At 69.2% G+C, this 56,147-nt stretch carries 54 protein-coding genes, 3 pseudogenes and 1 riboswitch; of the genes and pseudogenes, 29 read left to right on the top strand and 28 right to left on the bottom strand.

Annotated elements, in window-relative coordinates; all coding sequences use genetic code 11:
- Nucleotides 1–67 precede the first annotated feature (67 nt).
- From ACFWNN_RS14505 to ACFWNN_RS14495, 3 genes are read left to right on the top strand one after another with little or no spacing between them, the layout of a single operon-like run.
- On the top strand, nt 68–1,501 hold the full coding sequence (locus ACFWNN_RS14505) for a GuaB1 family IMP dehydrogenase-related protein (RefSeq protein ID WP_382440362.1): 1,434 nt from the start codon (nt 68–70) through the stop codon (nt 1,499–1,501).
- 4 nt (nt 1,502–1,505) lie between these two features.
- The gene (locus ACFWNN_RS14500) at nt 1,506–2,459 is read left to right on the top strand and encodes an ATP-binding cassette domain-containing protein (RefSeq protein ID WP_382440361.1); all 954 of its coding nucleotides are present in this window, start codon (nt 1,506–1,508) and stop codon (nt 2,457–2,459) included.
- Nucleotides 2,456–3,226 carry an ABC transporter permease gene (locus ACFWNN_RS14495; RefSeq protein ID WP_382440360.1) on the top strand — a complete coding sequence of 257 codons (771 nt, stop codon included), beginning with the start codon at nt 2,456–2,458 and terminating at the stop codon, nt 3,224–3,226. Before ACFWNN_RS14500 ends, ACFWNN_RS14495 begins: the two co-directional genes overlap by 4 nt.
- 65 nt (nt 3,227–3,291) lie before the next feature.
- On the opposite strand, the gene ACFWNN_RS14490 is transcribed toward ACFWNN_RS14495, so the two are convergent.
- Together ACFWNN_RS14490 and ACFWNN_RS14485 are read right to left on the bottom strand one after the other, a co-directional pair.
- Nucleotides 3,292–4,599: a PhoH family protein gene (locus ACFWNN_RS14490; protein WP_382440407.1), complete on the bottom strand. Its 1,308-nt coding sequence runs from the start codon at nt 4,597–4,599 to the stop codon at nt 3,292–3,294.
- 389 nt (nt 4,600–4,988) lie between these two features.
- Nucleotides 4,989–6,239, bottom strand: coding sequence for a DUF885 domain-containing protein (locus ACFWNN_RS14485; protein ID WP_382440359.1), 1,251 nt, complete (start codon nt 6,237–6,239; stop codon nt 4,989–4,991).
- Between the two features lie 230 nt (nt 6,240–6,469).
- On the opposite strand from ACFWNN_RS14485, the gene ACFWNN_RS14480 reads away from it, so the two are divergent.
- Nucleotides 6,470–6,727, top strand: a complete 258-nt coding sequence (locus ACFWNN_RS14480) for a hypothetical protein (RefSeq protein ID WP_285643532.1) — start codon at nt 6,470–6,472, stop codon at nt 6,725–6,727.
- Between the two features lie 87 nt (nt 6,728–6,814).
- On the top strand, nt 6,815–7,084 hold the full coding sequence (locus ACFWNN_RS14475; RefSeq protein ID WP_382440358.1) for a hypothetical protein: 270 nt from the start codon (nt 6,815–6,817) through the stop codon (nt 7,082–7,084).
- A gap of 62 nt (nt 7,085–7,146) precedes the next feature.
- Here the strand turns inward: ACFWNN_RS14475 and ACFWNN_RS14470 are convergent, their stop codons facing one another.
- Entirely contained in the window at nt 7,147–7,929 is a 783-nt protein-coding gene (locus ACFWNN_RS14470) for an isoprenyl transferase (protein WP_382440357.1), read from the bottom strand.
- 77 nt (nt 7,930–8,006) lie between these two features.
- Between ACFWNN_RS14470 and ACFWNN_RS14465 the strand changes: the two genes are divergently transcribed.
- Complete coding sequence (locus tag ACFWNN_RS14465; RefSeq protein WP_285643529.1) at nt 8,007–8,678, top strand: hemolysin III family protein; 672 nt, start codon at nt 8,007–8,009, stop codon at nt 8,676–8,678.
- 36 nt (nt 8,679–8,714) lie between these two features.
- Here ACFWNN_RS14465 and ACFWNN_RS14460 read toward each other — a convergent pair whose 3' ends face one another.
- On the bottom strand, nt 8,715–8,924 hold the full coding sequence (locus ACFWNN_RS14460) for a hypothetical protein (protein ID WP_382440408.1): 210 nt from the start codon (nt 8,922–8,924) through the stop codon (nt 8,715–8,717).
- Nucleotides 8,925–9,009: 85 nt separating this feature from the next.
- Nucleotides 9,010–9,156, bottom strand: a pseudogene (locus tag ACFWNN_RS14455) (GntR family transcriptional regulator); the annotation flags it as partial.
- A 217-nt stretch (nt 9,157–9,373) separates the two neighbouring features.
- Here ACFWNN_RS14455 and ACFWNN_RS14450 point away from each other — a divergent pair.
- Nucleotides 9,374–9,655: an NUDIX hydrolase gene (locus ACFWNN_RS14450; protein ID WP_382440356.1), complete on the top strand. Its 282-nt coding sequence runs from the start codon at nt 9,374–9,376 to the stop codon at nt 9,653–9,655.
- A gap of 36 nt (nt 9,656–9,691) precedes the next feature.
- Here the strand turns inward: ACFWNN_RS14450 and ACFWNN_RS14445 are convergent, their stop codons facing one another.
- A complete protein-coding gene (locus ACFWNN_RS14445; protein ID WP_382440355.1) occupies nt 9,692–11,029 on the bottom strand; it encodes a PIN domain-containing protein in 1,338 nt (445 codons plus the stop codon).
- Between the two features lie 160 nt (nt 11,030–11,189).
- Between ACFWNN_RS14445 and ACFWNN_RS14440 the strand changes: the two genes are divergently transcribed.
- Together ACFWNN_RS14440 and ACFWNN_RS14435 are read left to right on the top strand one after the other, a co-directional pair.
- Nucleotides 11,190–11,354 carry a hypothetical protein gene (locus tag ACFWNN_RS14440; RefSeq protein ID WP_382440354.1) on the top strand — a complete coding sequence of 55 codons (165 nt, stop codon included), beginning with the start codon at nt 11,190–11,192 and terminating at the stop codon, nt 11,352–11,354.
- Between the two features lie 397 nt (nt 11,355–11,751).
- Entirely contained in the window at nt 11,752–12,414 is a 663-nt protein-coding gene (locus tag ACFWNN_RS14435; RefSeq protein WP_382440353.1) for a hypothetical protein, read from the top strand.
- 21 nt (nt 12,415–12,435) lie between these two features.
- Here the strand turns inward: ACFWNN_RS14435 and ACFWNN_RS14430 are convergent, their stop codons facing one another.
- Nucleotides 12,436–13,830 (bottom strand): class II fumarate hydratase, encoded by a 1,395-nt coding sequence (locus ACFWNN_RS14430; protein ID WP_382440352.1) that lies wholly within the window; start codon nt 13,828–13,830, stop codon nt 12,436–12,438.
- Nucleotides 13,831–13,893: 63 nt separating this feature from the next.
- Here ACFWNN_RS14430 and ACFWNN_RS14425 point away from each other — a divergent pair, with 63 nt between their 5' ends.
- From ACFWNN_RS14425 to ACFWNN_RS14415, 3 genes are all read left to right on the top strand, one after another.
- Nucleotides 13,894–14,862: an NAD(P)/FAD-dependent oxidoreductase gene (locus ACFWNN_RS14425; RefSeq protein WP_382440351.1), complete on the top strand. Its 969-nt coding sequence runs from the start codon at nt 13,894–13,896 to the stop codon at nt 14,860–14,862.
- A gap of 69 nt (nt 14,863–14,931) precedes the next feature.
- Nucleotides 14,932–15,660: a hypothetical protein gene (locus ACFWNN_RS14420; RefSeq protein ID WP_382440350.1), complete on the top strand. Its 729-nt coding sequence runs from the start codon at nt 14,932–14,934 to the stop codon at nt 15,658–15,660.
- Nucleotides 15,661–15,670: 10 nt separating this feature from the next.
- Complete coding sequence (locus ACFWNN_RS14415; protein WP_382440349.1) at nt 15,671–16,099, top strand: hypothetical protein; 429 nt, start codon at nt 15,671–15,673, stop codon at nt 16,097–16,099.
- A gap of 42 nt (nt 16,100–16,141) precedes the next feature.
- On the opposite strand, the gene ACFWNN_RS14410 is transcribed toward ACFWNN_RS14415, so the two are convergent.
- The 9 genes from ACFWNN_RS14410 to ACFWNN_RS14370 form a co-directional block, all read right to left on the bottom strand.
- Nucleotides 16,142–16,552 (bottom strand): L,D-transpeptidase, encoded by a 411-nt coding sequence (locus tag ACFWNN_RS14410; protein WP_382440348.1) that lies wholly within the window; start codon nt 16,550–16,552, stop codon nt 16,142–16,144.
- Between the two features lie 56 nt (nt 16,553–16,608).
- Nucleotides 16,609–16,926 (bottom strand): L,D-transpeptidase, encoded by a 318-nt coding sequence (locus ACFWNN_RS14405; RefSeq protein ID WP_382440347.1) that lies wholly within the window; start codon nt 16,924–16,926, stop codon nt 16,609–16,611.
- Nucleotides 16,927–17,025: 99 nt separating this feature from the next.
- Complete coding sequence (locus tag ACFWNN_RS14400; RefSeq protein ID WP_382440346.1) at nt 17,026–17,382, bottom strand: L,D-transpeptidase; 357 nt, start codon at nt 17,380–17,382, stop codon at nt 17,026–17,028.
- Nucleotides 17,383–17,689: 307 nt separating this feature from the next.
- Complete coding sequence (locus tag ACFWNN_RS14395) at nt 17,690–18,460, bottom strand: S1 family peptidase (RefSeq protein WP_382440345.1); 771 nt, start codon at nt 18,458–18,460, stop codon at nt 17,690–17,692.
- Between the two features lie 132 nt (nt 18,461–18,592).
- Entirely contained in the window at nt 18,593–19,633 is a 1,041-nt protein-coding gene (gene glpX, locus ACFWNN_RS14390) for a class II fructose-bisphosphatase (protein ID WP_382440344.1), read from the bottom strand.
- A gap of 67 nt (nt 19,634–19,700) precedes the next feature.
- Nucleotides 19,701–19,916, bottom strand: a complete 216-nt coding sequence (locus ACFWNN_RS14385) for an exodeoxyribonuclease VII small subunit (protein ID WP_090099824.1) — start codon at nt 19,914–19,916, stop codon at nt 19,701–19,703.
- A complete protein-coding gene (locus ACFWNN_RS14380) occupies nt 19,913–20,257 on the bottom strand; it encodes a sugar ABC transporter substrate-binding protein (RefSeq protein ID WP_382440343.1) in 345 nt (114 codons plus the stop codon). Before ACFWNN_RS14380 ends, ACFWNN_RS14385 begins: the two co-directional genes overlap by 4 nt.
- Entirely contained in the window at nt 20,247–21,485 is a 1,239-nt protein-coding gene (xseA, locus tag ACFWNN_RS14375) for an exodeoxyribonuclease VII large subunit (protein ID WP_382440342.1), read from the bottom strand. Before xseA ends, ACFWNN_RS14380 begins: the two co-directional genes overlap by 11 nt.
- On the bottom strand, nt 21,482–21,994 hold the full coding sequence (locus ACFWNN_RS14370) for a lipid droplet-associated protein (RefSeq protein ID WP_382440341.1): 513 nt from the start codon (nt 21,992–21,994) through the stop codon (nt 21,482–21,484). The genes xseA and ACFWNN_RS14370 overlap by 4 nt, the downstream gene beginning before the upstream one ends.
- A 63-nt stretch (nt 21,995–22,057) precedes the next feature.
- On the opposite strand from ACFWNN_RS14370, the gene ACFWNN_RS14365 reads away from it, so the two are divergent.
- Entirely contained in the window at nt 22,058–23,002 is a 945-nt protein-coding gene (locus ACFWNN_RS14365; RefSeq protein WP_382440340.1) for a 4-hydroxy-3-methylbut-2-enyl diphosphate reductase, read from the top strand.
- A gap of 30 nt (nt 23,003–23,032) precedes the next feature.
- Here the strand turns inward: ACFWNN_RS14365 and ACFWNN_RS14360 are convergent, their stop codons facing one another.
- The 4 genes and pseudogenes from ACFWNN_RS14360 to ACFWNN_RS14345 all read right to left on the bottom strand — a co-directional run bounded on the left by ACFWNN_RS14360 (nt 23,033) and on the right by ACFWNN_RS14345 (nt 28,281).
- Nucleotides 23,033–24,724, bottom strand: coding sequence for a WD40 repeat domain-containing protein (locus ACFWNN_RS14360; RefSeq protein WP_382440339.1), 1,692 nt, complete (start codon nt 24,722–24,724; stop codon nt 23,033–23,035).
- Between the two features lie 418 nt (nt 24,725–25,142).
- Nucleotides 25,143–26,357: pseudogene (locus ACFWNN_RS14355) on the bottom strand (helix-turn-helix domain-containing protein); the annotation flags it as partial.
- A 173-nt stretch (nt 26,358–26,530) separates the two neighbouring features.
- Entirely contained in the window at nt 26,531–27,280 is a 750-nt protein-coding gene (locus ACFWNN_RS14350) for a DUF6542 domain-containing protein (RefSeq protein WP_382440338.1), read from the bottom strand.
- 89 nt (nt 27,281–27,369) lie between these two features.
- Nucleotides 27,370–28,281, bottom strand: a complete 912-nt coding sequence (locus tag ACFWNN_RS14345; protein ID WP_382440337.1) for a DNA recombination protein RmuC — start codon at nt 28,279–28,281, stop codon at nt 27,370–27,372.
- Nucleotides 28,282–28,380: 99 nt separating this feature from the next.
- Here ACFWNN_RS14345 and ACFWNN_RS14340 point away from each other — a divergent pair, with 99 nt between their 5' ends.
- From ACFWNN_RS14340 to ACFWNN_RS14330, 3 genes are read left to right on the top strand one after another with little or no spacing between them, the layout of a single operon-like run.
- Nucleotides 28,381–29,520, top strand: a complete 1,140-nt coding sequence (locus tag ACFWNN_RS14340; protein ID WP_382440336.1) for an exonuclease SbcCD subunit D — start codon at nt 28,381–28,383, stop codon at nt 29,518–29,520.
- Nucleotides 29,517–32,399 (top strand): AAA family ATPase, encoded by a 2,883-nt coding sequence (locus ACFWNN_RS14335; protein ID WP_382440335.1) that lies wholly within the window; start codon nt 29,517–29,519, stop codon nt 32,397–32,399. Before ACFWNN_RS14340 ends, ACFWNN_RS14335 begins: the two co-directional genes overlap by 4 nt.
- Nucleotides 32,400–32,408: 9 nt before the next feature.
- Entirely contained in the window at nt 32,409–32,954 is a 546-nt protein-coding gene (locus ACFWNN_RS14330; RefSeq protein WP_382440334.1) for a hypothetical protein, read from the top strand.
- On the opposite strand, the gene ACFWNN_RS14325 is transcribed toward ACFWNN_RS14330, so the two are convergent.
- Complete coding sequence (locus ACFWNN_RS14325) at nt 32,938–33,450, bottom strand: methylated-DNA--[protein]-cysteine S-methyltransferase (protein WP_382440333.1); 513 nt, start codon at nt 33,448–33,450, stop codon at nt 32,938–32,940. The genes ACFWNN_RS14330 and ACFWNN_RS14325 overlap by 17 nt on opposite strands.
- A complete protein-coding gene (locus ACFWNN_RS14320) occupies nt 33,447–34,727 on the bottom strand; it encodes a bifunctional transcriptional activator/DNA repair enzyme AdaA (RefSeq protein WP_382440332.1) in 1,281 nt (426 codons plus the stop codon). Before ACFWNN_RS14320 ends, ACFWNN_RS14325 begins: the two co-directional genes overlap by 4 nt.
- A gap of 80 nt (nt 34,728–34,807) precedes the next feature.
- On the opposite strand from ACFWNN_RS14320, the gene ychF reads away from it, so the two are divergent.
- The 5 genes from ychF (at nt 34,808) to ACFWNN_RS14295 (ending at nt 43,180) form a co-directional block, all read left to right on the top strand.
- Nucleotides 34,808–35,887 (top strand): redox-regulated ATPase YchF, encoded by a 1,080-nt coding sequence (ychF, locus tag ACFWNN_RS14315; RefSeq protein WP_382440331.1) that lies wholly within the window; start codon nt 34,808–34,810, stop codon nt 35,885–35,887.
- 122 nt (nt 35,888–36,009) lie between these two features.
- Nucleotides 36,010–38,736, top strand: a complete 2,727-nt coding sequence (locus ACFWNN_RS14310) for a BTAD domain-containing putative transcriptional regulator (RefSeq protein WP_382440330.1) — start codon at nt 36,010–36,012, stop codon at nt 38,734–38,736.
- Between the two features lie 10 nt (nt 38,737–38,746).
- Nucleotides 38,747–41,464 (top strand): BTAD domain-containing putative transcriptional regulator, encoded by a 2,718-nt coding sequence (locus ACFWNN_RS14305; protein WP_382440329.1) that lies wholly within the window; start codon nt 38,747–38,749, stop codon nt 41,462–41,464.
- A 64-nt stretch (nt 41,465–41,528) separates the two neighbouring features.
- On the top strand, nt 41,529–41,684 hold the full coding sequence (locus ACFWNN_RS14300) for a hypothetical protein (RefSeq protein WP_382440328.1): 156 nt from the start codon (nt 41,529–41,531) through the stop codon (nt 41,682–41,684).
- 281 nt (nt 41,685–41,965) lie between these two features.
- The gene (locus ACFWNN_RS14295) at nt 41,966–43,180 is read left to right on the top strand and encodes a mannosyltransferase (protein ID WP_382440327.1); all 1,215 of its coding nucleotides are present in this window, start codon (nt 41,966–41,968) and stop codon (nt 43,178–43,180) included.
- Here ACFWNN_RS14295 and ACFWNN_RS14290 read toward each other — a convergent pair.
- Together ACFWNN_RS14290 and ACFWNN_RS14285 are read right to left on the bottom strand one after the other, a co-directional pair.
- Complete coding sequence (locus ACFWNN_RS14290; protein ID WP_382440326.1) at nt 43,097–43,996, bottom strand: glycoside hydrolase family 88 protein; 900 nt, start codon at nt 43,994–43,996, stop codon at nt 43,097–43,099. The two genes, ACFWNN_RS14295 and ACFWNN_RS14290, sit on opposite strands and share 84 nt — an antisense overlap.
- Before the next feature lie 140 nt (nt 43,997–44,136).
- Nucleotides 44,137–44,430 (bottom strand): 4a-hydroxytetrahydrobiopterin dehydratase, encoded by a 294-nt coding sequence (locus ACFWNN_RS14285; RefSeq protein ID WP_382440325.1) that lies wholly within the window; start codon nt 44,428–44,430, stop codon nt 44,137–44,139.
- A 34-nt stretch (nt 44,431–44,464) separates the two neighbouring features.
- Nucleotides 44,465–44,575, top strand: a riboswitch (TPP riboswitch).
- Between ACFWNN_RS14285 and ACFWNN_RS14280 the strand changes: the two genes are divergently transcribed.
- The 5 genes and pseudogenes from ACFWNN_RS14280 to ACFWNN_RS14260 all read left to right on the top strand — a co-directional run.
- Entirely contained in the window at nt 44,569–45,567 is a 999-nt protein-coding gene (locus ACFWNN_RS14280) for a thiamine ABC transporter substrate binding subunit (protein WP_382440324.1), read from the top strand. (Overlaps the previous riboswitch by 7 nt.)
- Nucleotides 45,543–47,150, top strand: a complete 1,608-nt coding sequence (locus ACFWNN_RS14275) for an ABC transporter permease (RefSeq protein ID WP_382440323.1) — start codon at nt 45,543–45,545, stop codon at nt 47,148–47,150. Before ACFWNN_RS14280 ends, ACFWNN_RS14275 begins: the two co-directional genes overlap by 25 nt.
- Nucleotides 47,150–48,100 carry an ABC transporter ATP-binding protein gene (locus ACFWNN_RS14270; protein WP_382440322.1) on the top strand — a complete coding sequence of 317 codons (951 nt, stop codon included), beginning with the start codon at nt 47,150–47,152 and terminating at the stop codon, nt 48,098–48,100. The genes ACFWNN_RS14275 and ACFWNN_RS14270 overlap by 1 nt, the downstream gene beginning before the upstream one ends.
- Nucleotides 48,101–48,112: 12 nt before the next feature.
- On the top strand, nt 48,113–48,868 hold the full coding sequence (locus ACFWNN_RS14265) for an SDR family oxidoreductase (protein ID WP_382440321.1): 756 nt from the start codon (nt 48,113–48,115) through the stop codon (nt 48,866–48,868).
- A pseudogene (locus ACFWNN_RS14260) lies at nt 48,865–49,167 on the top strand (HIT family protein); the annotation flags it as partial. The gene ACFWNN_RS14265 and the pseudogene ACFWNN_RS14260, both read left to right, overlap by 4 nt.
- Before the next feature lie 138 nt (nt 49,168–49,305).
- Here ACFWNN_RS14260 and ACFWNN_RS14255 read toward each other — a convergent pair.
- Genes ACFWNN_RS14255 through ACFWNN_RS14245 form a run of 3 tightly spaced genes read right to left on the bottom strand, consistent with a single transcriptional unit; the run spans nt 49,306 to nt 52,177 of the window.
- Nucleotides 49,306–50,109 carry an ABC transporter permease gene (locus ACFWNN_RS14255; RefSeq protein ID WP_382440320.1) on the bottom strand — a complete coding sequence of 268 codons (804 nt, stop codon included), beginning with the start codon at nt 50,107–50,109 and terminating at the stop codon, nt 49,306–49,308.
- Nucleotides 50,106–51,110 carry an ABC transporter ATP-binding protein gene (locus tag ACFWNN_RS14250; protein ID WP_382440319.1) on the bottom strand — a complete coding sequence of 335 codons (1,005 nt, stop codon included), beginning with the start codon at nt 51,108–51,110 and terminating at the stop codon, nt 50,106–50,108. Before ACFWNN_RS14250 ends, ACFWNN_RS14255 begins: the two co-directional genes overlap by 4 nt.
- Nucleotides 51,107–52,177, bottom strand: coding sequence for an outer membrane lipoprotein carrier protein LolA (locus ACFWNN_RS14245; RefSeq protein ID WP_382440318.1), 1,071 nt, complete (start codon nt 52,175–52,177; stop codon nt 51,107–51,109). The genes ACFWNN_RS14250 and ACFWNN_RS14245 overlap by 4 nt, the downstream gene beginning before the upstream one ends.
- A 167-nt stretch (nt 52,178–52,344) precedes the next feature.
- On the opposite strand from ACFWNN_RS14245, the gene ACFWNN_RS14240 reads away from it, so the two are divergent.
- Genes ACFWNN_RS14240 through ACFWNN_RS14230 form a run of 3 tightly spaced genes read left to right on the top strand, consistent with a single transcriptional unit; the run spans nt 52,345 to nt 55,082 of the window.
- Nucleotides 52,345–53,046, top strand: a complete 702-nt coding sequence (locus tag ACFWNN_RS14240; RefSeq protein ID WP_382440317.1) for a response regulator transcription factor — start codon at nt 52,345–52,347, stop codon at nt 53,044–53,046.
- Entirely contained in the window at nt 53,043–54,299 is a 1,257-nt protein-coding gene (locus ACFWNN_RS14235; protein ID WP_382440316.1) for a sensor histidine kinase, read from the top strand. The genes ACFWNN_RS14240 and ACFWNN_RS14235 overlap by 4 nt, the downstream gene beginning before the upstream one ends.
- 9 nt (nt 54,300–54,308) lie before the next feature.
- Nucleotides 54,309–55,082: a (deoxy)nucleoside triphosphate pyrophosphohydrolase gene (locus ACFWNN_RS14230; RefSeq protein ID WP_382440315.1), complete on the top strand. Its 774-nt coding sequence runs from the start codon at nt 54,309–54,311 to the stop codon at nt 55,080–55,082.
- A 12-nt stretch (nt 55,083–55,094) separates the two neighbouring features.
- On the opposite strand, the gene trpS is transcribed toward ACFWNN_RS14230, so the two are convergent.
- Nucleotides 55,095–56,018 carry a tryptophan--tRNA ligase gene (trpS, locus tag ACFWNN_RS14225; protein WP_382440314.1) on the bottom strand — a complete coding sequence of 308 codons (924 nt, stop codon included), beginning with the start codon at nt 56,016–56,018 and terminating at the stop codon, nt 55,095–55,097.
- Nucleotides 56,019–56,147: the final 129 nt, after the last annotated feature.

Here is a 56,147-nt window from a genome sequence, read left to right as displayed (position 1 = left end):
CCCGACCCTAGTCACGACGCGTCGAGTCAGGTGCCCTGGTGAGACGCTGCGGGTATCGTGGAAGCACGTGCGGTTCATCGAAGGGCATCGACCCTCTTACGACCTGACCTACGACGACGTGTTCCTCGTTCCCGGCCGCAGTGCTGTGGAGTCCCGGTTCGGCGTCGACCTCTCCACTTCGGACGGCACCGGGGCCACGATCCCCATCGTCGTCGCCAACATGACGGCCGTGGCCGGGCGGCGGATGGCGGAGACCATCGCGCGGCGGGGTGGGCTGGTGGTCATCCCGCAGGACGTGCCCACCGAGGCCGTTGCGGAGATCATCTCGTGGGTCAAGGAGCGGCATCCTGTCTGGGACACGCCGTTGACGCTCGGCACCGGGGACGCGGTGGCTGATGCGTGGAATCTGTTGCACAAGCGGGCTCATGGGGCCGTTGTCGTGGTGGACGACGGCGGGCGGCCGCTCGGAGTGGTGGACGAGGCTGCGTTGACCGGGGTGGATCGGTTCGCGCGGCTTGGTGATGTCATGAACACCGACGTGTTGAAGTTGTCGCTCGAGTCGCGGCCTCAGGACGTGTTCGACGAGTTGCACCACAGCGCGCACAAGGTCGCGTTGGGTGTGGACGAGTCGATGCGGCTTCGCGGGGTGTTGACCGAGTTGACCGCGCTCAGGGCCGAGGTCTACCAGCCGGCCAAGGACGACGACGGCAAGCTGAAGGTCGCGGCGGCCGTCGGGGTCAACGGGGACGTGCGGGCCAAGGCCGAGGCGTTGGTCAAGGCCGGTGTGGACGTTCTCGTCGTCGACACGGCTCACGGGCACCAGGAGAAGATGATCGCCGCGCTCGGAGCGCTCAAGGAGATCGGTGTGCCGGTGGCCGCGGGGAACGTGGTCACGGCCGCGGGTGTGCGGGATCTGGTCGAGGCCGGGGCCGACATCATCAAGGTCGGCGTCGGGCCCGGTGCGATGTGCACGACGCGGATGATGACCGGCGTCGGGCGGCCCCAGTTCAGCGCGGTGGCCGAGTGTGCGGCGGAGGCGCGCCGGCTCGGGAAGCACGTGTGGGCCGACGGTGGTGTGCGGCATCCGAGGGACGTGGCGCTCGCGCTGGCCGCCGGAGCGAGCAGTGTGATGGTCGGCAGTTGGTTCGCCGGCACTTACGAGTCGCCAGGGGATCTGCAACGGGATGAGCGCGGGAACCTTTACAAAGAATCCTTTGGAATGGCTTCGAAGCGGGCCGTGAGCGCGCGGACGCGGGGGGACAACGCGTTCGAGCGGGCCAAGAAGGGGCTGTTCGAAGAAGGGATCTCCACCTCCAAAATGCGGTTGGACCCGGTGCGTCCGAGCGTGGAGGATCTGCTCGATGCGATAACGTCCGGCGTTCGCTCGGCCTGCACGTATGCCGGCGCGACCTCGCTGGAGGAATTCCACGACAAGGCTGTGCTCGGCGTTCAGTCCGCCGCTGGTTTTGCGGAGGGAAGGCCGTTGCCAGGGGGATGGTGAGAAAGTGGACGAAGCGGTCTCGGTAAGAGATCTCCGCAAAGTCTATAAAACGGGACAAAAGCCTGCGGTGGACGGATTGAGCTTCGACGTCCACCGCGGTGAGGTCTTCGGGTTGCTCGGGCCCAACGGCGCCGGCAAGACGACGACGGTCGGCGTCCTCACCACGCGCGTCCGCCCCACGTCGGGGCAGGCGCTCGTGGAGGGGGTCGACGTGGTGGCGGACTCGAAGCGGGCGCGGCAGCTGCTGGCCGTCGTGCCGCAGCGCAACAACCTCGACCGGTCGCTCAACGCGCGGCAGAACCTGTTGTTCCACGCGGCCTACCACGGCATCGGGCCCAAGGAACGGCAGCGGCTCGCCGACGACATCATCGAGCGGATGGGCCTCAAGGACCACCAGAACGCGCTCGTCGACACGTTGTCGGGCGGGCAGGCGCAACGGCTGATGATCGCCCGCGCGTTGATGCACCGGCCGAAGGTGCTGTTCCTCGACGAACCGAGCACCGGGCTGGACCCGCAGGCCCGGCTCTTCGTCCACGAACGGATCGCGGCGCTGCACGCGGACGGCGTCACGGTCGTGCTCACCACGCACGACATGGACGAGGCCACCAAGCTGTGCGACCGGGTCGGCATCGTCGACCACGGCAAGCTGCTCACGCTCGACGCGCCGGACGAGCTCACCAAAAATCTGCCCGGCAGCAACACCGTCAGCGTCACGGTGAGCCCCAACGGCCACGACACCGTCAAGATCACCCAAGCTCTGTCCGAAGTGGACGGAGCGCAGCGGGTCGAGGAGATCGGGAACATGTTCCGCGTCTACACCGACGCCGACACCTCGATCACACTGCCCGCGGTGCTGAACGTGCTGCGGGACCTCGACGTGACGGTCAGCGACGTCGCGATCGGCAAGCCCAGCCTCGAGGACGTCTTCATCCACCTGACCGGCAGGGAGCTGCGGTGAGCCAACTCAGGACGTTCCAGGCGATCCTGTGGCGCGACGTCTTCGTCACGGGCCGCGAGCTGCCCAGCTTCCTCGCCCAGGTGATCATCCAGCCGTTCTTCATCCTCTTCATCTTCGCGAAGGTGCTGGGGGACATCGGGTACGTGCAGAACGACTTCGCGCAGGTGCTGCTCCCCGGCATCATCGCGATGAACGGCTTCCTCGGCGCGCTGCAGAACACGACATTGCCGCTGGTGCTCGACTTCAGCTGGACGCGCGAGATCGAGGACCGGCTGCTCGCGCCCATCTCCATCCCGCTCGTCGCCGTCGAGAAGATCGTGTTCGGTGCCATCCGCGGCTTCTTCGCGGCCGTGCTGATGGTGCCCGTCGGGTTCGTCATGCTCGACGTCTCCTGGGCGTGGGAAGGAATCCCGGGCGCGCTGCTGGTGATCATTCTCGGCTGCCTGGCAGGCGGATCCGTGGGCATGGTCATCGGCACGTCGGTGCCCGCGCGGCGCGTCAACGTCATGTTCGCGGTCATCCTCACGCCGTTGCTGTTCACCGGTTCGTCGCAGTTCCCGTGGCGGTCGCTGAGCGACGACCTGCTGTGGTTCAAGGTGATCTGCGCGCTCAACCCGCTCACGTACGTCAGCGAGGGCATGCGCGCGGAGCTCGTGCCGAACGTGCCGCACATCCCGCTGCCGATCGTGCTGCTCGTGCTCGTCGTCGCGATCGCGGGCTTCGGCGCCCTCGGCCTGCGCGGCTTCATGAAGCGCGCACTCGACTAGGAACAGCAGACGAAAAACGGCCCCGCGCACCGGAAGTGCGCGGGGCCGTTCTCACGCCGGGACGACTAGGAGGCGTAGTCCTCCTCCAGCATCTCGGTGACGAGAGCCGCGATCGGCGAACGCTCCGAGCGCGTCAGCGTGACGTGAGCGAAGAGCGGGTGGCCCTTCAGCTTCTCGATCACCGCCGCCACGCCGTCGTGCCGGCCCACCCGCAGGTTGTCGCGCTGCGCCACGTCGTGCGTCAGCACCACCCGCGAGTTGCTGCCCAGTCGCGACAGCACGGTCAGCAACACGTTGCGCTCCAACGACTGCGCCTCGTCGACGATCACGAAGGAGTCGTGCAGCGAACGGCCGCGGATGTGGGTGAGGGGCAGGACCTCGAGCATCCCGCGGTCCATCACCTCTTCCACGACCGCCTGGCTCACCAGCGCGCCGAGGGTGTCGAACACCGCCTGCGCCCACGGCCCCATCTTCTCGTTCTCGCTACCCGGCAGGTACCCGAGCTCCTGGCCGCCGACCGCGTACAACGGCCGGAACACCACGACCTTCCGGTGCTGCCTGCGCTCCATCACGGCCTCGAGGCCCGCGCAGAGCGCCAGTGCCGACTTGCCCGTGCCCGCACGTCCGCCCAGCGAGACGATGCCGACATCGGAGTCCAGCAAGAGATCCAGGGCGATCCGCTGTTCCGCGGACCTCCCGTGCAGTCCGAACGCCTCCCGATCCCCGCGCACCAGCCTGATCTGCTTGTCCGCGGTCACCCGGCCCAGAGCGCTCGACGTGCCCGACAGCAACCGGAGTCCGGTGTGACAGGGCAGCTCGGCGATGTGCTCCAGGTCCTCGTACTGGGTGGGGTCGACGACGTTCTCCTTGAACAGGCTGTCCACCAGGGACTGCGGAACGTCCATGTCGGACATTCCCGTCCAGCCTGACAGGGTCACGTCGTGCGCCCGGTACTCCTCCGCCGGCAGGCCGACCGATCCGGCCTTGACCCGCAGCGGCATGTCCTTCGTCACCAGGGTGACGGCGCGCCCCTCAGCAGCGAGGTTGAGGGAGCAGGCGAGGATTCGGGCGTCGTTGGAGTCCGTTCGGAAACCTGATGGCAACACCTCCGGGTCGGAGTGGTTGAGCTCGACGTGCAAGGTGCCTCCCAGATCCCCGATGGGGATCGGCGAATCGAGGCGACCATGCCGCAAGCGCAGGTCGTCGAGAAGACGCAGTGCTTCCCTCGCGAACCAGCCCAGTTCGGGGTGGTGGCGCTTGCCCTCCAGCTCGCTGATCACCACGAGCGGCAGCACGACCTCGTGCTCCGCGAACCGGGTGGGGGCGAGAGGATCGGACAGCAGTACCGACGTGTCCAGCACATATGTCGTGATGGCCGGTGCGGCGGACTTGCGCCTGGAGGAAGAACTGCGCGATGAGCCTGAGGTACGGCTCGCGGGACGTCGTGCGTTCACGGCAACTCCCTCACGAACGCGGCACCCGCGTCCGCTCCTCGCTGGGCCAGGCACCACCCTGATCGGTCGTCTCGCCTTCCGCCGGTGACGGCGTCAGGCAGGTCGACCACGAGGGCCGGGTGCCGGCCCCCTCGCGACTTTTTCTGCCACGATCAGAGCCTCCCTGCGCGGTCCGCAGTGGTCGCGTCCCGCCGCTTTCGAAGTTACCTGTGGAAGTGCCCCATCTGCACGAAGCCACACAGGTGAATCCGAATTTGTCATCTTCCGGACAACAAACCGAAACATGGCCGCAGCCGTGTTTCCGCTGGTCAGATGGCGTTCTCCTGGGTGTTGCGCGCAAGCCACGAGAGACCGTCGCGAACCTGGGATTCGAGTGAATCCGGTACGAGGGGCTCGTCGAGAAGTCTCAGATAGCGGGAGTCGAGCGACTCTCCAGGCGCGCGGACGTCGAGCCAGGCCCGCACCAGACGCACCCCTTCGACGTATGTGGTCGTGTACGCGCGCCACAACGGGTCCGCCAGAAAACGAACCATTTGCCGTGCGCGGGCCTCGGGGACTAGCAGCCACCTGCACAGATGCGCAACCACGTCATCCTGATCCGCACCCCGATCGTGTAGCAGCAGGGCCGCGTCCTGCCGCACCGTGAGCAGGCCGGACGCCGCCGCCTCGACCTTTTCGGACAGTTCGCCGTCCATTCGCAACCCCAGGTCGCCGAGCACCGCCTCGGTCCACCGGCCCCAGCCCGGCCCGACCGCGGCGTGCAGGCCCAGGTCCGCCATGCCCTCGGCCATCAGGCACTGCGGCGTGTTGATCAGGAAGATCGACTGCTCGGCGTGGCCGCGCTTCGCGACCAGCCCGGCCTCCTTGCGGCAGTGCTCGGTGTGGTGGCCCGGATAGGACTCGTGCGCGACCAGGTGCGGCAGGTTCGACATGCGATGACCCATGTCGGCGTTGACGGCCACACGGCTGCGGTAGCCGCCCAGGTAGTAGTTGAAGCCGCTCCACGGCTTGTTCGTGACGATCTGGTACTCGACGATCTCCTGCTCGGGCAGCGCGAACTTCTGCCTGACCCGGTCCCTCAGGGCGCTCGACAACGCCTGCACGGCGCCCTGGAGGCGGCGCCGGGGCACCTCGTCGTCCGCGCGGAAGTCGCCGAGGCGCTCGGCGAGCGTTCCCGGGCCGTCCAGCACGGCGTTGAGGCTGCGGTGGGCCTGCCGGTACACGTCCTCGTCGCCGGGGCGGATGCGCACCTGGAAGTACTGGTGGACCTCGTCGACGAACGAGACGGGCTGGCCGTCGAGCTTGCGCGCCGTGCACTCCAACGCCCGCAGGTGCGCGTCCAGGAACTGTTTGCGCTGGTCAGCGAGGTCGCTGCCGGGGAGTTCGCGGCGCAGCAGCCGCGCGTGATCTCCCAGCGCCCGCGGGTGCAGGCGTGGTTCGTTGTCGACCGCGCGGCTCAGGGCCTGGTCGCCGGTGTACGAGTCGACGAACCCGGGCACCAGGCGCCCGAGCCGAAGCCCCAGCACCAGGTATGCGCGCACGAGCTCGTTGGCGTCCATGAGCCGGAGAGCTTAGAGCGTCTACCACAGCGCCTTACTCGCGACCGAATCGTGAAACGACGACCACTCCATCGGGGAATGTTGTTGATCTTGACGTCACACAATGGGGTCACGCGGGCCGCCAATTCGGATCAACACCTATAGCGTTTCCGCCCGGAGACCCCACCGACTCCGGAGATCCCCGAAGACTCCGGAAATGACGGGGATAACCCGACATGAAGGAGAATCACATGAAGAAGGCTTGTGCCGTGGTGGCTGCTGCCGCCGCGCTGTCGCTCGCGTTCGCCCCGGCCGCCATGGCCGGCGAGGGCCACGGTGGACACCACTGGAAGAACGGCCCCCTGCTGGTTCTGCTCAACGGCAACAACCTGAACGGCACCATCGGCGCCTGCGGCAACAACGTCGGTGTCCTGGGCGGCGCCGTGCCGATCAACTCGCCGTCGATCACCGAGACGTGCGCCGCCGGCGGCATCGTCGACGAGGGCTGATCTCCCTTTAGATCTACGTCTGGGGGCGTCATTTCTGGCGCCCCCAGACGCGTTTTCCCGCTTTAAACCTTCATGAGGAGAAAAATCGTGCTGAAGAAGGCTGCCGCCGCTCTCGGCGTCGCTGCTGCGTTCGTCGTCATCGGTTCCCCGGCAATGGCCGCCCCCGGCCACCACTGGGTCAACGAGCCGCTGCTGATCGTCGGCAACGCCAACAACCTCAACGGCGTCGTCGGCGCCTGCGGCAACAACGTCGGTGTGCTCGGCGCGGCGGTTCCGGTGAACTCGCCCTCCATCACCGAGACCTGCGCCGCCGGTGGCATCGAAGACGGCGACGACTTCGGCCCGCACTGGGGCTGATCTCGGTTGCACGAAGGGGCGCTCACCTCGCGGTGGGCGCCCCTTCGGCGTTTCCGTGTCCGTCAGCCGCCGTAGCGGCGGTGGCGCTTGGCGTACTCGCGCATGGCCCGCAGGAAGTCGGTGCGGCGGAAACCGGGCCAGTAGGCCTCGCAGAACCAGAACTCCGAGTGCGCCGACTGCCACAGCATGAAGCCGGAGAGCCGCTGCTCACCGGACGTGCGGATGATCAGGTCGGGGTCGGGCTGGCCGGACGTGTAGAGGTGCTCGGCGATGTGGTCGACGTCGAGGACCTCGGCGAGCTCCTCGATCGTGCCGCCGCGCTCGGCGTGCGCCTGCAACAGCTTCCTGACCGCGTCCGCGATCTCCTGCCGGCCGCCGTACGCGACGGCGACGTTGACCTGGATGCCCGTGCGGTTCTTGGTGCGCGCGGTCGCGTTCGAGAGGCGTTCGGCGTGCTCCTTGGGCAGCATGTCGAGCGCGCCGACGTGCCGCACCCGCCACGGGTTGCCGTCCTCGGCCAGTTCGTCGGTGATGTCCGCGATGATGTCGAGCAACGGCGCCAGCTCGTCGTTGTCGCGACTGAGGTTGTCGGTGCTCAGCATCCAGAGCGTGACGACCTCGACGTTCGCCTCGCCGCACCACTCGAGCAGCTCGAGGATCTTGCGCGCGCCGGCCCGGTGTCCATGTGCGACGTCCGTGAACCCGGCTTCTCGCGCCCACCGGCGGTTGCCGTCGAGGACCACGCCCACGTGTTTGGGTGCCTGGGCGCTCGAACTCACCTCGCGCCGGAGAATCCACTCGTAGAGGTGGACGGCGACGTCTTTCACACGGGTGCGGAGTGCCACGTCCGAACAGCGTACGCCGTGCAAGGTTCATCACTGAGCCGCGGTAGGAAACCTACGGTCGCGTAACCTAGGGCCCTGTGACCACTGCGACCGTTCCTCCCCAGCCCGGACTGCGGCCGCGCCTGCGTGGATGGCTGCACTTCTGGTCGTTCATCGCCTCGGTGGCGACAGGCGCGACACTCATCGCTCTGGCAGCGTCCACAGTGTCCGCGCGCGCTGCCCTGGCCACCTCCGTCTACGGCCTGACGGTCCTGGGCCTCTTCGGCGTCTCGGCGCTGTACCACCGCGTGACGTGGAAGTCCGACCGCGTCCGCACGTGGATGAAGCGCATGGACCACTCGATGATCTTCGTGTTCATCGCGGGCACCTACACGCCGTTCGCGCTGCTGGCCATGGACCCCGGAACCGGTTCCACCGTCCTGTGGGTCGTGTGGATCGGCGCTCTGCTGGGCGTGACCTTGAAGCTCGCGTGGCCGCACGCGCCGCGCTGGCTCGGGGTGCCGATCTACATCGCGCTCGGGTGGGTGGCGGTGTTCGTGCTGCCCGAGCTGCTGCACCACGCCGGGGTGGCCGCTCTCGTGCTGTTGTTGGTGGGTGGCGCTTTGTACACGGTGGGTGCCGTGTTCTACGCGACCCGCTGGCCGAACCCGTGGCCGCAGGTGTTCGGGTACCACGAGTTCTTCCACGCGGCGACCGTGGTGGCGGCGATCTGCCACTACATCGCTATTTGGCTCGCGATGTACTCCTGAGCCGGAGGCTTCGGGTGGGTTGAGCTTGTCAGGCCGTCAGGCCCGCTTCTTCGGCTTGAAGAGCGCGTTGGTGGCCTTCCTGCTCTTGTCGCCGCTGGACGGCATCAGGTGCATGTAGACCCGCAGCGTGAAGCCGGGGTCGCCGTGGCCAAGATTGACGCTCAGCGACTTGATGGAGACGCCGTTTTCCAACTGGACGGACGCGTACAGGTGCCGTAGCGCGTGCATCCCGTCGTCTTGGTTCACGTAGTCGAGGCCAGCCCGCGTGAACGTTGGGCGCCACACGCCCATGTTGAACTTCTGTCGTCGGCAGGCGCTCTGTCCGGGCAACCCCGAAGTGGTCGATCAGCGTGGCTTCGTAGGGCAGCTGCTCGCCAGGAGCCAGGCGTCCGTGATCGATGTGCGCGCGCAGGATGTTCGCGATCTTGCGGTACGGCGGCCGATCGCTGGACCTGTCTATAGTTCCTAGATCGAGCATGGTCACCTACCCCTACAGACGACTAGATGAGTCATTTTTTCACGCTAGTCTGCTGAGGGAAAGTGCAGGCAATGACTGAGACACCGCGCCATTCGGTGAGCGTCGCCGGAATCGTCGTCAACGACGAAGGTAAGGTTCTTGTCATTCGCCGCCGTGACAACGGCCACTGGGAGCCCCAGGCGGTGTACTCGAAATCGGGGAGACCTTCGAGGACGGCGTGCGTCGGGAGGTTCTTGAGGAGCCTGGAATCTTGGTTCGAGTTGAGCGACTTACCGGTGTTTACAAGAATATGAACCTTGGCATCGTTGCTCTTATATTTCGCTGTGATCCTTTGGGTGAGCCTATCGGGCCAACTGATGAAGCATCGGAGATTCGCTGGATATCCATGCAAGAGATCCGAGGATCGACGGCACCCGCGTACGCAACACGTATTGCGTACGCATTTGAGTCACGGTCCGTAAACGCTCGTATCCATGATGGGGTCAGTTTGATCGACTGAGGCTTTGTCATGCTAGCTGTACTGCTTGTCGGTGCCCTAGTGAAACTGTGGGGGATCGTCGTCCATTGGAATCATTGCTTCGATCTCACGCCTCAGTTTGGTTGCTTCAAATTGAAGATGATCAAGTAGTGTAGTTGCCTGCCCAAGGCTTGCTTTCGCGTTGGCGACCCTCTCTGTAAGCCCGTAGATCCTTTCCTGTGCTGCGGAAGCCGCACTCGAATCGCCTTTGAGATCGGCTCTCTCTTTCTCTATCGTTGCTTCGTGTAGCTGCTCTTGTAGAACTGTGAGGATCTCAAGGCTACGGTCGCGCATTTCTGCTGCATTGTTCGCCTCCAGGTCGGACAGATGAAGTCTTTTGAGCATTTCGCCGGGATTGTTTACACGCGAGGCGGCCTTGATGAGTCGGGTTATCTGCCTTTCGGTAAGAGATGTTTCCTTGCTGAGTATCTTAATTGCGTCAGATATCGGGTATCGCCTTTTGGGCTGCGCTTCAGGGGTATCATTAACCACCCGGATCTCTTCGACGACCGCCTCGTCAACTGGCACTGATCTGCGCTCGTCAAAGATTCTTACGAACTGGTTCGATCGGTAAGAGTAAAATGCCTGACCTGTCTCATCGCAGAATTCCTTGCGAAGACGAGGCTCCGGTCCTAGTACTTCGCCTTCGCTCTCCCACCACCAGTCGCTCTTCTTGTCGTCTGTTACGAAAAGGACGTCAGCCTCATTGTTTCGAGCGTGCTCCAGGATTTGCCACCAAAGAATATAGTCTCCGTAGCAGCGAGGTGCAGGCTTGTTCTTGGCATCCTTGTAGCCAGGTGGTATGCTTTCTTCGAAGCGTATCTTTGCGACTTTATAGAGGTCCTCAAGTTTTCCGGGCGAAGGCTTTGGCCCTATCTTCCCTTCGTATAGCTCCGCCAGGCTTTCGAGCACGGAGTCATTTTGTGGGGTAATGGCATAAGAGTTCATTTGCGAAGAGTGCATTTCTCTGACCTGACGCTTAAAGTCATCGACAACGCGGTCCCACTGGGATTGCAGGGCGTCTGGTTCAAAAAAAGCATTCTGCGAGTACTCCTGTAGGGTGCTGGAAAGTCCTTTCTTGAAAGACTCTAGAGTACCTTCAATCTTCTTTCCCATTCCTCTCTGTTCGCGAATCCTGTTGACGCGATTCTCGTGAAATTCAAACCCGACTTGATGTGGAATCCAGAGTCGGTCGGCGGAGTCGCGCAAAATATTCATTAGTTTATCGCGTGCACTGGCGGAAAGCCGATAGAGGCTAAGTAGTACATTTGTATCAACAACTACGAGGGCAGATGTCCAGATTTTGTCAATCTCATCCGATGTAGGAGGGTGGTGACCGATGAACTCGCGGCGCATCCCTTTAGGATGCGCCTATATTGACAATGAAGCAAGAGGTCGTCTCGGATCAGTCTGAGAGTCATGGGCTGCGGAGTGCGGGACAGTCTCTGCTGAATTCAGCTTTATGGGATCAAGGCGCCGCCGTCGGCGGCGCGCGACGGGCCAGTCGCCTACCAGCGTGGCCCGCATCCATCCGGGCACGTCGGGCTCCCGCTTCGCTCCGCCCGCCGGCCACGGCGGCACGGCCTATGAGGTGGCGCGGCAGCGCACCGTCAACGGCGGAACCAGAACCACGAGCTACCCGCAGACCCCAGTCGGAACGATCGCGCAGACGGCCAGCTGACCGAGCCGGGCACGGCGATCGACTGCCGCGACGGCTACGCCGCCTTGCTACCGAGCAACGACCCCAGACAGCACAAAGGGCACCACCACGACACGCCATGATCGGTCACGGCCAGCGGCACCGCGTCAAGACGGGAAAGCGTGTCTTGACCCGCCACCACTGTCCGCGAGATCGGCTCAGTGTCGGGATGATGCCCCGGCAGCGGTTGGTCAACTCCCAGGCCGTCCACAGGCCGTGAGACGTCCCAAAGCGTCGAAAACCAGTGGGAACTGTCGAGCGCCAAAACCGCAGCTCAACAGCCATGCAGGCCAAATCCACGCCTACAAGAAATCCTGGCGTTCACAACATCGCCATCTGGCTCGCGATGTACTCCTGACGTTCTCTACCGTCTGGCCGCATGACACGCGTTGTGTGCCAGGCGGTGCGCTGGGTGGGCGAGTCGGTCGAGGTTCGGCTCACCGACGCACGCGGTGTCGTGCGGAGCGCGGTGGAGGACCCGGCGGTGGTCGACCACCGAGGGTGGCTGAGCCTCGGCATCGAGCTTCCCTTCGACATCGAGGTCGCCTGCGACGTCACGGCTTCGGACGGCGACCTGGTCGCGGTCTCCACCCCGTTGCCGTGGGGTGAGGTCGAGGTGACGCCGTACCAGCTCCGCGGTGGCGGTGTCGTCGCGCGGGAGGTCGGCTTCTACGAGTCGGCTGATGAGGTCCGGGCCGCGATGGCAGGCACCGAGCAACCGTGGGAGCGGGACGCGCTGCGGTACCTGGAGCAGGGACACCTCGTCGTGATGCCGATGTCCTGGGTGCCGGATCTGCTCGACCCGGACGGCCCGAGTCTCAACGAGCGCGGTGAGTGGACCGACGGTGTGTGGTTCTGGGACGGCACGGTCGTGCACTACCTGCGTGAGCACCACGTGGCGCTGCCTGACGAGTTCCTCGCGCACATGGCGGCAAACGGGTGGGAGGTGCCGCAGATGACCGATGAGGAGTCGTTGGCGGTCGCCTGCTTGCGCCATCCGTTCCTCGCCGACGACGTGGCGGCTCCGGTCGCCGAGGCGTGACGACCGGAGCCCGTGCGGAGTTCAGCGGCCGCCGCGGGCCATGTGCAGGACGTCCAGGGCCGCGTCCAGCTGCTCCTCGGTCAGCTTTCCCGGCACGTGGCCGCGTTCCAGCACCACCTCGCGGATCGTCTTGCGCTCCTTCAGCGACTGCTTGGCGATCGACGCCGCCTCCTCGTAGCCGATGTAGCGGTTCAGCGGCGTGACGATGGACGGGGACGACTCGGCGTACTCGCGCATCTGGTCCGCGGCGGGCTCGGTGCCGAGGAGGACCTTGTCGGCGAGCAGGCGGGACACCGCGGCCAGCAGGCGGGACGACTCCAGGACGTTGCGGGCGATGACCGGCAGCATCACGTTGAGCTGGAAGTTGCCCTGCGAGCCGGCGAACGCGACGGTGGCGTCGTTGCCGATGATCTGGGCCACGACCATCATCGTCGCTTCGGAGATCACCGGGTTGACCTTGCCCGGCATGATCGAGCTGCCCGGCTGGAGGTCGGGGAGTGCCAGTTCGCCGAGGCCGGTGCGGGGGCCGGAGCCCAGCCAGCGGAGGTCGTTGGCGATCTTGAAGAGTGCCACGGCGGTGGTGCGGAGCTGGCCCGAGATCTCGACGACGCCGTCCTGCGTGGCCTGCGCCTCGAAGTGGTCGCGGGCCTCGGCCAGGGGGAGGTCGGTGGCGGCGGCCAGTTCGGCGGAGACCAGGGCGCCGAACTCGGCCGGGGCGTTCAGGCCGGAGCCGACGGCCGTGCCGCCGATCGGGAGTTCGGCCAGGCGCGGGATCGAGGCCGAGAGGCGTTCCACGGAGTAGCGGACCTGCGACGCCCAGGCGCCCGCTTCCTGGCCCAGCGTGATCGGCACCGCGTCCATGAGGTGGGTGCGGCCGGACTTGACCAGGTCGGACCACTCGGCCGCTCGTGACTCCAGCACGCCGAGGAGGTGCTGCAGCGACGGGATCACGTCGGTCACGACGGCTTCGGTGGCGGCGACGCGGAGGGTCGTCGGGAACGTGTCGTTGGACGACTGCGAGGCGTTGACGTGGTCGTTCGGGTGCACGTCGCGGCCCAGTGTGCGGGTTGCCAGGGTGGCGATGACCTCGTTGGCGTTCATGTTCGAGGACGTGCCGGAGCCCGTCTGGAAGACGTCGACCGGGAAGTGGTCGTCCCACTTGCCGGCGGCGACCTCGTCGGCTGCCAGGGCGATGGCGGACGCGAGGTCCTCGTCGAGGACGCCCAGGCGGGCGTTGGCACGGGCCGCCGCCGCCTTGAGCAGACCCAGGGCACGGATCTGCGCGCGCTCCAGGCCTCGACCGGAAATCGGGAAGTTCTCGACCGCGCGTTGGGTTTGGGCGCGCCACAATGCGTCGACCGGCACGCGGACCTCACCCATCGTGTCGTGCTCGACGCGGTACTCCTGTTCAGACATACCTTCGAGTCTCTATGGTCGATCACAGCACTGCCACCCACCACTGGCAGAAGGGCACCACTCATGGAGCGTGACGTCGACCTCCTCATCGTGGGAGCGGGTCCGACTGGGTTGTTCGCCGCTTATTACGCAGGCTTCCGGGAGATGAACGTCGCGGTCGTGGACGCCCTGCCCGAACCGGGCGGTCAGGTCACCGCGATGTATCCGGAGAAGATGATTTTCGACGTGGCCGGGTTCCCCGCCGTCCGGGGTCGCGACCTCGTCAACGGCCTGGTGGAACAGGCCGGTCAGTTCAAGCCCACCTACCTGCTGGGTCGCCAGGCGCGCACCTGTGAGTCCATTGAGGACGGTCTGCGGATCGGCCTCGCGGACGGGTCCTCGATCACCACGAAGGCCGTGCTGATCACGGCCGGGATGGGCGAGTTCAACCCCAGGCCGCTGCCCGCCGGCGACGGCTGGCTGGGCCGGGGCATGGTGCACTTCGTGCCGGTGCTCGCCGAACACGCGGGCCAGCACGTCGTGATCGTCGGCGGCGGCGACTCCGCGTTCGACTGGGCGCTGGCGCTGCACCCGATCGCCGCGAGCGTCAAGATCGTCCACCGCAGGGCCAACTTCCGCGCGCACGCCGCCACCGTCCGGCAGGTGCGCGAGCTGGGTGTCGAGATCATCACCGACGCCGAGGTGCTCGCGTTGCGCGGCGAGCCGCTGTCCGAAGTGGACATCAAGGTCAAGGGCGGTGACGCGCGGACGTTGCCCGCGCAGACCGTCGTCGCCGCCCTCGGGTTCACCGCCGACCTCGGCCCGATCGAGTCGTGGGGGCTGGAGCTCGACCACCGCGCGGTGCTCGTCGACTCGACCATGAAGACCAAGCTCGACCGGGTCTACGCGGCCGGGGACGTGGCGCAGTACCCCGGGAAGGTCAAGCTGATCGCGACCGGCTTCGGGGAGGCGGCAACTGCGGTCAACAACATCGCGGTGGCGCTCAACCCGTCGGCGCACCTGTTCCCGGGGCACTCCAGCGACGGCACCTGACCTGGGACGTCAGCGGGAAGACAGCGAGCTTCAGTAGCCTGACCAGGTAGCACAATTCCTGGGGGGCTTGTGATTCACGTGTACTGGGCCGACATGGTGCCGGGCATGCCGTGGTGGGCCGGTCCCGTCACGCGTGCCCGCCGCACCGTGTACTGGCAGCCGTTGTCCGATCTGGTCGAACGCCGGGTCAACGCCGCCGTCGACACGTCCCGCTGGGGTTCGGACGTGCTCGTCGAGCTGACGGTGCCGGAGCTGATCGTGCCCGACATCGCGGTGATGCCGGGGTTCGCGGTCGCGCAGCTCGCGTTGCCGGAGGCGCTCAACCGGTCGCGGGACGTCGAGCTGGTCGTGGCGGCGCTGGAGGACGGCGTGCACGGGACCGTCGAACGGGTCGCGCGGCGGCTCGGGCGGCCGTACGAACGCACCCGCGGCGAGCCGGGCAACTTCGAGCACCCGTTGCGGCTGAGCACGCTCGCCGGGCGGTTCGGCGGGACCATCGGGCTGGTCAGGCAGGACGTGGAGGACCTCAACGCCGACGAGGTGCCCTGGGAGGGGCACGAGGGCTGGCGGGTGGTCAGGGCCCGGGACGAACCGGCCGGTCGGCCCGTGTCCGATGTGGACTTCAGTGCGGTGGACGTGCCGGTGCTGCTGGACGACCTGTCCGCGGAGCCGGCGACGGGGCTGATCGTGGTCGGGAAGGAACTCGAACGGCTCACGGGCTGGTTGCCGAACGGTCTCGCCGGGCGCGTCTCGGTCCTGGGACGCGATGATGGGTGCTGGTGGGCGGCGATCGGCTGAGGAGACGTGCATGACCCGGTGGAAGCTGGTCGCGGTGCTGGCCGCGGTGACCGCGCTCGGGGGATGCTCTCCCGCTCAGTCCTGGGCGGTGAAGCTCACGCCCACGGGGTTGCCGCAGTTCGTCGACACCGGGTGTGACGCGCCGCCGGTGGCCTCCATGGCCGTCGACGCGGGTGGCAAGGAGATCTGGCGGCTCGAGTTCGGGCAGCCGGCGAAGATCGGCGAGGTCACCGTCGGCCAGAAGCCCGAGGGTGCGCAGGAGAAGGTCGCCTGGCAGCCGCCGAAGGGCGACCAGAAGCTGAAGCTCGACGTGCGCCGCTCTGGCGGTGACGCGAAGACCGTCGAGTTCACGCTGGACGGCCTGAAGGACGGCAAGGTCGGGTTCGACGGCGACTACCTCACCGCAGAGGAGTTCGCGAAGGAACGCGGGACGTGCTGACGGGCCCGGCCGCGCACGGCCGGGCCCGTCGAACGGGAGAACCTACGGAAGCACCTGCACCTGTTCGCCGACCATCAGGTTGTCGTAGAAGACGACCGACGCGTCCATCGGCATCCGGATGCAGCCGTGCGACTGGACCGCCGTGTCACCCCGGTGGAACGCGATGCCGGTCGTGGTGAAGTACACCGCGTTCGGCATCGGGCCGTTGTAGGGGACGCTCCAGTCGTTCTTCACCTTGCGCAGCACCGAGAACGTGCCCACCGGGGTCTCGTACCCCGGCTTGCCGTGGCTGATGGTCACCGGCCCGTAGCTCACGTTGCCGTTGAAGACCAGCCACGCCTGGTTGGAGTGCTTCTCCAGGCACGCTCCGTTGTGGACGGTACATCCCGCCTGAGCCTGTGCGGGAACAGCAAAGCCGAGGATCAGGAGCACCGTCGCGATCAGAACTCGCATCTCTCATCACCCCTCAGTAGTGGGATAACCACGTTGGGGTGACTTCAATCACCGACTTATGGAAGAACCTGGACGCGCTCGCCGGGGAAGAGGTTGTTGTAGAAGACCTCGGAGTCGTTCCAGGAGAGCCGGACGCAGCCGTGCGACTGGGAGTTCAGGTCGCCCTGGTGGAACGCGATGCCGTCGGTCGTGAAGTAGACCGAGTTGGGCATCGGGCCGTTGTAGGGAACGCTCCAGTCGTTCTTCACCTTGCGCAGCACCGGGAAGTTGCCCACGGGCGTGCCGAAACCGGGCTTGCCGTGGCTGATCCGGACCGGGCCGTAGCTCGTCACGCCGTTGGTGACGAGCCACGCGAGGTTCGAGTGCTTCTGCACGCACGCTCCGTTGTGGACGGTGCAGCCGGAAGCGTGTGCGGGGGCAGCGAAACTAAGCAGGAACAAGGCCGCTACGGCCAGGGCTCTCATGAATGGTGATCATGAGACCACCTGGACGGTCTCGCCAATCGAGAGGTTGGTGAAGTAGTACTGCGCCGCCTGCGGGTCGAGGTGGATGCAGCCGTGCGACGGCACGTCCAGCTCGCCCTCGTGGAACGCGATGCCGCTCTCGGTGAAGTACGTCGACCACGGCATCGGCGCGTTGTACGGCCGGCTCCACTCGTCCTTCACCTTGCGCAGCACCGGGAAGTTGCCGAGCGGCGTCTCGAAGCCCTTGCGGCCGTGCGTGATCGGCTTCGGTCCGTAGACGATCTTGTCGCCCCGGACGATCCAGGTCTGGTTCGTAGAGAGCTGGATGCAGGCGCCGTCGCTGATCGTGCACGGAGTGGGCTTCACGACGGGCGGAGGAGGCGGCGGCGGGGGAGGGGTTTCCGACGAAGTCGAAGGCGGCGTCGAAGGAGCTGAGGGAGCTGACGAGACCGACGAAGGCGGTGCCGACGTCGGTGTTTCGGCCTGGACGTTGCTCTGCGCGCACCCCGCGAGCGACAACAACGCGACCGCTGCGACCACCATCCGCATGGCCCACCCCCTGGTTGTTCCATCCCTTGCCGAAGTAGACGACGGGAGGATCACTCAGGTTGCAACGCGGAGGCCCGCCTCCCATAACGGTTGGGAGACGGGCCTCGGGAACGCGCTTACCTGGTTACAGGCCGCCGACGTTCGTGTTGATCCACGAGCGGTAGTACGCCACGTCGACGTAGATCGACGGAGCCTGGGCGCAGTTCGCGCCACCGCCGGAGCGGCTGGTCGCGCCGATGAGCTCCCAGCGGCCGCCGACCGACTTCACCTGCGGGCCACCCGAGTCGCCGTAGCAGGCGCCCTTGTTGCCACCGGTGTTGTTGGTGCAGATCTCCGAGACGGCGCTGATGCCGGAGCAACGGCTGTCCGCGACGATCGAGGTGTTGAGCTCCTGCAGGGTCACCGGGGCACCACACGCGCCGCGGACCGGGCAGGTCTGGCCCCAGCCGATGATGCGGGTGGCCGTGCCGACCGCGCCCGACGAGGTCGGGATCGTGATCGGGGCCTGGCTGACCGAGGTGTTGAGCTGCACGACCGCGAGGTCCGCGGACGGGTGCAGGATGATCCGCGACGCACCGGTCGTGGTGCCGCCGCTGGTGCGGTTCGTCGTGCCGATCCGGGTGCGGATCGAGGCAGCCGAGGAGCCCTGGACGCAGTGCTTCGCCGTCACGACCCAGTTGGCCTTGACCAGCGAAGCGCCACAGAAGTGGCTGCCGGAGGTGCTCTGCAGGGAGACCATGAACGGGTAGACCTGCGAGGCGTTGGTGCCACCGACGATCATCGGCGAGACCTCGCCGTCGGCGGTGGGAGCCGGTGCCGCAGCCGCAGCGGTGACCGTGGCGAGCAGGGCGCCCGCGGCCACGACGATTGCGGAGAACAACGAACGTGCCCTCATCGTTGAGTTTCCTTTCCTGAACCCGGCGCAGGGTTGCCGGGGTCAGGAGGGAAGTTATGGACGAAGGTCACACTGTCACTAGGGTCACTCGTCTGGTCACTGAGCGTTCACAGTTCACAGTGAATGGGACGATTACGGCAAAGGCTGCTGAACGTCCTCGGGCAGGTCGAAGTCGACCGAGGCGTATTCGCGCAGCTTGTGGAGGCTGTGGAAGCCGTCGATCATGCGGACCGTGCCGGACTTGGAGCGCATGACGATCGACTGCGTCGTGCAGCCGCCGGCGCGGTAGTGCACGCCGCGCAGAAGGTCACCATCGGTCACGCCGGTCGCGCAGAAGAAGACGTTGTCGCCACTCACAAGATCGTTCGTGGTGAGCACGCGGGACAGGTCGTGGCCCGCGCCGATCGCCTTCTCGCGCTCCTCGTCGTCCTTGGGCCACAACCGGCCCTGAATGGCGCCACCGACGCACTTGAGAGCCGCCGCCGCGATGATGCCCTCGGGAGTGCCGCCGATGCCCACGAGCATGTCCACGCCCGACGTGGGGCGCGCGGCGGCGATCGCACCGGCCACGTCGCCGTCGGAGATGAAGTGGATGCGCGCGCCCGCGGCCCGGACGTCGCGCACGATGCTCTCGTGCCGCGGCCGGTCGAGGATGCACACGTTCACGTCCGAGACGTCGCTGTGCTTGGCCTTCGCGACGCGCCGGATGTTCTCGGCGAGCGGCGCGGTGATGTCGATGACGTCGGCCGCCTCCGGGCCCACCGCGAGCTTCTCCATGTAGAACACGGCGGACGGGTCGAACATCGCGCCGCGCTCGGCGACCGCGAGCACCGCCAGCGCGTTCGGCATTCCCTTGGCCATCAACGTGGTGCCGTCGATCGGGTCGACCGCGACGTCGCAGTCGGGGCCCTCGCCGTTGCCCACTTCCTCACCGTTGAACAGCATGGGCGCCTCGTCCTTCTCGCCCTCGCCGATCACCACCACACCGCGCATCGAGACGGTGTGGATGAGCTTGCGCATCGCGTCGACGGCCGCGCCGTCACCGCCGTTCTTGTCGCCGCGTCCCACCCACCGGCCCGCGGCCATCGCCGCCGCCTCGGTGACGCGCACGAGCTCCAATGCCAGGTTCCGGTCGGGGGCTTCGCGACGTCGTTCCGCGGGGGTGTTCACCATTGCGCGCCTCCATGCGATTACTCAGCGTGCCGGATTTTGTGATCGGCAGCTGAATCCTTGCACGGGATCACGCGTCCGAAACGTCCTCCTCGACGACAGCCAGAGCTGCATCGATTCGCTCGCGCGCACCGGCGAGATGCTGCTCACAAGTCTTGGCGAGCGCTTCACCGCGTTCCCACAACGCGAGGGAGTCCTCCAGTGACAGGCCACCGGCCTCGAGCTTGCGGACCACCTCGACCAGCTCGTCGCGGGCGGCTTCGTAACCGAGTGTTTCCGAACTCACGCGGATTGACTCCTCAGACGGCTCAGCACGGTCGCGACGGCCAGGTCGTAGCCGACCAGCGCCTCCGCGAACTCCTCGCCGTCACCCTCTCGCACCGCCTCGTCGATGAGCGCCTCGGCCTCCGCGACGCGCCGGTACTGCACGGTGCCCGCGGTCGCCTCGCTCAGGTCGTGCAACGTCAGGATCAGCGTGCGGCGGCTCTGCGTGTCGCAGTCGCCCACCATCGCCGTCCAGCACTCCGCCGCGGCCCGGTTCGCCGCCTCCGCCTTCGTCCGCAGGCCAGAGCCGCAGGAACCCGCCGCCTCCAGGGTGAGGGGCAGGAACACGGCATCACGCATCATCGGTACCTCCCCCTTCCAGGTTGGTGACAGTCGCCTGCACTGCTCCGTCAACGACGCGTACCCGCAGCTGTGTTCCGCTCGGCGCGTCCGCGACAGAACGCAACACGCCGTCAGGCCCATCAGGTGTGACGAGTTGCACAACGGCGTATCCGCGGGCCAGCGTGGCGGCTGGTCCGAGGGTCGTCAAGCGGGCTTTGGTCCCGGAGAGGTGGACGTCCTCCCGATCGAGTCGTTGCGTGACGGCCCTGCGACCCTGGTCGCGAAAACGCTTCACTTCTTCGGAACGGCGCTCCAACGGTCCATAAGGGTCCGAAAGTACTGGTCGGGACCTCAAGGAGTCGAGCAATCGGCGTTCCCGATCAACCCAGCCGTGCAACGCGCGCCGGCCGCGATCGCGCATCTGCCGGACGCGTTCACTCTCTTCAGCGACATCCGGAACCACCCGTTTGCCAGCGTCGGTCGGAGTCGAACATCGCACGTCAGCGACGTGGTCGAGCAGCGGAGTGTCCGGTTCGTGGCCGATCGCCGACAGCACCGGCGTGCGGCACTGGGCGACCGCGCGGCACAGCGCCTCGTCGGAGAACGGCAGCAGGTCCTCCACGCTGCCGCCGCCGCGGGCGATGATGATCACGTCGCACTCGGGGTCGCGTTCCAAAGTGGACAGCGCGGTCATCACCTGGGTCACCGCGGTCGGGCCCTGCACGGCGACGTTGATGACGCGGAAGTGCGCACCGGGCCACCGGTTTCGGGCGTTCGTGAGCACGTCCCGCTCCGCCGCCGACGCCCTGCCGGTGATGAGCCCGATCTTGGCCGGCAGGAACGGGGGACGGCGCTTGCGGCGCGGGTCGAACAGGCCCTCGGCGTGCAGCAGCTTGCGCAGCCGTTCGATGCGCGCCAGCAGCTCGCCGATGCCGACCGCGCGGATCTCGTCCGCCCGCAACGAGAGCGTGCCCCGGTTCGGGTAGAAGCTGATCTTGCCGTGCACGATGACCCGGCTGCCCTCGGTGAGCTGCAGCTCGCGCACCAGCGACGAGTTGGCGGTGATCGACATCGACATGTCGACGCTCGCGTCGCGCAACGTCAGGAAGGCCGTGGAGCTGCGCGCGTTGAGCTGCGTGACCTGGCCCTCGACCCAGACGTCGCCGAGCCGGTTGATCCAGTCGAGCAGCTTGCGGGCGACCGTCCGCACCGGCCAGGGGTTCTCCGGCGTGGATTTTGCTTCACTCACGATTGCGCTTTGACCGTCGCAATCCGGCGGTTGAGCATCCCCACGAACTCAGGCCGCGACTCGTGCGCCTTCTCGTAGCGCAGGAGCTCTTCGAGCTGGTCGACGTCGAGGTTGCGCAACCGCGCGCGCAGCTGTGCGATCGACAGCTCCTCGTAGGTCGGCAGGAACTCGGGCGCCTCGGCGACGATGGCCCGTTCCTCTTCCTCCCACGGGTCGTCCGCCGAAGCGTCGTCCGCGGGAGTTTCCTGAGAAGTCGTGACGGGCGTCTCGTCCTCGTCGAAGGTCGCCCACTCCGGTTCCTCCTCGGCCGGCCTCAGTCCGGAGAGGACGTCGTCGCCCTTGATGGCGAGTTCGGTCACATGCTGCTGCACGCGCATGGACAGCTGCATCGCCTCGCTGACCACCGTCAACGGGAGTCCGGCGAGCTGCTGGGGCAGCCTGCGGGCCTGTTCGAGGGCGGTCACCGCGAGGCCGGCGGCGACGCGAACACCCAAAGGCAGTGGCTTCATGGTCCTAAGCCTGCCGCAACTGCACGTCGAATGCCTAGGAAGCGGGCTGGGTACCCTGGAGCCATGCCCAAGCGAGTCCTGTTGGCGAAGCCGCGTGGTTACTGCGCGGGCGTTGATCGTGCCGTCGAGACGGTCGAGCTCGCCCTCGAGAAGTACGGCGCACCTGTCTACGTGCGCAAGGAGATCGTCCACAACAAGTACGTCGTGGAGACGTTGTCCGACCGCGGCGCCATCTTCGTCAACGAGACCGACGAGGTTCCTGAGGGCGCGCTCGTCGTGTTCTCAGCCCACGGCGTGTCGCCCGCGGTGCACGCGGAGGCGGAACAGCGTTCGTTGCGCACGATCGACGCCACCTGCCCGTTGGTGACGAAGGTCCACAAAGAAGCGGTGCGCTTCGCCAAGGAGGACTACGACATCCTCCTGATCGGCCACGAGGGGCACGAGGAGGTCGAGGGCACCGCCGGTGAGGCGCCGGACCACGTCCAGCTCGTCGACACCGCCGAGGACGCCGCGAACGTTCAGGTGCGCGACCCCAACAAGGTCATCTGGCTGTCCCAGACCACGCTCTCGGTCGACGAGACGATGGTGCGCGTCCGGCAGCTCAAGGACCGCTTCCCCGACTTGCAGGACCCGCCGTCCGACGACATCTGCTACGCCACCTCGAACCGCCAGACCGCGGTGAAGACGATGGCGCCGTCGTGCGACCTGGTGCTCGTCGTGGGTTCCAAGAACTCCTCCAACTCGGTCCGCCTGGTCGAGGTCGCGCTGCAGCACGGTTCCAAGGCCGCGTACCTGATCGACTACGCCAAGGAGGTCGACCTGGCGTGGCTCGAGGGCGTCGAGACCGTCGGCGTCACCTCCGGCGCGTCCGTGCCGGACCTGCTGGTGATGGAACTGCTGAAGTTCCTGGCGACGCACGGCTTCGGTGAGGTCGAGGAGATCACGACGGCGAACGAGCGCATCACGTTCTCGCTGCCGCGCGAGCTCCGCAAGGACCTCGTCCGCTAGGTGTTCGAGCGGTCGGCACCGTCCGGCCGCTCACCCGAGTGTCGTCAGCGCCTTGTCGACGTCGAGCTGCCACACGAGCAGTGCGTCGGCGGCCGCTGAAACCACCGCACGGCCGTCGGGCATCCACGCGACGTGCGTGACGCCCTCGGCGTGGCCGCGCAATGTCGCCCACGCCTGTGTGGTGTTCACGTCCCAGACGACGACGGTCTTGTCGTTGCCGCCGCTCGCGATCCGTGAAGAGTCGGGGCTGAACGCCAACGCGCCGACCGTTCCCGTGTGGCCGCGCAGCTCGCCCTTCTTCTTCCACGTCTCGGTGTCCCACAGCAGCACGACGCCGTCATCGCCTGCTGTTGCCAGCGTGCGTTGGTCGGGGGACATCGCGAGCGCGCGCACCGGTCCTTCGTGCACCGCGCCGAGGTTGAAGTCGTCGTCGGTCCGGACGTCCTTGATGACCACGAGACCCCACTCGGTGCCGAGCACGATCTCCCGGTCGGTGCGGCCGAACGCGGCCGCCGTCGGGGGACCTTCCTTCGTGGTGTCGATGGTCTTGGCGGTGTCGGTGAGCACCGTCGCCGTCCGGCTGGCGCCCGCGTAGAGCAGGCCGCCGCCGAACGCGAGCGCGGCGGGCGGGAAGCCGTCGCCGCTCGTGGTGTCGAGCCGGCCGTCGGACGTGCGGCGCACCGCCGCTATCTCGGTGCCGCCCGAGGTCGCGAGCTGCCTGCGGTCGGGGCTGAAGCAGGCGAGCGCACGGCCGGGCGCGCCCGTCGTGATCCGGCTGAGGCTGCGCAACGCCGTGTCGCGGCGTTCGATCACGCCCGCCTCGTCGAACGTGAGCACGCTGCCGTCGCGGTCGATCGCGAGCGCCCGCACCGCGTGCGCGGACGCGACCGGCACGGCGCTGCGCGGCAGCACCCGCAAGGTCGTGCCCGCGCTCCAGACGAGCCTGCCGTCGCGGGTGAAGGCGATCTCCGACGTCGTGGTGTCGACGCGGATCGGCGGCAACGCGGCGTCGTGCACGACGTCCCACAGCTTGACCTGTGTGTCGCCGGATCCCGCCACGGCGAGGACGGTGCGGTCGGCGCTCACGGCCGTGGTGAGCCACCCGCTCGGAGGGGTCAGTGAACGGACGGGGGTGCCGGTCCTCGTGTTCCACAGCCGCAGGTCGTCCTCGACCGTGGCGATGGCGAGCAGGCCCCCGTGCAGCAGTTTCGCCGTGCGGACCTCGGTGCCGAGATCGAACCCGCCGGTGCGTTGGCCGGTCTTGAGGCTCCACAGCGACACGGACCTGCCGCTGCTGGTGACGAGCGTGTCGTCGTAGGCGTCCCACCAGAGCGACTCGGGACCTACCGGTATTTCGGTGCGGAGTGTGCGCGCCTGCACGTCCCAGACCTGTCTGCCGATGACCACCGCACGGCCGTCGTCGATGAACCACGCCCTGCCCCACTCGCCGGACTCGCGCAGGACGACGGGCTCCGCGACGGGGGAGGAGTGCAGCGTGACGCGGCCCTCGGCGTCGGCGACGACGACGCGTCCGTCCGGCGCGAAGTCCAGGCCGACCACCTGGTCGTCCGGGCGCAGGACGGTGACGGGCGCGAGCGTGGTGGAGTCGTAGAGGGGTGCTCCGGTCTGGGACGTCACGCCGAGGACGCCGTTGCCGATCCTGAGTCCGGTGCCCGCGACCGGCTTCGTCTCGCGCTGGCGGCCCGCCGCGACGCTCAGCACCTGGCTGCGGGCCTCCCTGGTCGGCGGCGGTGCGGAAGGCCTCGGCGGCGGTGCGGGCGGCCTCGTCCGGGTTGCTCTGCAGCAGCGCGGCCGAGAGGGCGGCGAGCTGCTGCGACTGCGTGACGAGCCCGAGGCGTTCGATCTCGCGTCGTTGCTGGGTGGCCGTGACGGCGCTGATGCTCGCCGTGAGGACCAGCGCGACCAGCGCGGTCGCCGCGAGGCGCAGGCGGCGGGTGCGGCGGCGGGCGAGGTTCTCCGAGGCGGCCAGGAAGGCCTGCTCGGTGCTCGTGAGGACGGTGTCGCCGCGGGCCGCCCAGTCGAGGACCTCGGCGAGCCTGACGGTCTGGTAGAGCGCGCCGGAGTCGCGGTCGAGCTCCTGCCACGTGCGGGCGGCGTCGGTGAGCCTGCGGTGCGTGCGGAGGCCTTCGCGGTCCTCGTCCAGCCACGTCGCCAGGCGGGGCCAGGCCCGGAACAACGCCTCGTGCGTGACCGCGACGGTGTGCTCGTCGACGGTGATGAGACGGGCGTCGGCGAGGGCGTCGAGGACCTCCTCGCCCACGACCTCCTGGCGCGGGACGGGCCGTTTCGTCTCGTTGGTGCTCAGGCGCAGCAGGAGCTGCTTCGCGAGGTGCAGCTGGTAGCCGCTCAGACTCGCGAACGCCGCCTCCGCGCTCTGCGCCAGCGCTCCCTGGATGCCGCCCGCCGCCTGGTACCCGGCGAGCGTGAGGATGGTGCCGCGCTTGCGGTGCCACGTCTCCACCAGGGCGTGGCTGACCAGCGGCAACACTCCGCTGCGCCCGCTCGCCTCCGCGATCAGCGTGGTCAGCAGGGCGCCCTCGACCACACAGCCGACCTTCGCCGCGGGCCGGGTGATCGCGCGCCGCAGCTCGTCGGGCGTCATCGTGCCGATCAGGACCTGGGCGTCGGTGAGCGCCTCGGCCAGCGCCGCGTGCTGCGAGCAGTGCGGGTAGAAGTCGGACCTGACCGCGATCGCCGTCTTGCACGGAGCGGCCAGCAGCCGGTCGAGGAACGCCTCGCGCCGCACCGGGTCGTCGCACAGCGTGAAGAGCTCTTCGAACTGGTCGACGATCAGCAGGTCGGGGTCGCGGTCCAGCGCCTCGGCGAGCGCCGCGTCCGGATCGGTGCCGGGGGTGCAGGTGACCGGGTGCGTGAAGTGCGCCCCCAGACCTGCCTTGAGCAGCGAGGACTTGCCTTCGCCCGACGCTCCGAAGACGGCGAGGAAGTCGTGCGTCTCCAGTCGGTGCTTCAGCGCGTTGGTGAGTTTCTCGCGGCCGAAGAAGCGGTCCGCGTCCTCTCTCGTGAACTCGCTCAGGCCCACGTACGGCGACGGGCTGGTCTTGGAGAGCACGCAACTCTCGTTGACCTCGTGCCAGCGTTGCGTCCACGTCTGCTCGTCACCGCCGCACGCGCGTACGTAGGCGAGCGTGACGTCCAGACCGGGCAGTTTGCGGCCGCCGGCGGCGTCGGACAGCGTCGTGACGGAGAAGTGCGCGCGTCGGGCGAGCTCCCGGTAGGTCGGGGTGCCCGCGTCGGAGCGGAGCCGGCGCAGATCCCTCGCGAACCGCAGCAACGGGCTGTCGCCCTCGTCCAGTGGACGTTCTCCCCTAGGCATCGCACTCATGCTGGCAGAGTGCTGCGGTTCTCCCAGGCAGTTGTTCCGACCTCGTTGTTCGCGGTTCGGGGAGTGGCCGCGAACAACGCAGGCCGTGTCCCGAAAGTCTCGTCAGGCGACAGCAGCGGGTCTCTCGCCCGCGTCTGTCACCGGACGAACTTTCGGGACACGGCCTAGCGGTCGTCGCGGGGCGGGCGGGGCCTGCGCTGGCCGGCGGGGCGTTCGCCGCGGGCACCGTCCGGGCGGGGACGGCGAGCGGGCGCGCCCTCGGGACGCGGGCGGCGCGGACGGTCGTCGTCGGACCGCTCGGGACGCTCGGCGCGCTCCGGGCGGGGGCGGCGCGGGCGTTCCTCGCGCGGGGCGTCCTCGTCGGCGTCCTCACGCGGGCGGCGGGTCGGCCTGGACCGTTCCTTGATCTCCGCCTTGGCCTCGCGGACCTCGTCCTTGGACGGCCGGTTCGGGTCCTTCTGCAGGAAGATGCGCAGGATGCCGAGGCCGACCGTGACGATCGTGGTGACGGCCATGACCGGGAAGCTGTCGATCAACGGCTTGCCCAGGCCGAGCGCCATGGCGGACAGGCCGCCCTTCGCGACGCCGCCGGTGAGGAGCACGAGGGTCGGCACGGTCGCGGCGAGCACCAGCGGCGGCTGCACCATCGGCCCGAAGAGGCTGCGGCGCTGCACCAGCAGGATCGCGGCCAGCGCGCCGGCGAAGAACACGACGTTGAACGTCCAGCCGACGGTCTTGCTGGAGTTGATGTCGATGAACGCGCCGACGAACGCCGGGACCAGGGCCGCCAGGATGGCCGCCCACCAGGGGATGCCCTTGAACTCCCCGAAGAGGGCCCGGTAGTTCCACGGGACCGCGTCGTAGTCTTCGACGTCGTCATCGAAGGCTGCCGAACGCTCGCGCAACTCATTCACGAGGCACACGGTAGCCGTTCGGCCATTCGGTGTTCGTCAGTCCGTTCGTTTCTCACCCAGAAGCAACCTGTACGCACACTGCGTGCGTTTTAAGCGGACTGTTCGTCCGCCCTTCGGACCAGAGGAAGGGGCGTGGGGGTGGCGGAAGCGTCCGTCAGCGGCTCCACGCTCGCCCGGAAACCCTCCAGCGCCTCCAGTTCGCGGCGCCTCGCCGACAGGAACCGCTGCAGGTGCGTGGTGGACAGGTTGACGGCCTCGATGGCGCTGTCGGCGGCCCGGTTCGCGCGGCCAGCGGACAGCCTGACCTGCTCGACGTCCTCGGCCAGCGCGCGTTCGGTCACCGCGAACATCGCGCTCGACGCGATCACCGCGAACCCCGTCGGGCCGCACAGGAAGACGCGGCGGTCGAGCAGCCAGCGCAGCAGTTCGGGATCGGTGTCGAGGGCCGCGACGACCGCGCCGTCGTTGGGGACGAACATGATCGTGCCGTAGATGGCGTCGGCCCAGCGCTGGTAGCCCTTGCCGGCCAGTTCGGCGGCACGCGAACGGATGTTGCGGACGTGCACCCTCAGGGCGTCCTGGCGTTCCTGCGGGTCGTCGGTCTCGACGGCCTCGGCCCAGGTGGCCATGGACATCTTCGAGTCGACCGGGACCGCGCGGCCGCCGCCCACGTTCAGCACCATGTCGGGCCGGACGGAGCCACCGCCCGCCACGTCCGTCTGGAGCGTGTAGTGGAGGTTCTCCCTCAGGCCGAGCGCGCGCGCCGTTTCGACGAGCACCTGTTCGCCCAGTTCGCCGCGTCCGGAAACGCTGGAGAACGCCACTTCGTAGCGTTGGAGTGCCTGCTGCTGGGAGTCGTAGCGCGCGCGTTCCGTGCTGATGGCCTGGAGCGCCTCGTCGGTGCGCCGGACGCTGTCCTGGTAGAGGCGCCAGACGAACAGCAGCGCCCCGGCACTGACGAGCGCCAGGACGATCAGGGCGGTGATGATCACTGCGGTCACGGCACCGATGATGCTCCCCCAGAGATGTTGAACTCGATCGGGTGACACGCCGGGAACCCTCCCGGAGTTTTGTCGGACCCCGTCTCTACGGTTGGTGCCATGCGGATCCTGCACACCTCCGACTGGCACGTGGGACGGACGTTCCACGGCCGCGACCTGCTCGTGGAGCAGGAGTCGGTGCTGGGCGGCCTCGCTGACCTGGTGTCTTCCGAGAAGGTCGACGTCGTCGTCATCTCCGGCGACCTGTACGACCGGGCGGTGCCCTCGGCGGACGCGGTGGCGTTGTGCGCGCGGGTGCTCATGCGGATCCGGGCGGCCGGGGCGCGGATCGTGATCACCCCGGGCAACCACGACTCGGCGGCGCGGATCGGGGTGTTCGGGGAGTTCGCGGCGGCGGGCGGGCTGCACCTGCGCACGCAGATCTCGTTGCTGGACAAGCCCGTCGAGCTGGAGGACGAGCACGGGCCGGTGGCGGTGTACGGGATCCCGTTCCTGGAACCGGAGCCGGCGCGGCACGTGCTCGGGGTGGCCGAGAAGGGGCACGCGCCCGTACTCGGCGAGGCCATGAAGCGGATTCGCGCCGACCTGGCATCGCGCGAGGCCCGTTCGGTGGTGCTGGCGCACGCTTTCGTGACCGGAGGGGCGCCTTCGGAGTCCGAGCGCACCATCGCGGTGGGCGGTGTGCAGGACGTGTCGATGCAGGTGTTCGCGGGCGTCGACTACGTGGCGCTGGGGCATCTGCACGGGCCGCAGACGCTGGCGGAGAACCTGCGGTATTCGGGTTCGCCACTGGCGTACTCGTTCTCCGAGGCGCGGCACCGCAAGTCGGTGTGGCTGGTGGAGCTGGACGCCGGTGGGCTCGTCGGCGTGGAACGGCGGGATCTGCCGGTGCCGCGGCAGCTGGCGGTGGTGTCGGGGACGCTGGCCTCGGTGCTGGAGGATCCGGCGCACACGCCGCTGGAGGACCACTTCCTGTCGGTGGTGCTGACGGACCAGGTCCGGCCGATGGACGCGTTGCGGCAGTTGCAGAAGCGCTTCGAACACGCGGTGCACGTGGAGTGGCGCCCGGACCAGGGCCCGCAGCACGACATGACCTACGCGGAACGGGTGCGCGGCCGTTCTGACGAGGAAGTGGCCTGCTGCTTCGTGTCGGACGCCCGCGGCTCCGAGCCCACCGAGTCCGAGCAGGCGTTGTTGCGCGAGGCGTTCGCGTCGGTGGCGAGGGAGAAGAGGCAGTGAGACTTCATCGCCTTGAGCTGACCGCGTTCGGGCCGTACGCGGGGACCGAGGTCGTCGACTTCGACGAACTGGGTGCGGACGGGCTGTTCCTGCTGCACGGCGACACGGGCGCGGGCAAGACGACGCTGCTCGACGCGGTGGCTTTCGCGTTGTTCAACAAGGTTCCCGGTGCACGCGGAGACGTGAAGAAGCTCCGGTGCGACTACGCCGATCCGCAGCGGCCGACCGAGGTCTCGCTGGAGCTCACGGTGCAGGGGCGGCGGTTCAGGATCGTCCGCTCACCGGAGTTCGACCGGCCGAAGAAGCGCGGGTCCGGAGGTTTCACGACCCAGCCCGCGAAGTGCTCGCTGACCTGGCTCGAGGGCTGGGACGGCGAGGGCCTCACCCGCATCGACGACGTGGCGCAAGCGGTCGACAGCATGCTCGGCATGTCGCACGACCAGTTCTTCCAGGTCGTGCTGCTGCCGCAGGGGGAGTTCGCCCGCTTCCTGCGCTCGGACACGGCCGAACGCGAGGTGCTGCTGGAGAAGCTCTTCGGCACCGGGCGCTTCCTGGACGTCGAGAAGTGGTTCCGGGACAGGCGCGTCGCGGCCGGCCGGGCGCTGGACGAACGCCGCCAGGTCGCGTCGGAACTGGTGCAGCGCGTGGCCGAGGCCGCCGGCGAGGAGCCGTCGTCCGAGCCGGGCTGGCTCGACTCCGTGCTGGAGCGGCTCTCCTCCGCCGCGGCCGCGGCCGCGGCGCTGTCGGAGGAGACCGCGGGCGTGGCCGACGGAGCCGAGGCGATGCTGGCCCAGTCCCGGGTGCAGGCCGAGCAGCTCCGGCGCGCCCGTGAGGCACGTGCGCAGCTGGCCCGCGTGGAGGCGGCGGACTCCGCGTCGTGGTTCGCCGAGCGCGACGCGGCCCGCCGCGCGAGCCCGGTCGGCCCGGCGTACGGCGAGATCGCCAAGCTGCAGGAGACCTACAAGTTCGCCGGGCGGGACGAGGCCCGAGCGGCGGAGTCGCTGGCGGGCCTCGGATACACGGGGTCGTCGTTGCGGGAGGACGCCGAGCGCTTCCGCGAGGAGGCGGGCGGCCTGGGAGAGCTGGCCGCCGAGGCTGAACGCCAGCAGGCAGACAAACGCAGGCTCTCGGTGCTGAAGGACTCCTCGTACAAGGTCGAACGCCGCCTGCTGGCGCTGAACGCCGAACTGGACGTGCTCCCGGAACGCGTGGCCCAGTGCCGCCTCCAGCTCGACGCGGCCGCCGAGGCCTCCGCGCGCCTGGAGTCCCTGAAGTCCAGGGCCGACGCCGCCCTGGCCCTCCCGGACGCCACGGATGCGTTGGAACGCACCAAGAAGGCCGTGCGCGAGGCGATCGACGTCCACCAGAAGGCCAAGGACGTCCTCCAGCAGGTCCGGCACCAGCGCCTGGAGAACATGGCGATCGAGTTGGCGGCGGCTCTCAAACGCGGAAAGCCTTGCGCCGTCTGCGGTTCGCCCTCCCACCCGGCTCCCGCGCAGCCGATGCTGGGCGGGGTGGAAGCGAGCGACGAGGACGACGCGGCGGCCGAGGAACAGGTGGCGCTGGACCGGCGCACCGAGGCCGAGAGGGTCGCCCACAGCGCCGAACTGCGCATCCAGGCCTGTTGGGAGGCCCTGGGTTCGGACGAGCCGGCCGTTGTCGTCGCCGAGTACCGCACAGCCCTGGACCTGGCCCGGACGCGGGCGCAGCGGCAGACCGAGTTCGTCGCCCTGGAGGGCAAGACGCGCGAACTGGGCGCGGAGAAGGCCCAGGTGGAGCAGGAGTTGGTGGTCCTGCGCACCGAACACGCCTCGCTGGTGGTCGTGGTCGAGGACCGGGGCGCCCGGCTGGACAAGGCCCGCGGTGACCACGAGGACGTGCTGACCCGGCGCGACCACCTGCTGCGCCTGGCGAAGGCGCTGGTGGACCTGGCCGATCGCCGCTCTGCCCGCGAGGCCGCCGCCGCGCGCGTCGAAGAGCAGCGAACGCGGGTCGCCGCCCTCGCCACCGAGGCGGGATTCGCGGACGTGGACGCCGCCAAGGCCGCGGCCCGATCGCCCGAGAAGCTGCAGGCGCTGGACGAGTGGATCACCTCGTGGGAACGCGCCCGCGCCTCCGCGCTGGCGACGCTGGAGGAGCTGGCCGGGGTCGACCCGGACACCGAGGTGGACCTGGGCGAGGTGACGGAGGTGTGGTCGGCGGCGCGTGCCGCCGCGTCCTCCGCCGCGACGGCCCGGCACCGCGCCCAGGAGGCGTTCGACCGGGTCGGTCAGCTGGCCGTGCGGTTGCGCGCCGAGTGGAAGTCCCTGGAACCGCTGGAGACGGCCTACGCGGAGCTCGTCGGGCTGAGTGACGTGATCAACGGTTCCGGGCAGAACGCCAAGAGGATGACGCTGCGGTCGTACGTGCTCGCGGCCCGGCTGGAGGAGGTCGCGGTCGCGGCCTCCGCCCGGCTGCACCGGATGAGCCAGGGGCGGTACGGCTTCGTGCACTCCGACTCCGCCAGTTCCAAGGGAACCCGCAAGGTCGGGTTGAGCCTCGACGTCCTGGACGACTACTCGGGCCGGGCGCGCCCGGCGAAGACGTTGTCGGGCGGTGAGTCGTTCCTGGCGTCGTTGTCGCTGGCTCTCGGGCTGGCCGACGTCGTCGCCAACGAGACCGGCGGCGCGCTGCTCGACACCCTGTTCATCGACGAGGGCTTCGGCACGCTCGACTCGGACACGCTCGACATGGTGATGAACACGCTGGACGAACTGCGCGCGGGCGGGCGGGTCGTCGGGCTCGTGTCCCACGTGGAGGAATTGCGGCAGCGCATTCCCACCCGGTTGAGGGTGCGCAAGGCGCGTTCCGGGTCCACGTTGGAGGTCTCGCTCGGTTAGCCTCGGCCGGTGCTGTCCCACGTGGAAATCACCGCGCGCGTCGCCGTCACCGAGGCCGCCCACTTCGGGTGGTCGACCAAGGTGGAGTACTCGCACGACTGCTTCGTGTGCCGCCGGGCCGGCCGGACCGTCAGCCTGCGGCACGGTGCGGAGCACGGCGTGTGCCACTCCTCCCAGTCGCCCCTGGAGTGGCAGGCCGGGCAGGGCGAGATCCGGCCGGGCACCCACCCGGCGCCCATCCGCGTCACCGGCTTCGACTCGGCCGGCGACGGCGCCACCCGGACGTTGCGGTGCCGGTTGTCCTTCTGGTGGTCGCCGTTCACCGACGCCGAACGTCCGGGGGCGCAGGTGGGTGAGCTGGGCGCGGGTCCGTGGGTCCGGCTGTTCTACCGCGTCGGCTGCCACGCGTGCCGGGACGCGGGCGTGGACGACTGGTACGGCGGTGAGCAGTCCGTGCAGACGAACCTCGTGTGGCCGATCACCAGGCCGTGTGCGCGGTGCGGCACGGGCCTGGTGACCATCAGCGGGCCGCCGGCGATCAACCTCGTGGGGTAGGGGTTTCGTGGGTCAGGAGCCACTGCTTCACCTCGAGGCCCCAGCGGAAGCCGCCCAGGTTGCCGCCCAGCCGGATCACCCGGTGGCACGGCACGTAGAGGGCCGCCGAGTTGCGGGCACAGGCCGAGGCCGCCGCGCGGATCGCCGCCGGGCGGCCGGAGAGTTCGGCGTACTCGGAGTAGGTGACGGGTTCGCCTGCTTTCACCGTGCGCAGGACGTCCCAGGCGTGCTGGAGGAACGGGCCCGACTTCTGGCGGACCGGAATGGTGTCGATGGCCGCCAGGTCGCCCTCGTGGTAGGCGATGGCCGCCTTGGTGACGTCGCCGAGGTCCGGGCGTTCGGTGATCTCGGTGGGCATCAGGGTGGCGTGGATCTGCGGGGTCAGCAGGGCCAGGTCGGCGGTCCAGCCGCTGGCCAGGACTGCTCCGTCCGGGGCGACGATCGCGGTGAACGGGCCCGCCGGGGTGTCCACTGTGGACGTGTGCGCGACGGTCATGATGATGTTGCTGCCTTCCTCGTCAGGTGTGCTGCGGCGTAGGAGCGCCAGGGACGCCACTGGCGGCCGTCCTGGGCCAGGTGTTCCGGGAGTGCCAGGACGTCCGGGGCGCCCAGGACGCGCATGGCGACCTCGTCGGCGACTTCGGCGCCCGCGGCTCTGGTGAGTTCCTCGGTCAGGTCTTCCTGGGTCCGGCCCACGTCGATCGCGAGTCTGCCGGTGGCCAGCGCCTCGGTCAGCGGGTGGTCCGCCGCCGTGTAGAGGTGGGTGAGGGCGCCGTCCGGGATCTGGAGCGGGACGCCGGCGAACGGGGCCACCAGGCGCAGCAGGGTTTCGGCGCCGTCGACGCTGCCCGGCACGCGGATGCCCGGGGTGGCGCGCACCAGGGGGCCGATGGCCGGGTCCGCGCCCAGGAACGTGTCCACGGCCACCGGGTCGGCGTCGAGGTCCAGGAGACGGCGGACCCGTGCCACGGCGGTGCCCAGGTCCCGCACGTCGGCGAGGCGAAGGGAGCAGAGGACGTGGTCCGCGGGGAACGTCAGGCGGACCGTCGCCTCGCCGTGGGGCAACGCCAGCGTCCTCGCGTAGGAGTCGGCGGTGACCTCCTCGACGCCGGGCAGCGTGTGGGCGCGGAAGTGGATCAGGAGGCCCTCGGCGTCGAACGGCGGGCGGTACGGCAGGCGCAGGACGATGCGGCCCGGCGTGCCGATCGGGGCCTTGCCCCTGCCCCGCATGTCGGACGGGGTGGAGGCGAAGACCATGCGGATCGTGTCGTTGAACTGGCGGACGGACGCGAAGCCCGCGGCGAAGGCGATGTCGGCGAACGGGAGTTCCGTCGTCTCGATCAGCAGGCGGGCCGCGTGCGCCCGGTGGGCACGGGCCAGGGCGAGCGGGCCCGCGCCCAGTTCGGCGGTGAGGACGCGGGTGAGGTGGCGTTCCGAGTAGCCGAGCTTCGACGCCAGGCCCGTCACGCCGTCGCGTTCCACGACGCCGTCGCTGATGAGGCGCATCGCCCTGCCCGCGAGGTCCGCGCGGAGGTTCCACTCCGGCGAGCCGGGCACGGCGTCGGGCAGGCAGCGGCGGCAGGCGCGGAAGCCCGCCGACTGGGCGGCGGCCGCCGTCAGGAAGAAACGGCTGTTGCGGCGCTTCGGGGTCACCGCGGGGCACGACGGGCGGCAGTAGATGCCGGTCGTCTGGACCGCGTGGATGAAGCACCCGTCGAAACGGGCGTCACGTGCGGAGCACACCCGGTACGCGTGTTCTTCGTCAATGACCATGCCAACGATCCTGCCAGCGAGAACGGCCGTTGGCTCGCGGGAATCGGACACGACCGTCGGCTGCCGTAGACTCGTTCCCCGTGAGTTTGACCCTCGGTATCGTCGGCCTGCCCAACGTTGGCAAGTCCACCCTCTTCAACGCGCTCACGCGCAACGACGTGCTCGCCGCGAACTACCCGTTCGCGACCATCGAGCCGAACGTGGGCGTGGTGCCGCTGCCGGACGCGCGCCTCACCAAGCTCGCGGAGATCTTCAGCTCCGAACGCGAGGTGCCCGCGGTCGTGTCGTTCGTCGACATCGCGGGCATCGTCAAGGGCGCGTCGGAGGGCGAAGGCCTCGGCAACAAGTTCCTCGCGAACATCCGCGAAGCGAACGCGATCTGCCAGGTCATCCGCGTCTTCGACGACCCGGACGTCGTGCACGTCGACGGCCGCGTGGACCCGTCGAGCGACATCGAGACGATCAACACCGAGCTGATCCTCGCCGACCTCCAGACCCTGGAGAAGGCCATCCCGCGCATCGAGAAGGAGGCGCGGATGCAGAAGGACCGCCGCGCCACCCTCGAGAACGCCAAGAAGGCCAAGGACATCCTCGACTCGGGCCGCACGCTGTTCTCCGCGCAGTCCGAAGTGGACGGTGAACTGCTCCGCGAGCTCAGCCTGCTCACCACCAAGCCGTTCCTCTACGTCTTCAACGCAGACGAGGGCGTCCTGAGCGACGAGGCGCGCGTGAAGGAGCTCCGCGAGCTCGTGGCCCCGGCCGACGCGGTCTTCCTCGACGCCAAGGTGGAGTCGGAGCTCCTGGAGCTCGACGAGTCGGAAGCCCTGGAGCTGCTGGAGTCGATCGGCCAGTCCGAGCCGGGCCTGCACGCCCTCGCCCGCGCCGGCTTCCACACGCTCGGCCTGCAGACCTATCTGACGGCGGGTCCGAAGGAGGCGCGGGCCTGGACGATCCCGCAGGGCGCCACCGCACCGCAGGCAGCCGGCGTGATCCACACGGACTTCGAGAAGGGTTTCATCAAGGCCGAGGTCGTGTCGTTCGACGACCTGGTGGCCTCGGGCTCGAAGGCCGACGCGAAGGCGGCGGGCAAGGTCCGCATGGAGGGCAAGGACTACGTCATGTCCGACGGCGACGTGGTCGAGTTCCGCTTCAACGTCTAGCTTTTCGCAGTTCAACGGGCTCTGGGGCGAGTTTCCCCCAGGGCCCGTTCCCGTCTGCGGGCCTGCGTGGGCGGAGTCGCCCGGCGCGGGTGGTGTTCCCCGAACGCCCTTAGACTCGCCGGGTGATCGTCGAGTACCGGGTGCTGGGGCCGTTGGAGGTCGTGCTCGACGGGGAGCTCGTGGCGGTTCCGGCCGGCCGGGGACGGGTGCTGCTCGCCACGCTCCTGTTGCGCGCCAACGAGTTCGTGTCCGCCGACGAACTGGTCGAGCGGGTCTGGGACGGCGATGCGCCCGATCCCGAGCGTGCGCGCAAGACCCTGCAGACGGTCGTGCTGCGGTTGCGGCAGTCGTTGGGGGCGGCCAACTGCGTGCGGACGTCGGCTCGCGGCTACCTGGCCGAGGTCGGGCCGGACCAGCTCGACCTCGCCCGGTTCCGGCTGCTCGCCGGGCAGGGGGCCTACCGCGAGGCACTGGAGCTGTGGCGTGGTCCGGTGCTCGCCAACGTCAGGTCGGACTCGCTGCACGGCGAGGACGTGCCGAAGCTGGTGGAGGAGCACGTTCTCGCGCTGGAGCGCAGGATCGACGCCGACCTCGCCCGGGCCACGGACGTCCTGGTGCCGGAGCTGCGCTCGCTGGTGCGGGAGCACCCGCTGCGGGAGACCTTCTGGGCCCAGCTGATGCTCGCCCTGCACGGCGCCGGCCGGCAGGCGGAGGCACTCGCGGCCTACCAGGAGATCCGCGCGCTTCTCGCCGACGAGCTCGGCGTCGACCCCGGACCGCGGTTGCGGCGGGCGCACGAGCAGGTGCTGGCCGTGGAGGCTGCCGCGAAGGCGGCTGTGCCCCGGCAGCTCCCGCCCGTTCATCCGCACTTCGTCGGGCGGCGGGACGAGCTGCTGCGGCTGACCGAGATGGTCGACGCGCGGCCGGGCGAACCCGTGCTGATCTCCGCCATCAACGGCATCGGCGGGGTCGGGAAGACCGTGCTCGCCGTGCGGTGGGCACATCAGCTGGCGGACCACTTCCCGGACGGCCAGCTGTACGTGAACCTGCGCGGGTTCGACCTGCGCGCCGATCCGCTCGACCCGGTCGTGGCGGCCCGCGAGTTCCTCACCGCGCTCGGCGTGCCCGCGCAGGAACTGCCCAGGTCCGACGACGCGGTGATCGCGGCCTACCGGTCGATGCTGGCGAAGCGCCGGGTCCTGGTGGTGCTCGACAACGCGCGGAACGTGGAGCAGGTGCGTCCGCTGCTGCCCGGTGGCAGCGGGAGCCTGGTGGTCGTCACCAGCCGCAACCGGCTGAGCGGGCTCGTCGTGCGGGAGGGCGCCCACCCCGTGGCGCTCGACGTGATGGACGAGCGGGCGGCGACCGACCTGCTGACCGAACGGATCGGCGCGGCACGGGTCGCGGCCGAACCCGAAGCCGTGTCCCGGCTGGTCGAACGGTGTGCGGGGCTGCCGTTGGCGCTGGGCATCGTGGCGGCCCGCGCCTCCTACGGCGACTCCCTCGAGGCACTTGCGGACGAACTGGAGGCGGAACGTCTCGGAGCGCTCGACATCGACGACCCCGCGACCGGCATCGCCGCGGTCTTCTCCTGGTCGCTGCGGTCCGTCAGCGAGAGCGCGGCAGGACTCTTCGTGGCACTGGGCGCCCATCCCGGGCCCGAGTTCACGGTGGAGGCCGCCGCCAGTCTCGCCGCGGTGCCGCCCGCCCAGGCCCGCCGCGCGGTGGACGAACTGGTCGCGGGAAGCCTCGTCACCCGGACCGGCACGGGCCGGTTCACCCTGCACGACCTGCTGCGCGACTACGCCGCCGCACGCTTCGGCGAACTGCCGCCGCAGGAACAGGCCGGGGCGCGGCACCGCATGTTCGACCACTACCTGCACACCGCACTGGCCGGGAACCGGCTCGCGGAGCCCCGCGCCGTCTGGACACCGCTCGCGCCGCCGTCACCGGACGCCGTGGTCCTGCGGATGCCGGACGTGGCGACGGCGAGGAACTGGATCCTCCTCGAGCACCGGGTGGTGCTGGGGGTGCTGCGCGACATGGTCGCCGCGGGTGCGGACGACCTCGTCTGGCGGCTCGCCTACACGCTGCACCTGACGCTGCTGCGCGAGGGACTGGTGGCCGAGCTCGAAGCCGCGGAACTGCTCGCGCTGGAGGCCGCGCGACGGCGTGATGACGTGTTCGGCCGGCAACGCATGCACCGCGCGCTGGGCGCGGTCAACATCGCGAAGCAGACCTACCCCGAGGCGGAGGCCCACCTCGTCGCCGCGTTGCGGTGCGAGCAGGAGATGGGAGACGTCACCGGACAGGCGAACGTCTCGCGGGGCCTCGCGCACGTCTACGAGGAGACGGGGCAGCACGACCGCGCCCTGCAGGTGCTGGGCGCGCTGTACCCGAGGATCGCCGAGCTGGAGGCGTACCAGCGGGCGTGCTTCGTCGGGGCGTACGGCAGGGCGCACCACCACGTCGGTGAGCTGGACCGCGCCCTCGAACTCTGCCTGGAGGCGCAGGAGCTGTTCACCGAGGTCTCCCTGGCGGGCGTTCCGGCCATGCCCGAGTCGAACAACGCCGAGTCGATCGGGGACATCTGCGCGGACCTCGGCCGGCACGCGGAGGCCGTCGAGCACTACCAGGCCAGCATCGACGTGCTGCGCACCATGAACACCCACGTCGACATCGCCGACGCGCTCGTCCGCCTGGCGAAGTTCAGCATCAGGGTGGGAGAGCCCGCGACGGCCAGGGAACCGCTCACCGAAGCGCTCGCGATCTACGAGCGCCTGCGCCGGGAGTCGGCTGCCGAGGTGAGGGAGCTGATCGAGACCCTCCCGGAATCCGGAACGCCCTAGACTCGGGGAGGTGATCGTCGAGTACCGCGTGCTGGGGCCGCTGGAAGTTCTCCTCGACGGTGAGCAGGTCGACGTTCCGGCCGGGCGCGGCCGCGTGCTGCTCGCCATGCTCCTCCTGCGCCCCAACGAGTTCGTCTCGGTGGACGAGCTGGTCGACCGGGTCTGGGACGGCAGTCCGCCCGCTGCGGACAGGGCGCGCCAGACGTTGCAGATGGTCGTCGCGCGGCTGCGGCAGTCGCTGGGGGCGGCCAACTGCGTCCGCACCCGGACGCGCGGCTACACGGCGGAGGTCCAGGACGGACAGCTCGACCTCGCGCGGTTCCGGAGCCTGACCGCGCGAGGCGAGCACCACGCCGCGCTGGAGCTGTGGCGCGGGTCCGTGCTCGCCGACGTCGTCTCCGAGTCGCTGCACCGCGACGACGTGCCGCCGATCGAGCGGGAACGGATCGCGGCGCTGGAACGCCGCATAGACGCCGACCTGGCCCACGTCACCGACGTGCTGGTGCCCGAACTGCGTTCGCTGGTGCGGCAGCACCCGGCGCACGAGACGTTCTGGGCTCAGCTGATGCTCGCGCTGCACGGGGCGGGGGAGCAGGCCGAGGCGCTCGCGGCGTACCAGGAGGCCCGCAGGCATCTCGCCGACGAGCTGGGCGTCGACCCCGGCGCACGGCTGCGCGCGGCGCACGAGCTGGTCCTCGCCGGGCACGTGCCGGCCGCGGCCCCGGTGCCCCGCCGGTTGCCGCCCGCCCACCCGCACTTCGTCGGCCGCGAACAGGAGCTCGCCGCCCTGACCGAGATGCTCAGGTCGAGGCCGGGCGAGCCCGTGCTGATCTCCGCGCTCAACGGCATCGGCGGGGTCGGGAAGACGGCCCTGGCGTTGCAGTGGGCGCACCAGGTCGCCGATCGCTTCCCGGACGGACAGTTGCACGTCAACCTGCGCGGGTTCGACCTCGACGCCGAGCCGCTCGACCCGTTCGCGGTGGCCCGCGACGTCCTGCTGGACCTCGGCGTCCCCGAGGACGACGTCCCGCCGCCCGGTGCCGCCCTCGTCGCCGCGTACCGGTCGGTGCTCGCCGGACGGCGGGTGTTGCTGCTGCTCGACAACGCGCGGGACGCCGAGCAGGTCCGCCCGCTGCTGCCCGGCGGGGCGAGCAACCTCGTGCTGATCACGAGCCGCAACCGGATGAGCGGCCTGGTCGCGCGGGAGGGTGCCCGGCCGCTCGCCGTCGAGGTGCTCGACGACCACGCGGCGACGGTCCTGCTCACCGCGCGGATCGGCGCCGAGCGCGCCGCCGCCGAACCCGAGGCCCTCGCCCGCCTGGTCGAACGGTGCGCGGGCCTGCCGCTCGCCCTCGGCATCGTGGCGGCCCGCGCCGCCTACGGGGACCCGCTCACGACCCTCGCCGACGAGCTGGAGCGCGAACGGCTCGACGCGCTCGACATCGAGGACCCGTCGACGGCCGTGCGCGCCGTCTTCTCCTGGTCGCTGCGGTCGGTCGGCGAGACCGCCGCCCAGGTGTTCGTGCTGCTCGGCCTGCACCCCGGTCCCGACTTCGGCGTCGACGCCGTGGCGAGCCTCGCCGCACTGCCCGTCGCACGCGCCAGGAAGGTCCTCGGCGAGCTCGTCGCGGGCAGTCTCCTCACCGTGCAGTCAGACGGCCGGTACACCCGCCACGACCTGCTGCGCGACTACGCCGCCGAACGCGTGGCCGAACTCCCGCCCGAGGTGCGCGCCGCCGCCCGGGGCCGCCTGTTCGACCACTACCTGCACACCTCGGTCGTTGCGGGAGACGTCCTGGCCTCGGCTCCGGTCGAATGGCCGCCGTGCGCCCCGCCGGCCGACGGGGTGGTGCTGACGCCGCTGCCGGACGTGGCCGTTGTCCACGCCTGGTACGACGCCGAGGAGAAGGTGCTGCAACGGATCGTGCCGGCCATGGTCGCCGCCGGTGCGGACGACCACGCCTGGCGGACGAGCTACAACCAGCACCTCCACCTGGTGAACAGCGCTCGCCTGGCCGAGGCCGAAGCCGTCGAACAGGTCGGGCTGGACGCGGCCCTGCGCCTGGGGAACGTCTTCGCGCAGGCGCGCCTGCGCCGCGCGCTGGCGGGCGTGCTCCTGGCGCAACGCGACTTCACCAGGGGAGAGGCCCAGATCAACGCCGCCATGCGGTGCGAGGACCTGCTCGGCAGGCCCGACGGCAAGGCGAACCTCGCGCGCGGACTGGCTTTCCTGTACGAGGAGCAGGGCCGTGACGCCGACGCGCTGGAAGCCCTGCTCGCGGTGTACCCGCAGGTGGACCAGTGCGGGCCCAGGGAGCAGGCGGCGTTGCGGCTGGGCCTGGGCCGCGCCCACCACCGCCTGGGAGAGACCGAACGCGGCCTGCCGCTCGTCGTCGCGGCGGACGAGTGGTTCCGGGCGCAGGACACGCCACTGCCGTCTCCCACGACGACGCTGGCCCGCCAGACGCTGGCCGACATCTACCTCAGCACCGGAGAGGTCGAGGAGGCCGTGCGGTGCCACCGCGAGGCCGTCGAGATGATGCGGACGCGCCGCGAGACCCTCGACCTCGCCGACGCCCTGTCCGAACTGGCCGAGGCGCAGGTGGCCGCCGGGGACGGGGCGGGCGCGCGGGAGTCCCTCACCGAGGCCGCGGCCGTCTTCGAGCAGTGGGGGGATTCGCGGGCGGACGGTGTCAGGGAACGACTTGTATCGCTGACCGATGTATGACGCGAGGTTTGTACCGACCTCCGCCGGGTACCTCTAGTTCAGGATTCCCCACCTGGAGGTTTCGATGATCGCCCTCGGACTGATCTTGCTCGTCGTCGGATGGCTGGCCGGTATCAGCATCCTGACGACTCTGGGCGTGGTGCTGCTCGTGATCGGCGCGATCCTGGCCGTGCTGGGCGCGGTCGGCAAGCCGGTCGGCGGTCGTGCGCACTACTTCTGAGCCGCCGTTCCTCCCTCCCCCCGGTAACGGCGGAACGGAAAAGGGGCCAGCCTCCACTGTGGAGGTTGGCCCCTTCTTTTGTCTCACAACGGCTTTACACGTGGTTCTTCGCGCGCGCGGCAGCCGCGAACACTCCGAACGCGACCCCCAGCATGGCCAGAGCGGCGACAGCGGCGACGACAACATCAACTGACATGATCGAAAAAACTCCCTCTTGCGATCTCTCCCGTTGTTATGACGCCGGGGTACCCCGCTTCGTTGCCTCGGGTAACGTTTTCGGGGTGAAACTCCGTGCTGTGGAAGCGCGTGTGCTCTCCGTAGCACCGTGGTTGCTCGCGTTGTCGGTCGCCGGGCACCTCTTCATGGTCGCCTTCCAGGCGAAGATGACCATGATCGACCTGCTGGTGTACCGCAACGGGTCGCCGCACCTGTTCTCCGGCGACCTCTACGAGTGGCGGCTCGACCAGTACGCGGACGTGTTCCCGCTGCCGTTCACCTACCCGCCGTTCGCGGCGGCGATCTTCACGCCGATGAGCTGGGTGCCGTGGGAGGCGTCGCGCTGGATCTGGCAGCTGCTCTGCCTGGGCTGCCTCTGCTACATCGTGCACGTCACCCTGAAGCTGCTGAAGCTGCAGGACCCGCGCCGCGTGATGATGTGGACCGCGTTGACGCTGTGGATCGAACCGGTCCGCACCACGCTCAACTACGGCCAGATCAACCTCGTGCTGGTCGCGATCCTGATCGGCACGCTCGCCAGCGCGCGCAACTGGGTCGGCGGCGCCGGCGTGGGTTTCGCCGCGGGCATCAAGCTCACGCCCGCGATCTCCGGGCTGTACTTCCTGATCCAGCGCCGGTGGATGGCCGCCGTGTGGTCGTTCGTCGCCTTTGTCGTCGTGTACGGCATCGGGTGGGCGATCTCGCCGTCGCAGTCGGACAAGTTCTGGTTCCAGCTGCTCGGGGACGCGAGCCGCGTCGGCCCGGTCGGCAGCGCGATCAACCAGTCGATGCGCGGCGCGCTCAGCCGGACGTTCGGCTACGACGTGAAGACCGGGCCGATCTACATCGTCGCCGTGCTCGTCGCCGCGGCGCTGACCTGGTTCGCGGTCAGCAGGACCAAGGACGTGCTGGCGTTGATCGTCAGCGTCCAGATGCTCGGCCTGCTCGTGTCGCCGATCTCGTGGAGCCACCACTGGGTGTGGATGGTGCCCGCCCTGTTGTGGCTGGTCTACGAGGGCGGGCACCTGCTCTGCAAGATCACCGCCGGTCTGTGGGTGCTGCTGACCGGCGGCTACCTAATCTCGTTCCTGCTGCTCGCCCAGCCGAACATCTGGGACTTCCCGCGGCCGTTCGTCTTCGTGGTGCTCGGCTGGGGTTATCCGGCCGCGGGCCTGCTCACGCTGGTCGCGATCGGCCTAGCAACCCGGCGTAAGAGGGACGATCTGCTGCCCCGCGATGAGGAAGCTGCCGACGGCGAACCCAGCCGAGTCGCCGGCTGACGCGGGCTTCCAGGAGTTGCGGGCCGCGGTCCAGCCGAGCAGTCCGCCGGCGTCGAGCGCGGTCAGCAACGCCTGCCAGCCCTTCTGGGCGTGCGGCAGGTAGGTGGCCCGGTCGAGCACGCCCGCGTTGATGCCGGCGGCGATCGCGTAGGTGATCATCGCGGTGGCCGCCGAGTCCTTGCCCGTGGCGCCCCAGAAGCCGTCGTGGCGTTGCAGGAGCTTCAACGTCTTGAGGCTCTTCGCGAGCGTCCTGGCGTACTCGGCGCGGTACGGGTGGTCGGCCGGGAGCGCGAGCACCGCCTTCGCGAGACCCTGCACGGCCCAGCCGTTGGTCTGCACGTTCAGGCTCCACAGACCGGTGAAGTCGTTGAACGTGCGGGCTTTCAGCGCTTTGTACGACTGGAACGAGTAGTCGAGCATCGCCTTGTCGTTGTCGGCCAACGCGATCCGCGTGAACGACGGCAGCGCCATGGCCAGCGCGTCCGGCTGCTGCCAGTGGTTCTTCCCGTCCTTCACCTGGGTGCGCAGGTTGTCGCGCAACGGTTGCAGCACCTCGGGTTCCGGGTGGAAGAACGCCACGTCGAGGTACGGCTCACCGGTCGCCTGCGCGTCCGGGGCGAAGGGGTTCGCGGGGTCGACGGGGAGCAGATATTTGTTCGCCTGCACCCACGGCCACGTCTTGTGGTTGCTGATCCCGGTGGTGCGCACCTGGGCGAGGTTGCCGACGTGGAAGCCGGCGTTGGACCAGGTGTTCGCCGCCTGGTCCACACCCCGGTCGACCCAAGCCTGACTGGCCTTGATCATCGTGTCCGTCACGGCACAAGGAACGGCGTTCGCGCCGGTAGGAATCGCGGTAAGTGTCCCGGTCAAAACCAAGACGAAAAGTGATGTGCGCAACCGCATGAGGGTGTTCCCTCTCATTTCCGCGGGCGGCGGCAGCGCACATCTTGACCGAATCAGCCCAGCGCGTCCAGGACCCCGTCGATTTCCTCGGCGAGGGTCACGTCGAGCGCGGTGATTCCTCCCTTGTAATGCGTGGACAGGCGAAATGTCAGTGTCTTGTAACGGATGTCGATGTCCGGGTGGTGGTTGTCGTTCTCGGCGATCTCCGCGATCCGGTTCACGACCATGATCGCTTTGGAGAAGCTCTCCAGCTCCACGGTCCGGACCAGCGCCGCGTCCTGGGCGCTCCAGTCGGGCAGCTTGGGCAGCACGTCGTTCAACTGATCGTCGCTCAACAGCTCGGCCATGTCCTGATCGTCCCATCACGTGACGTAAGCTGCGCGTTTACCACGGGAGTCCGGTGAAGCGCCGGGCTGAGAGGAGGGCTCGCAAGCCCTCGACCGTCCACCTGATCCGGGTCATACCGGCGTAGGGAGAGGTTTGCTGTGAGAAGGATTTTGGCTGTTTGCGCTGCTCTCGTACTGGCCGGGTGCTCGGCCGGAACGTCGACCGCACCGCAGTCGCACGAGGTCACGCTGGTCACGCACGACTCGTTCGTGGTGAAGCCGGAGGTGCTGGACGAGTTCCAGAAGTCCTCGGGCATCACGGTGAAGCAGATCGCGAGCGGTGACGCCGGCGAGCTGACGAACAAGCTGGTGCTGACCAAGGCGAACCCGATCGGCGACGTCGCGTTCGGCGTCGACTCGACGTTCGCGTCGCGGGCGCTGAGCGAGGGCGTGTTCGCCGAGTACGCCTCGCCCGAGGCCGCGAAGGGCGCGCAGCGGTACAAGGCCGACGACTCGAACCGGCTGCAGGCCGTCGACGTCGGTGACGTGTGCCTCAACATCGACCCGGCCAAGCTCGGCGGCGTGGAGCCCAAGTCGTACGAGGACCTGGTCGACCCGAAGTTCAAGGACATGCTGGTCGTCGAGAACCCGGCCACGTCGTCGCCCGGTCTCGCGTTCCTGCTCGGCACGGTCGCGAAGTTCGGCGAGAACGGCTGGCAGGACTACTGGACCAAGCTCAAGGCCAACGGCGTCAAGGTCGTGAGCGGCTGGGAAGAGGCCTACAACCAGGAGTTCTCCGCCACCAAGGGCACGCGGCCGATCGTCGTGTCGTACGCGTCGTCGCCGTCGGCGGAGGGCGGCAAGACCAAGGCCGTGCTGGACACCTGCTACCGCCAGGTCGAGTACGCGGGCGTTTTGAGCGGGGCCAAGAACCCCGAGGACGCGAAGAAGGTCCTCGACTTCCTGCTGGGCGAGAAGTTCCAGGCCCAGGTGGCCGAGCAGATGTACGTGTACCCGTCACGTGAGGGCGTCGCGCTGCCCGAGTCGTGGGCCAAGGACGCTCCGTTGCCGTCTTCACCGCAGTCGCTGCCTGCCGACAAGGTGAAGGACAACCGCGAGGCTTGGGTCGAGCAGTGGCGCAAGCTCGTGCAGGGCTGAGTTCGCGGACGGGGTGGTCCGCGGCGGCGTTGCTGCCGCTGGCCTTCCTCGCCCTCTTCTTCGCCTGGCCCGTGCTCGCGATCGTCACCCTCGGTCTGCGCGAAGGCGGTGTGCCGAAGGCACTCGTCGAGGCCGACACCTGGGAGCTCGTCGGCTTCACCCTCGGCCAGGCTCTCGCCTCGACCGTGGTCGCGGTGCTCGCCGGCATGCCGTTGGCGTTCGTGCTGGCCCGCTGCAGGATTCGCGGGCTGGGAGTGATCCGGGCGGCCGTGATGGTGCCGTTCGTGCTGCCGACCGTGGTGGTGGGCCTGGCTTTCCGGACGTTCTGGCCGGACGGCGGAGTGCTGCCGATCGTGCTGGCCAACGCGTTCTTCAACGTCGCTGTGGTCGCTCGGACCGTTGGTGGGCTGTGGGCGCACACGGATCGACGTGCCGAGGACGCCGCACGGGCGTTGGGTGCGTCTCGTCCCCGCGCGTTCCTGTCGGTGGTGCTGCCCGCGCTGGCACCGGCCATCGGGTCGGCGGCGGCGGTCGTGTTCCTGTTCTGCGCCACCAGTTTCGGGGTCGTGCTGGTGCTCGGCGGGTCGCGGTACCGGACGCTGGAGACGGAGATCTACCTGCGGACCGTCGAGCTGTTCGACCTGTCCGGGGCGGCGGCGCTGTCGCTGTTGCAGTTCGCGGCGGTGCTCGCGGTGCTGGTGCTGGGGGCGCTGGCCCGGCGTCGTCGCGAGACGGCGTTGGCGTTGCGCGGTCGCGAAGAACTGGCGCGCCGGCCGACCGGTGGCGAGTGGTACGTCGTGGCGGCCGCTTTCGCCGTGGTGGCGGCGTTGTTGCTGCCGGTGGTCGGGCTGGTGACACGGTCACTGTCCACTCGGGACGGTTGGAGCCTCGCGGGGTACGTGGCGCTGAACAGCCGGGGTGATCGCGGCACGCTGGCGGTGACCGGGATCGACGCGGCGCTGAACTCGTTGCGCACGGCCTTCGACGCGACGCTGGTGGCGTTGGTGGTCGGGGTGTTCTCGGCGGTGGTGCTGGTCGGGCTGCGGCGGTCCGGCGCGCGGTTCGCCGAGGTGCTCGACACGGCGTTGATGCTGCCGCTCGGGGTGTCCGCGGTGACCGTCGGGTTCGGGTACCTGATCACGATGGACGCGTTGCCGGGCGACTTCCGCACCTCGCCGTTGCTGGTGCCGCTGGCGCAGGCGCTGGTGGTGACGCCGTTGATCGTGCGGATGGTGCTGCCGGTGTTGCGGGCGGTCGACGAACGGCTGCGGCAGGCGGCGGCGACGTTGGGCGCCTCGCCGGCGCGCGTGTGGCGTGAGGTGGATCTGCCGCTGGTCGGACGGTCGCTGGCCGCGGCCGCCGGGTTCGGTTATGTCGTGGCGCTGGGGGAGTTCGGGGCGACGAGCTTCCTGGCGCGGCCGGACGCGCCGACGTTGCCGGTGGTGATCGCGCGGCTGATGTCGCGGCCGGGGGAGTTGAACAGCCAGATGGCCTACGCGGCGTGCGCGCTGCTGATGGTCGTGACGGTCGGGTGCGTGCTGCTGATCGAACGGCTGCGCGTGCCGAGCAGCGGGGAGTTCTGATGGCGCTGGAACTGGACTCGATCACCGTCCGCTATGGACAGACGGCGGCGGTGTCGGACGTGTCGCTGGAGGTGGCGGACGGCGAGGTCGTGGCGCTGCTCGGGCCGTCGGGCTGCGGCAAGTCGACGTTGCTGCGGACCGTAGCGGGCCTGGAGAAGCCCTCTTCCGGTGCTGTGCGGTGGGATTCCGCCGACCTTGCGGGCGTGCCCGTGCACCGCCGTGAGTTCGGGCTGGTGTTCCAGGACGGGCAGCTGTTCCCGCACCGGACGGTCGCCGGGAACGTGGCGTTCGGCCTGCGCATGCAGAAGGTCGAACGCGAGGCGCGCGACAAGCGCGTGCTGTCGTTGCTGGAGCTCGTCGGCCTCGAAGGCTATGCCGACCGCCGCGTCACGCAGCTGTCCGGCGGCGAACAGCAACGGGTGGCGTTGGCGCGGGCGTTGGCGCCTTCACCCCGCTTGCTGCTGCTGGACGAACCGTTGTCGGCGCTGGACCGCGCGCTGCGCGAACAGCTCGCCGTCGACCTGGCCCGCCTGCTGCGAGAGGCCGCGACGACCGCCCTGGTCGTGACGCACGACCACGACGAGGCCTTCACCCTGGCCGACCGCGTCGCGATCATGTCGCGCGGCCGCATCGTCCAGGTCGGGCCACCCGCCGAGGTGTGGTCGTCACCGGTCGACGTGGAGACGGCGAAGTTCCTGGGCTGCAACAAGTTCGTGCCGGGTTCGTTCGTCGGACTGGACGTGGAACGCGTCGGGCTGCGCGCCACGGCGTTGCGGGTGGACGCGGACGGCCTGCTGGAGGGCACGGTCGTCGAACGCGTGCACCGGCGCGACCACGTCCGGCTGCTGGTGGAGATCGGCGGCGAGGAGTACGAGGCCGTCGGCCCGGTCTCCGTCGGCGACCGAGTGCGCCTCGCAATTGACTTGGACGGCGTCGCGCGAGTCGGGTAGTTGTTAGGCCCTATGGGACTTCTCGGGGGACGCGTCGCGCTGGTCACGGGAGTGAGCAGGCGGCAGGGCATCGGTTACGCCATCGCATCGCGCTTGACCGGCCTGGGCGCCGAGGTGTTCGTGCAGCACCACGTCGCGCACGACGCCTCGCAGCCGTGGGGCGCCGACGACGTGAACGAGGTGCTGACGGACCTCGGCGTGCAGGGCCTGGGCGTCGACCTGGCGAGGCCGGAGGCACCGGCGGAGCTGATGGCGGCGGCGGTCGAGGCGTACGGACGGGTCGACGTGCTGGTGTGCAACCACGCGCGGTCCGGCGGCGACGGCTCACTCGCCGAGATGGACGCGACCAAGCTCGACGAGCACTACGCCGTGAACACCCGCTCGTCGATCCTGCTGGCGCAAGCGTTTGCCCGCCAGTGGACCAGGGAGGACGGCGGCCGGATCGTGTTCATGACGTCCGGCCAGAACCTCGGCCCGATGCCCGGCGAGGTGGCCTACGCGGCCTCGAAGGGGGCGCTGGCGGCGATCGTGGCGACTTTGTCGTACGAGCTGGCGGACCGGGGCATCACGGTCAACGCGGTGAACCCCGGGCCGACCGACACCGGGTGGGCCGGTCCGGAGCTCACCGAGTTCGTGAACGAGCGGATGCCGCTCAAGCGCTGGGGCCGGCCGGACGACGCGGCCCGGCTGATCTCCTGGCTGTGCACCGACGACGGGCAGTGGATCACGGGTCAGGTGCTGAACAGCGAGGGCGGCTTCCGCAGATGATCAGCCACGCGCCGGCCGGGTACGAGTGCCCGTTCTGCTTCCTGCTCGCCGGCGGCGACACCGAGATCGACAGCCAGGCCGACGTCGTGCTCCGCCACGAACGCGCCACCGCGTTCGTGGCATCGCAGTGGTGGGCGAACAACGAAGGCCACGTCATCGTGATCCCCAACGCGCACCACGAGAACATCTACGAGCTGCCCGCCGAGTACGGCCACGCCGTGCACGACGCAGTGCGCGAGATCGCCGTCGCGATGCGCACCGCGTACGGCTGCGAGGGCATCTCCACCCGGCAGCACAACGAGCCCGCCGGGAACCAGGACGTGTGGCACTTCCACGTCCACGTCATTCCGCGATACAGCGGCGACAACCTCTACGGGTCGTCGCCGCTGCCAGGCTTCGCGACCGGCGAGCAACGCCGGGTCTATGCCAACAAACTGCTAGCTGTCCTTGGTGATCAGGCGGATGGCCGCGAGGCCCGTCCCGATCAGCAGGTAGCACCCGGCGAGCAACGTGCTGTCGCCGATCTGGTCCCACGGGATCGGGTCGCGCATCACGTCGACCAGCCCCGGGAACCCCGTCGTGATCAGGAACGGGTGCAGCCAGTCCAGTGACGAGAACTGCCCCAGCACCTGGAACACGATGATCGACACCATCGTCGCCGCCTGCACCACGAGCGGGTGCTCGGTGGTGGCGGAGACGGCGAGGGCGACCGCGCCGACCGACACCATCTGGAACGTCACCAGCACCACGAACAGTGCGATGCGAACCAGACCCTCGCCGGTCGACAACGTCGTACCGGACAGCGTCGCCATGCCGTCGGAGCCGAGGAACGCGGTGCCGGCGATGATGCCGACCACGGCCATCAGCGTGACGGCGAACAGCGACATCGCGGCCAGGCCGAAGAGCTTCACGAACAGCAGCCGCACGCGGGAGACCGGGGCGACGAGCAGGCCTCGCAACGTGCCGTGCTGGGCCTCGCCCGCCAGGCCGTCCGCCGCCCAGATCGACGCCACCAGCGGCAGCAGCAGGTTGAGCGACAGGAACAACGTGAAGATCGGCACGACCAGGCCGTTGCCCTGGATGATCGCGGCGAGACCGGGGCCACCGCCGCCGTCCTCGCCCGCGGTCCAGATGCCGAAGCTGATGATGATCGGCACCAGCATCAGGCCGAACAGGCCGATCAACGTGCGCGGGCGGCGCAGCATCCACCGCACCTCGGAGCCGAACTGACGCGTGATCACCGGCGTCCCCCGTCCAGAGTGTCCACTGCGGACATTCCGCGCTCGGCCTCCTCGGCCTCGGTGAGCCGCGCGAACAGCTCCTCCAGGCCGGTCTTCCAGCGCGTGGCCTCGAAGACGCGGGCCTCGCCGCGCACCAAGGTCTCGATCACCTGCGGCGCGCTCGTCCCCGCGAGCTCGACGCGCAGGCCGTCACCCAGCGGCCTGGCCGAGATCTTGGCCTGCCGCAACGCGCTCAGCGCCTTCTCGACGTCCGGGGTGATCACCTGGAGCGCCGAACCGCCCGCCTGCAGCAGTTCGTTCAGCTCTCCCTGGGCCACCACGGTGCCGCGGTGCAGGACGGCGACGTGCGTGCAGGTCGCCTCGACCTCGCTCAGCAGATGGCTCGACACCATGACCGTGCTGCCGGCCGCGTGCAGGTCCGCGATGACCTTGCGGATCTCCCGCGTGCCGGCCGGGTCGAGGCCGTTGGTCGGCTCGTCGAGCACGACCAGCTTGCGCGGCACGAGCAACGCCGCGGCCAGGCCGAGACGTTGCTTCATGCCGAGCGAGTACCCCCGGAACCTGCGGTGGGCCGCCTGGGCGAGCCCGACGCGTTCGATGGCGTCCTCGACCGCCTGCTTGATCTCCTTGCGCGGCAGCAGAGGCTCGAACGCGGCACACCTGACGAGGTTCTCCCGACCACTGAGGAACGGGTGGAACCCCGGACCCTCGACCAGCGCGCCCACGTGCGGAAGTGACTGCTCGGCTCCCTCTGGCAACGGCCTTCCGAGCAGTTCGATCTCCCCCTGCGTGGGGCGGACCAACCCGAGCAGCATCCGGATCGTGGTCGTCTTGCCGGACCCGTTGGGGCCCAGCATGCCGAGCACGGCTCCTTCCGGCAGCTCGAGGTCGACGCGGTCCACGGCGACCGTGCTCCCGTACTCCTTGCGCAGACCCTTGGTCCGCGCGGCGACAGCGGTCTTGGCAGGCGCTGTCACCGGCGCGCTGGTCGAGGTGGTCACTTCACCTGTCCGATCGTGTCGAACAGCACCTGCTCGGGAACGGCACCCGCGACCACGCGGCCGTCGTCCGCGATCAGGATCGTGGCGACCTTCGTGTTGAAGATCTGACCGCTACCCCAGGCACCGCTGACCTTCTTCGTGAACTTGTCGACCAGGCCCTGCGCCTCGGCCGGAACCTGGGTCATGGCCTCGGCCGGAATGCGCGCACCGATGACCGTGTCCCAGCCCGTGCCGAAGATCTGCGGGTCCTTGCCCTGCAACGCCTGCTCGATGCCCAGTTCGGGCTTCTGGCCCTGACGCTCTTCCTTCGCCTCGGGCGTGGTGACCTTGGCGTTGGCGGGCGGCGTGAACTCGAAGAGCTTCGCGTCCTGCGGACCCACGTTGATCTCGCTGAAGCCGACCGTGCCCGCGGGCTCGCTGGTGCCGTTGGTGAGCACCTGAACGCGCAACGGCATCTTCAGCTCCGAGTCGATGGCGATCCGCACCTCGCGGATCAGCGTCTTCTCGGTGGCCTTCGGGGTCAGCACCAGCTCGTAGGCGGCACGGTTCGCGACGCGCGCGGTGCCGTCGACGGAGATGTCGCTGAACTCCTTGGTCATGCCGACGACCTGCTTGGCCGCCTCGGCCGGGTTGACCGACTCGGCCTTGTTCTCCGAAGGCCGCGGCTGGTCGGCCTTGTGCTCGGACTTCGTGACCTCGTTGTCGGCGGAGTTCCACGACCAGGTGGTCGTGCCGTCGTCGACGATGGTCTGCTCGGACTGGCCGTTCGGCAGGGCGGCGCGGAACTTGCCGTTGCCGTCCGTCCAGATCCGCGCGCTGTGCTTGCCGTCGGCGAGCTGCGGGATCTCGGCGATCGACGGGAGACCGAGCTTGTTGTCGACCTCCACGGTGCCGCCGAACGCACCGGGCTTGCTCGTGAGCACCTGCTCGACGAGCGACTCGGCGGACACGTCGGGCAGGGTGGGCGGCTGGCCCGCACCCGCCGGCATGGCGAGCAGGCTCAGGCCTGCCGCGCCGGTGATCACACCGGCCGCCGCAGCGGCCAGGGTCACCTTTCGCTTGTTCATCAGTGGTCCCCTCCTCCAAGGGCTTGTAGTCACAGCTTGGTGGTGGGTTGCTGAGATGGTGCTGAGACTACGCTCACCTGCGGTTTTGTGCCTGCCGCGCGATGGTTTCTGAGAGTCGGCTGAGATCTTGCGGGCAGCTGAGAGTCCGGCGCGGCATGCTGTGACCCGTGAAGCCTCGTGTGCTGGTCGTGGACGACGAAGTCGGCGTGCGCCGGGCGTTGGAGCGCGGGCTCTCGGCCGAGGGCATGGAGGTCGTCACGGCCTCCGACGGGCCCACGGCGCTGCGGGTCGCGCTGACCGGGGCGTTCGACGTCGTGCTGCTGGACATCATGCTGCCGGGCCTCTCGGGATACCGCGTGCTGCAACGCATGCGGGCCGACGGGGTGCGGACGCCGGTGCTGATGGTGTCGGCGAAGGACGGCGAGATCGACCAGGCGGACGGGCTCGACCTCGGCGCCGACGGGTACCTGGTCAAGCCGTTCAGCTTCGTCGTGCTGGTCGCGCAGGTCAGGGCGCTGCTGCGGCGCGGGGGAGGCGCTCGCCGCAAGCTCACGCTCGGCAGCCTCGTGATCGACCGCGGGCTGCGCGAGGTCAGCTGGGCCGGGCAGGACGTGTCGCTGTCGCCGCGCGAGTACGCGGTGCTCGACGTGCTGGCGTCGCGGGCCGGGTCCGTGGTGACCAAGGACGAGCTGCTGCGCACGGTGTGGGGCGACGAGCAGGCCGCGACGCGCAACGCCGTCGAGGTCTACGTCGGGTACCTGCGGCGCAAGCTGGAGGCCGTCGGAGCCGGTGAGGTCGTGCGGACGATCCGCGGGCACGGGTACATCGCGTCCACTCCGGACCTCGACAACGCGCTGGGCAACAAGTGACCCCTGGCTGGTGGCTGCGGCGCACGCTGCGCTTCCGCATCACCGTGGTGGCCACGGGGGTCGCGCTGCTCTGCCTGCTCGCGTTCACCAGCATCGCGCCGGCGTTGATCGGGCTGATCCAGATAACGGCGGTGGACCAGGAGCTGGAGAAGGCACCGCCGCGCGTGCTCGACGTCGCCGGGGTGCCGGTGGACGGCGGGCCGCCGCTTCCGTTGACGGCGCAGGACATCCGGTCGCTGAAGTCCGGCGAGCCGGTGCTGCGCATGGAGGGCCAGTCGGCGCTGCGGTTCCGCGGGCAGGTGGTGTTCGGAGGGGACGGAACGCCGCGGCTGGAGGTGTACGGCAGCACGTTGCTCGGGTACGGGAGCGCGAACACGCTCGGCACGCGCTGGCTGGCCGTCGCCGCCGTGCTGGTGGCCGGGCTGGTGGGGATCGCGACCTGGCTCGCCGTGCGGTCGTCGTTGCGGCCGGTCGAACGGATGCGCGTCGCCGCGGGGGAGCTGCCGCACGGCGAACGGCTGCCGGTGCCGCCGTCGCGCGATGAGCTGCAGGCGTTGGCCGAGGCGCTGAACGCCCTGCTGGCCCGGCGTGACGACGCCTCGGACCGGTTGCGGCGCTTCACCGGCGACGCCGCGCACGAGCTGCGGTCACCGGTCGCGTCCGTGCGGGCACAGGCCGAGGTCGCGGTGGCGCACCCAGATCCGGACTTCTCCATCGAGGTGCTGGAGTCGGTGGTCGAGGAGTCGATCCGGCTCAGCGCGCTGGTGGACTCGCTGCTGATCCTCGCCCGCGCGGACACCGGGGCGCCGCCGCGCGCCGAGGCCGTCGACCTCGTGCTGGAGGCCGAGGCCGCGATCTCCCGGCTGGACGCGGAGCTGCTGGTGCGGCTGAACGCGCCGCCGTCGGCGTGCCTGGTGTCGGCGGCGCGGTCCGAGGTCGAGCTGGTGCTGGACAACCTGCTGCGCAACGCCGCCCGGTACGCGTACTCGACGATCACCGTGACGCTGGTGCCGGTCGGGCGGGACGTGCGGCTGATCGTGGACGACGACGGGCACGGGATCCCGGTGGAGCACCGCGCGAAGGTGTTCGACCGCTTCTACCGGGTGGACGAGGACCGGGGGCGGCGCTCCGGCGGCTTCGGCCTCGGGCTGGCGCTGGTGGCGCACCTCGTGCAACGGCGCGGCGGCAGCGTGCTGGCCGCGGAGTCGCCCGCCGGTGGTGCGCGTTTGGAGATCCGCTGGCCGTCCTGGTAGCAAGCTCTGGTGCCAGAGTTGCGAGCGTCGGCACTGGTCGACGCGCCTGTTGCCGCCGTTGCCGGTGCCCTGCTCGACACCTCGCTGATCGCGGGGTTCGGCGTGCGGGTGCCGGGACCGTTGCTGTGCCTGGGAGACGAGCTCGTCGGGCCGTTCGGTGTCCGGTTGGTGGTGACCCGCGCTGATCTGTCCGGTGTGTCCGCTGCCGGCGATTTTCTGGAGCTGCACACGGATCTCGTGGTGACCGGGGCCGGGACGATGGTGATCGACCGGGTGTCGTGGAAGGCCGTCGGCGGGGTCGTCGGGCGGTTCGCGGACGTCACGGTCGGACGCGGGATGGCGTTGCGCGTGCTGCAGAAGCGGTCCGCGCTGCTGGCCGCCCGCTGTGCCGAGCTGGTGTCCGCGCGGGTCGTGGTCGGGGCGGCGATCGTCCGGGATGGACGGATGCTGGCCCAGCAGCGGTCGTTTCCCGCTGACACCGCGGGGAAGTGGGAGCTGCCCGGCGGCCGGGTCGAGGCGGGGGAGAAGCCCTCGGACGCGCTCGTGCGCGAATGCCTGGAGGAGCTGGGCGTCTCGGTCCTGGTCGGCGAGCAGGTCGGGCCGGACGTGCCGTTGAAGCGCGATCTCGTGCTGCGGATCTTCGCGGCGGAGCTCGCCGGCGGTGAGCCGGAAGCGTTGGAGCACAACGCTGTCCGGTGGTTCACCGCCGGCGAGCTGCCCGCCGTGGACTGGCTGCCCGCCGACCGCGTGCTGGTGCCGGCCCTTCAGGAACTCCTCACCTGAGGCAGGTTCTCCTCAACTGAGGCCGGACAGCCGCAGCGCCGCGGTCAGCCGGTGCTGGGCGCGCTCCTGCGCCCGTTCCGCACCGGCCTTGCGGATCCGGTCGAGCTCGGCGGGGTCGGCGAGCAGCGCCAGCGTCCGGTCCCGCACCGGCCGCAGCTCCTCGATCACGGCCTCCGCCACGTCGTTCTTCAGGTCGGCGAACCTGGTCGTGTAGTCCTCGGGCTCCTTGCCGGTGCAGGAGGCCAGGATCTCGGTCAGGTTCGCGATGCCGTCGGTCGACGACACGGCCCTGAGGACCTTGCGCCGCACCAGGTCCGGGTCGTCCAGCACGAAGACCACGCCGGCGGAGTTCTGCGCCGACTTGTCCATCTTGCGCGCGGGGTCCGAAAGGTCCTTGATGCGCGCGCCGACCTTCGGCACCACCGCCGTGGGCACGATGAACGCGTCCCCGTAGGCGTGGTTGAACCGGCGCGCCAACGCCCGCGCCAGCTCGACGTGCTGGAGCTGGTCCTCGCCGACCGGCACCTCGGCCGTGCCCTGCAACAGGATGTCCGCGGCCATCAGCACCGGATAGGTCAGCAGGCTGAGCCGCACCGACTCGCGGCCGAGCGACTTCTCCTTGAACTGGATCATCCGCGCGGCCTCGCCGTAGGTGCAGGTGCACTCCAGGACCCAGTTCAGGGCCCCCAGCTCGCGGATGAGGTCGCTCTGCACGCACACGCTCGCCGGGTCGATCCCGGACGCCACGAGCACGGCCAGCTGCTCGCGCGTCATGGATCGCAGCCGTTGCGGGTTGTGCGACGACGTCATCGCGTGCAGGTCGCTGATGAAGTACACGTCCTCGTCGGTGCCCTCGGTCGCCCACGTGCGCAGTGCCCCGAGGTAGTTGCCGAGGTGCACCTGGCCGGACGGGGTGATGGCGGAGAGCCTGATCATGATGGTCCTTCCCTGGGGTTCTGGGTGACCACCCCGGGGCGAAGGCATGAAAAAGGCCGCCCGTCGGGGCGGCCTGCGTCTCTTCCGAGCGCGCGTCTACTCCGGCCGCCTGAAAGCGGCCCACCAGAA

The sequence above is a fragment of the Lentzea sp. NPDC058450 genome (genome assembly GCF_042721395.1).
Lineage (GTDB): Bacteria > Actinomycetota > Actinomycetes > Mycobacteriales > Pseudonocardiaceae > Lentzea.
Note: the sequence above shows the minus strand (reverse complement) of the source record. Positions and strands in the feature narration are given on the sequence as shown.

Bases quoted from the DNA above. Each gene is read 5' to 3' on its own strand.
- ACFWNN_RS14485 (WP_382440359.1), bottom strand. From the start codon at position 6,239: ATGGACGCCAACGAGCTCGTGCGCGCATACCTGGTGCTGGGGCTTCGG.
- ACFWNN_RS14480 (WP_285643532.1), top strand. From the start codon at position 6,470: ATGAAGAAGGCTTGTGCCGTGGTGGCTGCTGCCGCCGCGCTGTCGCTC.
- ACFWNN_RS14445 (WP_382440355.1), bottom strand. From the start codon at position 11,029: ATGCGCCGCGAGTTCATCGGTCACCACCCTCCTACATCGGATGAGATT.
- ACFWNN_RS14435 (WP_382440353.1), top strand. From the start codon at position 11,752: ATGACACGCGTTGTGTGCCAGGCGGTGCGCTGGGTGGGCGAGTCGGTC.
- ACFWNN_RS14430 (WP_382440352.1), bottom strand. From the start codon at position 13,830: ATGTCTGAACAGGAGTACCGCGTCGAGCACGACACGATGGGTGAGGTC.
- ACFWNN_RS14425 (WP_382440351.1), top strand. From the start codon at position 13,894: ATGGAGCGTGACGTCGACCTCCTCATCGTGGGAGCGGGTCCGACTGGG.
- ACFWNN_RS14415 (WP_382440349.1), top strand. From the start codon at position 15,671: ATGACCCGGTGGAAGCTGGTCGCGGTGCTGGCCGCGGTGACCGCGCTC.
- ACFWNN_RS14410 (WP_382440348.1), bottom strand. From the start codon at position 16,552: ATGCGAGTTCTGATCGCGACGGTGCTCCTGATCCTCGGCTTTGCTGTT.
- ACFWNN_RS14395 (WP_382440345.1), bottom strand. From the start codon at position 18,460: ATGAGGGCACGTTCGTTGTTCTCCGCAATCGTCGTGGCCGCGGGCGCC.
- glpX (WP_382440344.1), bottom strand. From the start codon at position 19,633: ATGGTGAACACCCCCGCGGAACGACGTCGCGAAGCCCCCGACCGGAAC.
- ACFWNN_RS14380 (WP_382440343.1), bottom strand. From the start codon at position 20,257: ATGATGCGTGATGCCGTGTTCCTGCCCCTCACCCTGGAGGCGGCGGGT.
- ACFWNN_RS14370 (WP_382440341.1), bottom strand. From the start codon at position 21,994: ATGAAGCCACTGCCTTTGGGTGTTCGCGTCGCCGCCGGCCTCGCGGTG.
- ACFWNN_RS14365 (WP_382440340.1), top strand. From the start codon at position 22,058: ATGCCCAAGCGAGTCCTGTTGGCGAAGCCGCGTGGTTACTGCGCGGGC.
- ACFWNN_RS14340 (WP_382440336.1), top strand. From the start codon at position 28,381: ATGCGGATCCTGCACACCTCCGACTGGCACGTGGGACGGACGTTCCAC.
- ACFWNN_RS14325 (WP_382440333.1), bottom strand. From the start codon at position 33,450: ATGACCGTCGCGCACACGTCCACAGTGGACACCCCGGCGGGCCCGTTC.
- ACFWNN_RS14320 (WP_382440332.1), bottom strand. From the start codon at position 34,727: ATGGTCATTGACGAAGAACACGCGTACCGGGTGTGCTCCGCACGTGAC.
- ACFWNN_RS14300 (WP_382440328.1), top strand. From the start codon at position 41,529: ATGATCGCCCTCGGACTGATCTTGCTCGTCGTCGGATGGCTGGCCGGT.
- ACFWNN_RS14285 (WP_382440325.1), bottom strand. From the start codon at position 44,430: ATGGCCGAGCTGTTGAGCGACGATCAGTTGAACGACGTGCTGCCCAAG.
- ACFWNN_RS14270 (WP_382440322.1), top strand. From the start codon at position 47,150: ATGGCGCTGGAACTGGACTCGATCACCGTCCGCTATGGACAGACGGCG.
- ACFWNN_RS14265 (WP_382440321.1), top strand. From the start codon at position 48,113: ATGGGACTTCTCGGGGGACGCGTCGCGCTGGTCACGGGAGTGAGCAGG.
- ACFWNN_RS14245 (WP_382440318.1), bottom strand. From the start codon at position 52,177: ATGAACAAGCGAAAGGTGACCCTGGCCGCTGCGGCGGCCGGTGTGATC.
- trpS (WP_382440314.1), bottom strand. From the start codon at position 56,018: ATGATCAGGCTCTCCGCCATCACCCCGTCCGGCCAGGTGCACCTCGGC.